Below are 56,584 nucleotides of genomic sequence, written 5' to 3' on the forward strand. Positions count from 1 at the left end.
GCGCGCCGTCTGAACCGAAGGGGAAAGGGCCAAGCTCGGCCTCAGACCGAGTTATGCAACAACGCCGCTCAGATCCACCGAGAGATCAAACCTTGAGCCAATCGATTACTCGTTCGTACGCCAACTCAGCAAGTCGGTTCGACCGCCTATCCACGATGTCCACATCCCACTCTTCCGTGCACTTACTGATGCCCTTGCACATCGGGAGGTAACCTGTTCCAGTAAGGATTTTCTCACCATTTAGACCCAAAGTAAGTCCGGCGCTGCCAAACGTACCAGCGATGGTCCCTGCTTCAGCGGCTGTCTCAGCGCAGAGATACTTGTAAATCAATTTCTTGTGGTCCCACGGTCGTTTCCCAATATAACTGTTTGGCTCTCCAGGCAGAAGAATAAGATTACCTATTCGATTGATAGTCCCTGGATCGTCATATAGACCTTCCTTCCAGCCATTCGCTTTACTGGACTGAGGAGCAATGTGCTCGACGGAATAATGCGACGCAGAGTCCCAAGCGTCGGTCCGAATGGTCGGCGCTAAGCCTTTAGTTCCGCGGACAAGTAACACGGGATCCAGCGGATCCGCCGCTGCATCATCGCTCGCTACGATAAGGAGGAACTTAGTTACGACGGCGGAGTGGTCGTAAATCGGCACCCGCGACGCAGCTTTAATCCATGCGTCTTTGTCGCTAAAACTCTTGAGAAATCGGCTCCAGAGCAGTCGACGATAATTGTTGACTGAAACAACGCCCTGCTGTTTGTCTGTCTGCCTGGCAAGCGGCGGGATGCCCTGATCACTCGCCCCTTCACGCATGACGGCGCGATAAACACCGTCAATGTTTTCGGTGCCGCCATGCCCGCCGCGCCACAACATTGAAAACGCAGTCGTCGCCTTGATGGCCGTGATAAGATCTTGCCTGCGCTGAGCGCGCGTCGCGTCGTCACTCCGCCTATACTGATCATAAAACCGCGAAAGCGGCGCTATGGCGATCACGTGCTTGAGTTGTCGGAGGGATTGGAAACAAAACCCGGCCTCTTGGTCAAACTTGCCGAAAGCTTCGAGCGCGGGTTCGTCCTCCACAGATTGCCAGCCGGTGCGTACAAAGTCGGTAAGATTTGCTAAGGAGCCGACCACCCCGCGCTTATCATCTAAGCTTGGTAATCCGTCGAAGTAGTCCCGTAGGTATCTGCGCTGATCACTGAGGTTCTTCTGAAGCCTATCGCCTGTTTCTGCCAAGGCCATTGGGATCAAAAGTTCGGACGTCGCCCGTTGGCGGTCGTCGGCCTTCTTGAAGGCATCCAAGTACACCTCTATGCGTTGCACGTCTTTGTGGGACGCGGATCCTTGGTAATGCTCGAGGCTTTCTGCCTCAATGATTTTCGGCTTAAGTGTTTCGAAGGCGGTCAGCGGCTCGCCCGTGGTGTTGAGCGCCTCGAACATATCGAATGCGTCGTCTTCGGAGCGAGTAGTTACAATTGTCCATGCCATACGGGTGTTGAAATACTTGTGAAAAATCAGGCTGCGCAGTAGCGCACAGAAATTGTCATGCTGCGGGTGATCTGATTGCTCCGTTACGTAACTGACGACTGGTTGGGGGGCGTAAAGGACCAAAGTGCCTTCATGAAGGATTCCTTCAGAATCACTTGCTGAACGTTCGGGAAGTCAAACTGCTCAGCCTTCTTCTTGCTGGTGAAGGCACGCAATTGTCCTCGTATGTGACGAAACACCTTAACAAGTGGCTCATGTTTTGGATCAGAAACGCCGTTTTCGTCAGCTACCCGGTAGGCGAAATCCTCGGTTTTCTTTGCGTCAGCATGATTGATGTACGTCCAGATGAGGCGAGCGATTGGTGACTGGTATATTGCTTGCGAGCCCTTCTTTGACCAGACGTCGTCGAAGGCTCGAATAACTCTAGGGTAGTAGCGGTTTACGTGAGGATTCCCTGTGGTCTGGTCGAGTGCGAAAGTTGTCCAGAGTTCAGCGAGCGCTCGCTCGGATTGCTCCCGAATCCATTCGAAAGGTTCATCTTCCAATTTTTCAAAACGTCGAAGTAGGGTGTTGATGTGGTGATGTAACGCGACGTTCATCATCACGGAAGTACTAATTCTTTGCTGCCCGTCTATGAGGGTCATGACGCGCTGGGCGACTTCGGCTTGGAAGACCGGCTTCACCGTTACGTTGTTTGTGTCATGAATGGCGATGACTGTGCCCAGAAAGCTAATCGCGTTTGGTCTTTCAATCAAGTGGTTAAGCCCGCTAATCGCGTCCTCAATAAGGCGATTCACGTTTTCGTCGTCCCAGGCGTAGGAGCGTTGATAAGCTGGAATATAGCAACCTTGACCCGCCGTATGGAGGAACTGCCAGATGTTTTCAGCCTTAGCCGTGAAGATTTGGTCGATTTGAACGCTCATGCGCTGCTCTCCTCAAAGCGTCGGCGTAGTACGTTACCTTTGCTCGGCGTGGCCGTACGAGTCGGGAGCCGATGTTGAGCTTGTTACCGTGGCCAGAGGGCCCGAAGCCAGTCAGGTCGCGTAGGTCGTGGCGGAAGGTGAGGCTCACGGGCGTCTGTTTGATCGGGTTCGTCTTGTGAGTTTGGGATGCGCTGCTGAAGCGAAGCTGACGTTGGGATTTGAGCCGGGCGGCATCGATAGGACACGTCGCGTGCGACCAAGGTTGTCGATGCTGCCAGCCGTGCGTTCTTTAAGGGTTGCTGCCGAGTGGTGTGCCTTGAGCAGCCTGCGTTCCGGTTTGATCGTATCTCCATCCGGAACATGTTGGGTCAACTCACGGACGATTCGGGCGGAGATCTAAGCCGTATCCACCGAAAGAGGCGAGTGTTGGACGGGTCTTGTGCGATCCATGGACGGCCGGAGCGTCCAACCAGCGCAGGCCGTTGCGCAGAACGTGAAGGACCCCGCTACGCGTCCACACGTCAGCCACACTGGGCGTGTCTGTAGGCTGCGGATGGTGTGACCCTGGCCGTTCGATCCGATCCCCGGTCAGCCAGAGCTGTCCGTCAGATGAGGCTGTGAGCGGGAGCATCTGGGAATGCCACTGTGGTCTCTCTCAGGCCGCAGGCGGGAAACTCGGGGCCGCGCCATAGCCTTCAAAGGCATAGGCGTTCAGAATCTGCCTGCCTTCAAAGAAAGCCCGTTCGACAGGCGCCATACGCGCCTCTTCAGAGAGCTCACCCCAGCTTCCGAGGATCGTTGCGACCTGATGATCGATGAGTTCGCGGGCCTCTTGGACGGACAGGTGAAATGCGGCTGCTGCCTCGAGCGCCAAGGCGAGGCGCGCGTCGCGCTCACCGGGGCGGATGTTCAAAGCTTGATTAGCCTGTCGTCCCGCGCGACGCTGGGGCGCGATATCGTAGGCAGGTGTGAGCTCGAGTGCCGTGCCGTCCCAGAAGGCGGCATGGTTGCGGGCGTGGTCGTCGCTGTTGCCGACCAAGATGTTGAAAGTGAGGCGCCCGAAGAGCTCGCGCAGTGTGGCGTCTACGCGCCCGAAGCGGGCCCGGATTAGGTCCGCGAGATCGGTATAGGCGATGTGATGGGCGGCGAGCTCGTGCTCTTGCGCCCAGGTCAGGGCCGAAACCATTGCGCGGCGGTTCCAGTGGTCTTTCTCAAGGACACGGTCAAATCGTTCGACGAGTAGGACGTCGCGGCCTGCCACTGAGGCGATGCGGACTGGGGCCACGTCGAGACCCGCCCGCGTTGCCAGCCGCATGGTGACGAACTCGGCCTTCACCATCGCGAAGCTGTCGTTGGTCGCTGAGAACTTCGCGATGAGCTTCACGGGCCGTTCGGCGCCGCGATCAACGACGAGCGCCTTGGGGCGTGCGCCTCCAATGGAGCTGCCGTGGAGTATGACACGGTCGAGCAGGGGCGAGACTGGCCGTCCGGCATCTACGTCGTCGGCGAAGGTCTGCAGCTCTTCGAGCGTTGCCTCCTCAGCTTCGCGCGCCACGTAGTCCGTAGGCGAGCGCTGGAAGTCGAGGGCGCCGATCCGGTCAGAGCCGGACTCGACCATGAACGTCATCTCGTCGAAGGCGTCCTCGTCGATCTGGTCGCGACGGTTGCCTAGGAGGCGGTTCACGATCACCCGGCGCCCCCATTGATCTGGCAGAGCGTCCCTCAGGGAGGGGGCAAGATCGTGCCCCGCAGGCGGACGGATCGGCCCTGTTACGAGTGGCAGGTCGGCGTCGTAGATCGGCATAGCTATGTTGCGCTGAAGGTAGCTGCGCCCATAGGTGAAGACGTAACCTTCCTCTGTTCGGTCGATGCGCCCGGCGACGACGGGATCTGGCGCGCCGGGCAGCCATATCCAGACGAAGAGCCCCTGGTCAGAAGTCATCGTTCACCTCGAGCCGGCGGGGCCGCACGCGGCCAGGAAGGAGTACTAGGCGCGCTTGAGCCTCGCTCTTGATGCGCGCCACGTTTGCGTCCCCACCGAGGAGAGGAAGGCCAAGGACATAGGCAGCCTCAAAGAGGGTGCCAGCGGCCACGCTTGGGCGAGCTGCCTCGATCGCGCGGACGGTGTCGCGCGAGGAGCCGAGGCGCTCAGCTAGATCATTTTCTGTCCAGCCTCGCTCCTTGCGGGCCGCCCGGACCTCGGCCGCCAAAGCCTCGAGAAGCGCCGTCGAAACGCGGGACAGGTGAGATGTACTTGACCTCTTCATGTCTGTTAAAACCTACGATAAGTCGATTAATGCAGGATATAACCCACAAGTCTCGCATGTTCAAGGAACCTGCTCGTCGAGTGGCAGTCTAATACCAACGGCCACTGGCCAGACCATAGTCTTGCGGGTATAACGGGCGTTGGTCTCCAGCCGGACCAGCAGGAGACCTTCGAGCTCTCTCCGAGCCAGCCTTTGTCGGCAAGGTCCGGGACGTCGTGGGGCTCTACATGAGCCCGCCCGATCACGCTCTGGTCCTGTGCGTGGACGAGAAGCCGCAGATCCAAGCCGTCGAGCGCACCTTACCCCTGCTGCCGATGCGACCTGGGCAACCCGAGCGCCACACGCATGACTATCGCCGGCATGGCACGACCGACCTGTTCGCCGCTCTCGACGTTGCAACCGGGACGGTGATCGGCGCCTGCAAGGAGCGCCACTGCGCGGTCCAGTTCCGCGCCTTTCTGGATCAGGTCGAAGCCCTGGTGCCGTCCGACCTCGACGTCCACCTCGTGCTGGACAACGCCGCCACCTACAAGACCAAGCTCGTTCGCGACTGGCTGCTCAAGCGCCCGCGCTGGCATCTGCACTTCACGCCCACCTCGACCTCGTGGCTCAACCTGGTCGAGGTCTGGTTCGCGCTCCTCACACGCCAACGCCTGCAACGGGGCGTATTCACCAGCACCGCCGATCTCGAGGCCGCCATCCAGACCTACATCGACCAGACCAACGCCGAGCCCAAGCCCTTAGTCTGGACCAAGTCAGCCGATGCCATCCTCGCCAGCGTCAGACGCTTCTGCCAAAGGATCTCCAACTCAGACCACTAGGAAGAAGCCCGCTGAACAGGGGAGCACCGGCGGGAAGTAAGATGCTGCTTCGTGGATCACTACCGGTGCTTTCTTCCTATCCTAGGCGGCTGCTCGGCCCACCTCCTCTTGCTGCTTTACCGCATCGCCAACGATCTGGCGGATCTCGTCCAGAAATGCCTTGGAGACCTCAGTCATCACCGCGTTCGGGACGGGAACCGCCTCTTCGTAGATGTCGCGGATCACCTGAGCCCTTTCGAAGGTCGAGCCCTTACCCTTGAGCTCGAAGGCGTCCCGCCAGACTTCAAGCTGCTCCTGGGCCAGCCGCCTCGCGGCCAGGGAGTGGAACTTGATGTTGACGGCCTCACGGATCAGGTCCAACGCCGCCTCCGCCTCCGCTTCGGTCGGTGTGGTGGGAGCCCAAGATGCCGGGCTGGACAGAAAGCGTGAGACCTCCTCGGTGAGACGTGCGACGAGATCCGCCACTGGCCGGAGATTGTCATATTCGTTGTTGCTCATCTCGCCGGCGATGCGACGGTTGAGCGCCTTGATGCGCGTCCAGTGCTCCTTTGAGGTCGTCCCATGAGGGGCAAGGCCGAGACGTGCCAGCCAGGGTCCCTGGAAGGAGCGAGCTGCCGCCTGAATTGCCAAGGGTAGGCCATCGAAGTGGTAGACGGGATGGGCAACCGGCTGGGGCGGCGGCTCGATGGCACGGACGAAATGCTGAAGCAGGCGGATCAGCTCTCCCTGGAACCCTCTGGGCAATTCCTTGCTGCGCCGATCCAAGCCGCCCAACATGAAGCAGCGATCTTCAATGGTCTGCTCCATCATGCGCACCGTCGATGAGCCGCCAAGGGCATCGCGAAGGCTGGTCAGGCCATTGGTCACTGACGCCATCACGTGCGCCCGCCTAGACTGGAAGTCGGGAAGGTTGGCGCCCTTTACGCTGTCGAAGTGGCTGAAGGCGATGGCGAGCTTCCGTTGGTGCCCGCTGGTCGCCACAGCCCGGATCACCGACAGGGGAGCTGCCTGCATGGGCTGCTGCGCGTTGTCGACCAGGAGCACCACATCGACATCGGTGAAGCGCTTGGTGATCTGGGTCGTCACGCTCGCGGAGGAGTCCGGTGTGTGGCCGAGTCCCTGCCCATCCAGCAGCACCAGCTTGGGCTTGGTCTCCGTGAAGGTGGGAAACAAGGGCCCCTGCACCCGGATCCCGTCTACAAGCGGTGTGAGCAGGCGGCCGAACTGAGGGGCGTAGTTGCTGGCGAACCAGCGGACCGCCCGGATGAACTCGTCGCGATTGTCGCTCGTCATCGTCCAGAGTTCGGGCCATCCGGACCGGTTGCACACAAGGTGTCCCTCAGACAAGAGATCGAACCGTGACCGCACCTCGTCGAGGATGTCATGGACGATGCTCCCGAAGCCTTCGTCATCGCCAAGGGCGCTCTCGAACAGATCCTGGGCGGCGTCACGATCCGGGCCGACAAGCTTGCTGATATCCTCGCCGAGGTCGTCGGAGACCTTCTTCTCGACGCTAGCTTGTAAATCACGCACGCGCTTGATGTAGTCCCGTAAGCGTTGAGCGTTCTTCTCCCGCTCGTCGGTCGGAACAGCATCCTCGTCCTCGGCTGGCGCGGTCTCCTCGGGCTCGTCAAAGCTGAAGTCGTCGTCCACAGCCTTGCTCGCCTCATCGACGAAGCTGCCGAGGGCATAGCTGAGGCGGAAGCGCTGATCCTTGTGGTTCAGAAGCCGGTCTGCCACGTCTGCATCTTTCTTGCCTTCGAACGCGGCGACGCAGGCTTCTGCAACGCAGTCCTCGATGTTAGCCTGCACCTCATGCTCAGACGAGAAGGTCACCACAGCTTCGAAGTCGCCGTCGGCGAGAACGATCTCGATATCCGAAACGGTGGTCTTGGCCGTGGAAGTGGACGGGAAGCGATCTCTTTCGTGGTCCGAGCCGATCAGATGGCGCAGGAGCGTCGTCTTGCCAGCCCCAGTGGTGCCGACGAACAGCACGCGCGTGAAGCCATCGTCGCGATCGGGAAGGGGAATGTGCTGCTCGCGAACGGCCCAGGGATCTGCACGGCCGGCTTGGATATCGTCGAAGAAAGCGGCAACGACCGCAGGGGCGAAATGGCGCTCGGCATCGACACGACGCGTGGCGTTCCACCACGAGGGGTCACCCAGAAGAGTGTTCATCTGCTCGACGAGCTGATCAGCCTCAGTGGGATCGGTGGTGCCCAGACCGCGCCGCATCTTCAGACCAGGGCGGCCACGGGAGTCTGGACGAAGCGGATGACGGAAGGTGAGAACCCAGCCAGGTCGGTTCTGGGTTCGCGTCCTCGAAGCAGAGTAGGTGCTGGCCATGTTGTTGTTCCACGTTGTTCCGAGATCTAAGCTACACCATCCCGGCAGGCAGTCAAGAAGATTGGTACAACGCGGAACAACAATTTCAACCTTTCGGTCTCGACGGCCATTTCGAGGAGCTGCACCTAGCAGCCCTCGCCGCGGCTCGGGCGGCGGGCGACGCCCACGGATCTGGGCGCATCGCCAGCTTAATCGGGCTGCTGATGGCCACTTACCGTGACGACGTAGTTCTCCCATTGGAGGAGGCCGCGCCCAAGGTGGCCAAAATCGCGCGCCTTCTGGCGCCCCATGTGAATCTCATTCTCCTCGAGACGCTCTCAACCGTGGCCCAAGCCGAAGGCGCGCTAAAGGGGACGGTCCAAGCGGGCCGGCCGGTGTGGCTGTCAGTCTCGGTCCACGACCGGCGAGGGGACCGGCTGCGCTCTGGGAAGCCGATCGAAGACCACCGCGTGCGGGGTACCGGCGCGCGGGGAATGAACAGTGATGGCGGAGAGGCTCAAGCGGGGGACACCGCAAGCCCTCAAGGGCTCAGGATTGTCGCCTTTGTTGCCAGTGGAGGCCACGGCCCGCACGTCAGATAACGCGTCTCAGGAGGGGGATCGTCGGGGAATGCCCAAGTCCCTCCTCCGCTACCAGAAAACCCCTGTTTCTACTGAACTTCATAGGCCTGAATCGGACCTTTTGGTCTGTGAGGGAGACCTTGGGACTACGCCGGGACTACAGCCGGATGGAACGATGTACCCAAGGTTAATGGTGTGTGGATCCGTTCGTTGATGCGGCTGGTTCCCAAGTCATCATCAACAAGGAACTGACGGTGCTCACGCCCAGAGGGGCGTGGCTCGGCTTTCCGGGGGCGGGACTGACGGCGACGGCACGACTTGAAGGCCGGCCTGATGTGGCGGCAACCATCGAACTTTCCTGTCGTGCCGACGAGTCCCTCGTTTTCGGTGATCCACCCCTTGCGCGTCCACTTCCCGCTGGCGCTCCTGCCCACGGCCATTGCGGCCGATGCGGTGGGGGCCATGACGGACAACCGGGCCCTCATGGACATGGGCAAGACCTTTATGCCGCTCGCGGTGGCCAGCATGGCCGCGACCGGGGTGGCGGGCTTTGCCGCCCAGGAGGAGGTCCGCGCCGAGGGCGAGGCGCACGACATGCTGGTCACGCACAGGAACCTCAACGTGGGCCTCCTGCTCATGTCCGCAGGGCCCGCCGTTCTCAGGTCGGGACAAGAACGGCCCGGCCGGGGCTACCTGCTGGCCGGTCTCGCTGGGGCGGCGCTGATGACCTACACGGGCTACCTTGGCGGCAAGATGATCTACCGGCACGGCGTGGGCGCGGTCGAGGGCCATGACCCCGACCATTCCGTCCGCATCGAGCGCGGGCATCTGGGCGAGGCGGCCCGGATCGCCGCGACCGACGTGGCCCGGGGCGTGGCGCATGCGGCCCAGCAGGTGGCTCACGGCGAGCTGGCCCCGCATCTACGGCGGGGGAGAGCGCCGCCACGCCTGTACCCTCGCTCTCCGAAACCGGGCGATGAGAGGCAGGCACTACTCTCTGCGTAAGTCTCCAGCGATCGCCTCGATGAGCGCCATCACCCGCGGGCAGGAGGCGGCGCGAGGGATGCACGCCATGGATCGGCATCTCGACCAGCTGGCTCGAGCTGAGATCATCGAGGACCAGATCACGGGGCACGTAGATCACTCCCGCGTCCTCGATGGCCGCCATTCGCAGAGCCTCGTCGTCGGCGATCTCCAGTGGCCCACGGACTTCCACCAAGACTGGTTGGCTAGCCGGGTCTCGGAATCGCCAGCGGTCGTGGGGCTGGATGCTGAGGTTCAGGACACAGCGCATGCCGGCCAGCTCGTTCGGCGTGGTCGGCATTCCATGCCGCTCCAGGAACGTCGGCGAGACGCAGCAGACGAAGCGGTAGGTGCCGACCCGCCGGGCGATGATGCCAATGGGACGGAACTCGCCCACGCGCACGGCCAGACGTTGTGTGGAAGGCAGGGTGCATCTGTGGAGATGGTCAATATCCGAGTTGGACCAGCGGGTCGTCCCCAGCTAATCTGTGTATTCGAACTGTCGACACATAGGGCCGCCCATGAATGAACTCCCTCCGCCTCCAGCCCCTGTGCGGAAACGCGGATCGGGCGCAAAGGTCGTCTACGAGGCTTTGCGGAACGAAATCCTTGGACTGACGCTGCCTCCAGGATGTCCCATCGACGAGGTTCAGCTCGCGGATCGTTTCGCGATGTCGCGTACACCGATCCGCGAGGCTCTGGTGCGGCTGGCGGGCGAGGGGCTTGTGACAACATTGCCCAACCGGTCGACGGTCGTATCGAACATCGACATGATGAATTTGCACGCCTTCTTTGACGCACTAACGCTCATGTACCGCGTCACCACTCGGCTTGCAGCACAGAACCGCCGGCCCAAGGACCTAACCATGATCCGGGAACGTCAGGCGGCGTTCGCCCGCGCGGTCGAGGCGCAGGACGCACTCGCCATGATCGCCACCAACCGCGACTTTCACGCCGCGATCGCGGAGGCGGGCGGCAATCTCTACTTCACCGGCCTGTTCTGTCGCCTCCTCGATGAGGGCCGACGTCTCCTGCGACTCTATTACTCGTCATTCGATGACCGCCTGCCGCACCATATTGTCGTCGAGCACGAGGACATCATCGACGCCATCGAAGCCCAGGACGTCGACGCTGCTGACCGGCTGGCCAGCGCCCATGCCGATCAGATCGTCGGTCAAATCCAGCAGCTCTTCGCCGGCGACCGTCGACAGAAGGTGCCTCTCTGACCTACTCGCCCCGAAGCCCTGCATCGTTTCTTGTCGACAAAAGGCATACAGCAGTTACTGTGCGGTCCCGAGCGCGATGATGGCGGGGCAGGTCTTTGGCCCCGGACGCGAATGCAAGACGACGAACAGGCCCCGAACGAAGGAGAAAACCATGATGTCCAGCGTCTTTTCCGGCTGTGTCCCCGCGCTGATGACGCCGTGCAAGGCCGATCGCACGCCCGACTACGAGGCCCTGGTCCGCAAGGGACGTGAGCTCATCGCGGAAGGTATGTCGGCGGTGGTCTACTGCGGCTCCATGGGCGATTGGCCGCTCCTGACCGACGAGCAGCGGATGGAAGGTGTGGAGCGGCTTGTCCAGGCCGGCGTGCCGGTGATCGTCGGCACGGGGGCAGTGAATACGGCCAAGGCCGTGGCCCATGCGGCCCATGCCCAACGGGTCGGAGCCAAGGGGCTGATGGTCATTCCTCGGGTGCTGTCGCGCGGGCCCTCGGCCGCCGCGCAGCGGGCGCACTTCAAGGCGGTCCTGGCGGCCGCTCCCGACCTGCCTGCCGTCATCTACAACAGCCCTTATTACGGCTTCGCGACCCGTGCGGACCTGTTCTTCGCGCTGCGGGCCGAGCACCCGAACCTGGTCGGCTTCAAGGAGTTCGGGGGTGGCGACGACCTGCGCTACGCGGCCGAGAACATCACCAGCCGGGACGACCAGGTGACCCTCATGGTGGGCGTGGATACCGAGGTCGTGCACGGCTTCGTCAACTGCGGAGCGACTGGTGCCATCACCGGCATCGGCAATGTTCTCCCGCGCGAGGTTCTGCACCTTGTCCGGCTCTGCGAGGCAGCGGCAAAGGGCGACGCGGAGGCGCGCCGGCGGGCCAAGGAACTTGACGAGGCCATGCGAGTGCTCTCATCCTTCGACGAGGGGCCGGATCTGGTGCTCTTCTTCAAGCACATGCTGGTCCTCAGGGGCGAGCAGGAGTACCGGCTCCACTTCAACGAAACCGACCAGCTCAGCGAGAGCCAGCGCGGCTACTGCGAGAAGCAGTTCGCCCTGTTCCAAGCCTGGTACGCCGAGTGGAGCCAACAGCCCGGTACCCAGGTGAGGGACGCTGCCTGATCGGAGCCCTTAGGGCAGGGCGTCGAGACCCAGCCTCGCGAAGCGGTCGAGCTGTTCCAGCTCGGCCGCGGTCAGCGGGATGCCTTCGACCTCTGTGCGGGCGCGCGCAGCGAAGCGGCGCTGCGAGGGCAGGCGTGCGCCTTGGCCGAGGATCGCGTCGAACAGGACCTCCGCGCGCGCGAGCGGATCACCAGGACGGCCCCGCGCGAACTGCTCCACGTCAAAGGCCAGGATCAACTCGCCGTGGCGCGGCAGGAGGGACGTGCTCCCAAGGACGCCTAGAGCCTCGGCGCTGGTGAAGTCGCCGATCATGGGGCCGCCCAGCAACTCGATCATGGTCGAGATCGCCGAGCCCTTGTGGCCCCCGAAGGGCAGGAGCGCCCCGGCGAGCGCACGCTCCGGATCGGTGGCCGGGGCTCCCTCGGTGTCGATGGCCCAGCCTTCGGGGATCGGTTGGCCGGCACGGCGGTGGAGCTCGATCTCGCCCCGCGCCACCATGCTGGTCGCGAAGTCGAAAACGTAGGGGGCGCCGCTAGGCCTGGGCCAGCCGAACGCCATCGGATTCGTGCCGAAGAGTGGACGTTGACCGCCGGCCGGCGCCACGGCCGAGTAGCTGGGGCAGAGGGCGAGCCCTGCGAGTCCACGCTCCGTGAGCGCCTCGACTTCGGGCCAGAGTGCCGAGAAATGCGTGCAGTCGTTGATGACAAGTGCGGCAAGGCCGAGCGCGCGCGTCCGCTCAACCAAATGGGGCAGGCCTATCTCAAAGGCCAGAGGTGCAAACCCCTGGCGGGCGTCAACCCGCACGATGGCTGACCCGTCAGCGACCGCCACCGGTTCGGCGCAGGGGACCACCTTGCCAGCCTTCAACGTGCGGAGGCAGCCTTCGATGCGGTAGATCCCATGTGACTTGCAGGCGTCCTGCTCTCCGGCCGCGATGACTCGCGCGATGGCAGCGGACTGCGCGATCGAGAGGCCCGCCTTCCGGAAGATTTCCTCAATGCGGTCGGTCAGCTCCGCGACAGGCAGGGCAGTGACGATGCTCATGTGATCTGTCTCCTGCATCGACCCTCTAGGGGGCCAGCCCTACTGTCGTTTTGATCCATGGGACACCTGTTTTGATAGCTCGTGCCGATCCTCCGATCCGGCATACGTCTTGTATACCTGCTGTATTTTGGATTGATCCTGCAAGATGGCGAGATGATAGTTGATCCAGATCTCGAATCGGGATCGCCAACAAAGGGAGGAGACCATGAGAATCTCGCTCGTCGTCGGTGGCATCGCTGCCGCGGCCTGCCTGGCCGGTACGGCGCAGGCCGACAAGCTCGACGACATCATCGCCTCAGGCACGCTTCGTTGCGCCGTGACCCTGGACTTCCCCCCCATGGGCTCGCGCGACGAGAGCAATAATCCCGTGGGCTTCGACGTCGATTACTGCAACGACCTCGCCACCGCCCTGGGCGTGACGGCCGAGATCGTAGAGACCCCGTTCCCCGACCGCATCCCGGCCCTGGTTTCGGGACGAGCCGACATCGGTGTCGCTTCCACCTCGGACACACTCGAGCGGGCCAAGACCGTCGGCTTCTCCATCCCCTACTTTGCCTTCACCAACGTGGTGCTCACGCGCGAGGACACAGGGATCGCCAGCTACGAGGACCTCAAGGGCCATACGGTCGGCTCCGTCGCAGGCACCTACGAAGGCATCGCACTCGAGAAGGACGTGACCGGATGGGGCGAGGGGGAGTTCCGGCCTTACCAGACGCAGGCCGACGTCTTCCTCGCGTTGTCGCAGGGCCAGATCGACGCCACGGTCGTCACCTCGACGGTCGCCTCGTCCATCGTGCAGAGCGGGCAATACCCAGGCCTCGCGATCAAGGGTGACGCCCCGTATCTCGTCGACTACGTGGCCCTGATCGCTCTCCGCAACGAATACGGCCTGCTGAACTATCTGGACCTTTTCGTGAACCAGCAGGTCCGGACCGGCCGCTACAAGGAACTCTACGAGAAGTGGGTCGGCGGGGAGCCCGTGGACCTGACCGTGCCGGGCGTCTATCGCTGAGTTAGGCGCTGACCGGGCGGGGGCCGTCGGGCCCTCGTCCCCCCTCGGGCCAGGGCGGGGAAGTCGACCATGTTCAACTATACCTTCCAATGGCGTCAGGCCTTTCGCACTCTTCCGCAGATGCTGGAGGGCGCCCTCGTCACCATGGAGATCGCGATCCTGTCCATGGTGATCGGCGTGGTCGTCGCCGTGCTGCTCGCCGTTGCGCGCAACTCCTCGTCGCGCTGGCTGCGGGCGCCCGCGACCGCCTGGGTCGAGGTGGCGCGCAACACCCCCGCCCTGTTTCAGATCTACATGGCGCATTTTGGGCTCGGCAGCTTCGGTATCCACCTGAGCCCCTTCGCCGCGCTGCTTGCTGGGATCACCTTCAACAACGCGGGCTACCTCTGCGAGACCTTCCGGGGCGCGCTGCGGGCCATTCCGGCCACCCAGGCGCGGGCCGGCCGGTCGCTCGGTATGGGGGCGGCTCAGGCCTTCCGCATGATCATGCTGCCGCAGATGTTCCGCATCGCGTTCCTGCCGACGATGAACCAGACGGTCTGGGCCATCCTGATGACCTCGCTTGGAGTGACTGTCGGAATGAATACCGACCTCACGGGCGTCACGCAGGACCTCAACTCGCGGACCTTCCGCACCTTCGAGCTCTTCGCGCTGGCCGCCGTGCTCTATTACCTGATCGCCAAGGCAGTAGGGCTTGGGGCGCGGCTGGTCGCTTGGCGGCTGTTCCGGTACTGAAGGGATCCGCGATGTTCGACACCGCCCTGACGCTCAGTGACCTCCTGTTCCTCGCGCAGGGCGCGCTGGTCACTCTGGCCGTGACCGCGATCTCGGTCTTGGCGGGCACGCTTCTCGGCGTGGTCTTCGGCGTGTTCCGCAGCAACGTCAGTGCCTGGGTCACCTTTCCCCTGATTTTCGTGCTGGACGTCTTCCGCTCGGTGCCGCTGCTGATTCAGCTCATCCTCGGCAACGCCTTCCAAGCCATCGCGGGCTGGGGCTGGTCGCCCTTCGTCACGTCCTGCGTGATCCTGTCGCTCTACACCTCCGCCTACGCGACCGAGATCGTGCGCGGGGCCATCGAGGCGGTTCCCCAGACCACGCGACGCGCCGCGCGCTCCCTCGGCCTCACCTGGCGGCAGGACATGGCCAACATCGTCTTCCCGATGGGCCTGCGCGTGGCGCTGCCGAGCTGGATCGGCCTGACGCTCGGCGTGATGAAGGACAGTGCCCTCGTCCTGTGGCTGGGAATCATCGAGCTGCTACGCGCCTCGCAGATCCTGGTCACGAGGCTTCAGGAGCCGCTGTTCATCCTGTCGGTCGCGGGCGCGATCTACTTCCTGCTGAGCTTCCCCATCGCCCGGCTCGCCGTCTCGAACGAAGGTGGCGCGAGAATGATTGAGATCGAGAACGTCCGTAAGTCCTTCGGTCCGCTCGAGGTCCTGAAGGGCGTGAGCCTGACGGTGAACAAGGGCGAGGTCGTCTCGATCATAGGCGGCTCCGGCTCGGGCAAGTCCACGCTGCTGACCTGCATCAACGGCCTGGAGCCCATCGATGCCGGCCGCATCCTGATCGACGGGACCGAAGTTCACGCCCGGGGTACGGACCTCAACAAGCTCAGGCGCAAGGTCGGCATCGTCTTCCAGCAATGGAACGCCTTCCCGCACCTGACGGTGCTCGAGAACGTGACGCTCGCTCCGCGCAAGGTGCTGGGGATGCCCAAGGCCCAGGCCGAGGAGATCGCCGTGCGGCAACTCACGCATGTCGGTCTCGCCGACAAGCTCAAAGTCTATCCCGGCCGGCTCTCGGGCGGACAGCAGCAGCGGATGGCGATCGCCCGGGCGCTCGCGATGTCGCCCTCCTACATGCTCTTCGACGAGGTGACCTCGGCGCTCGACCCTCAGCTCGTGGGCGAGGTGCTGGACACGCTCAAGATGCTGGCCGAGGAAGGAATGACCATGATCTGCGTCACGCACGAAATGGGCTTCGCCCGCGACGTGTCGAAGCGCGTGGCCTTCTTCCACCAGGGGGTCATCGCCGAGATCGGCCCGCCCGAGCAGATTTTCGGCGCTCCCCAGAGCGCCGAGACGCGGAAGTTTCTTTCGAACGTGCGCTGAATGGATTCCCCTGACGTGATCGTGGTGGGGGCCGGCGTCATCGGCCTCTCCGCGGCGCTGGCTGCCCAGGCGCGTGGCCTGAAGGTCCGCGTCATCGACCGGGAGGGGCCAGCGGCTGGCGCCTCGGCTGGGAACGCGGGCGCCTTCGCCTTCACCGACATCTTCCCCCTGGCCTCGCCCCGGATCATCCGGCGGGCGCCGAAGTGGCTCCTCGACCCGCTCGGGCCCCTGTCTGTGCCGCCGCGTTATGCCCACAGGATCGCGCCCTGGATGCTGCGCTTCTGGCGGGCGAGCTGGCCCGCGCGGGTGCAGGCCTCGACGGTCGCGCAGGCCGCGCTTATGGACCTTTCCAAGGAAGCGCTGGAAGTTCATTTGCAGCGGGAGGGGCTGACCGGGATGCTGCGCCGCGATGGCCAGCTCCAAGTCTACGAGGGGGAGAGGGCCTGGCGCGCTTCGCTGCCGTCCTGGGTTCTGCGCGAGGAACTCGGGATCGCCTTCCGACATCTCCGGGGCGAGGAGATCGCGGAGGTGCAGCCGGGGCTGTCGCCGCGCTTCACGCACGCGACCTTCACGCCGGGCTGGTGCTCCATAAGCGACCCCAAGCACTACACGCTCGCCTTGGCGGAGCGGGTCCGTGCCAGGGGCGGCGAGATCGTCATCGCGGAGGCCCGGTCGCTCGTGCCGAGCGGGGTGGAGACCACCGCTGGCCGGATGCAGGGGCGCGTGGTCCTGGCGGCCGGCGCCTTCTCGCACCGGCTGACGCGGACGGCCGGCGTCCGCATCCCGCTCGAGACGGAGCGGGGCTACAACACGACGCTTCCGGCGGATGCCTTTGACCTGCGCGTCCACGTCACCTTCGAGGGACACGGCTTCGTTGTGTCGAGGCTTACCTCTGGTCTGCGCGTTGGCGGGGCGGTGGAGCTCGGCGGGCTCGAACTGCCGCCGAACTTCGCCCGGGCCGACGCGATGCTGACCAAGGCCGCGCGCTTCTTGCCGGGGCTGCGGACCGAGGGCGGCAAGCAATGGATGGGCTTCCGCCCTTCGCTGCCGGACAGCCTTCCCGCCGTCGGTCCGCTGCCGGACCGGCCCGACGTGATCTGCGCGTTCGGCCATGGCCACCTGGGTTTGACCCAGTCCGCCGGCACCGCCGAGCTCGTGGCCGACCTCCTGACCGGGCAGGCGCCCGGGATCGACATGAAACCCTTCTCGCCCGCACGCTTCGGGAGATCGCAATGAGCGTCCACACCTTTCCCTGCATCGACGGCCATACCTGCGGCAATCCGGTGCGCCTCGTCACCGGCGGAGCGCCGATGCTCGCGGGCGCGACCATGCTCGAGAAACGCGCGCACTTCCTAGCCGAGTACGACTGGATTCGGACGGGCCTCATGTTCGAGCCGCGCGGCCATGACCAGATGTCGGGGGCGATCCTCTACCCGCCGACGCGGGACGACTGCGACATCGCCGTCCTGTTCATCGAGACCTCGGGCTGCCTGCCGATGTGCGGGCACGGGACCATCGGCACGGTAACGATTGCGCTCGAGAACGGGCTCATCCGGCCAGCGACGCCCGGGGTCCTTCGGCTGGACACCCCGGCGGGGCGCGTCGACGTGACCTACCGCGAGGAGGGCCGTTTCATCGAGGAGGTGCGGCTCACCAACGTGCCGGCCTATCTCCATGCCGAGGGCCTGACGGCCGAGGTCGAGGGCCTGGGCGAGATCGCCGTGGACGTCGCCTATGGGGGCAACTTCTACGCCATCGTGGAGCCGCAGCGGGACTTTCGCGACATGGCCGACCTCTCGGCGGGGCAGCTCGTGGAGCTGCGGGCGGCGGCTCCGGGACGCCCTGAATGAGAAGTACGAGTTCGTGCATCCGGAGAAGCCCGCGATCAACGGCCTGTCGCACATCCTCTGGACCGGGGCCCCGCGCCACCCCGAGGCTCAGGCACGGAACGCGGTGCTCTACGGCGACAAGGCGATCGACCGCTCGCCCTGCGGAACGGGAACCTCGGCGCGCATGGCGCAGCTTGCGGCGAAGGGGAGGCTCGCAGTCGGCGACGACTTCGTGCACGAATCCATCATCGGGTCCCTTTTCAAGGGCCACGTTGAGGGGACGGCCCGCGTGGGCAACCGCGACGCCATCATCCCGTCCATTGCCGGATGGGCCCGCATAACCGGCATCAATACCATCTTCATCGACGACCGCGATCCCTTTGCCCACGGGTTCGTGGTCAAATGAGGGTGGGCCTGGCCATCATCCCCGGCGCCGCCGAAGGTCCCGTGATCGCCTGCGAGGAGGGACTGAGCTTCTGGGGCGGGGTCGATCCAGCGACGGGTCATGTGATCGATGCCCACCATCCGCTGCATGGGCGGACGCTCGCCGGCGCGGTGCTGGCCTTGCCAACGAGCCGCGGGTCCTGCACGGGGAGCGGCGTGCTCCTCGAACTCGCGCTGAACGCCCATGCCCCGGCAGCGCTGGTGTTCCGCGAGGGCGAGGACGTGCTGACCCTCGGCGCGTTGGTCGCGGGGCTGCTGTTTGGCCGGGCTATCCCGGTCCTGCGCCTCTGCCCCGAGGACTTCGACCTGCTCGCGGGGGCCGAGCGGGCCGGCATCACCGAAACGCGGATCGAGGCGGGCCCGCTGTCGCGGGAGTTGGAATCGGTCGGTGCTCAGCATCTCGACCTCTCCGAGGGGGATCGGGCCTTCCTTGCGGGCGAGAGCGGCGAGGCCCCGCGCCTCGCGATGGAAATCCTCTGCGCCATGGCCGCGCAGCAGGGGGCTGCGCGCCTCACCGACGTGACGCAGGTCCATATCGACGGATGCATCTATGCAAGCCCCGCGAACCTCACCTTTGCGGAGAGGATGGCTGACATGGGCGCGCGAGTCCGGGTTCCCACGACCATGAACGCCATCTCGGTGGACCGCGCCAACTGGGAGCGGCAGGGTACGCCCCCCGACTTCGGCCGCCCGGCGAGTCGGCTGGCTGACGCCTATGTCCGGATGGGCGCCCGGCCGAGCTTCACCTGCGCGCCCTACCTGCTCGACAGCGTCCCCGCCGCCGGAGAGGCGGTGGGCTGGGCCGAGTCGAACGCGGTGATCTATGCCAACAGCGTCCTGGCCGCCCGCACGGTCAAGCACCCGGACTTCCTCGATCTTTGCATTGCGCTCACCGGACGCGTCCCGCTGTCTGGAGTCTATCTGGACGAGAACCGCAAGGCCCGCCGCCGGATCCATGTCGGCGCCCCGGAGGGACACAACGACGCCTTCTGGCCGATGCTCGGATATCTGGCGGGTCTCCTCGCGCCCGACCGTATCCCGCTCCTGGCGGGGCTCGAAGGAGCCTCGCCCTCCGACGACGATCTCAAGGCGCTCTGCGCTGCCTTCGGAACGACCTCGGGGGCGCCGATGCTCCACGTGGCGGGCCACACCCCCGAGGCCGAGGGCTGCATGGCCGGAGACGCCGATGAGGTGGTCGTGATGCGCGCCGACCTCGCAAGAGTCTGGCGGGAGCTCAATTCCGGGCCGGAGAACGTGGACCTGGTCGCGATTGGCAGCCCGCACGTCTCGCTGTCCGAGTTCCGGGCGCTCGCTGCCCTGCTGGACGGGGTGGCGCAGCACCCGTCCGTCCCGATCATCGTGACCGCCGGGCGTGCCATCCGGGACCAAGCCAGAGCGGAAGGGACGCTGGCCAGGCTGGAGAGCTGGGGCGTCCAGGTCGTGACCGACATCTGTTGGTGCTCGATCTCCGAGCCGGTGTTTCCGCCCTCGGCTCGGGTGCTGATGACCAATTCGGGCAAGTATGCCCATTACGCTCCGGGTCTCAGCGGCCGGGCCGTGCGCTTCGGATCTCTGGAGGACTGCGTTTCGGTTGCCTTGACCGGCCAAGCGCCCTCATCACCTCCGGCCTGGCTGGCCTGACCTCCTGGAGACCCTCATGCGCAGCGGCAAGACCCTCCGTGTCAACTCGGCCCATGCCGAAGGCGAGGTGGGCGACGTCATCGTGGGCGGCGTGGCGCCGCCGCCGGGCGAAGCGCTCTGGGAACAGAGCCGCTGGATCGCCCGGGACCAGACGCTTCGGAACTTCGTGCTGAACGAACCCCGAGGCGGCGTCTTCCGGCACGTGAACCTCTTGGTGCCGCCCAAGGACCCGCGCGCACAGATGGGCTTCAACATCATGGAGCCCGAGGACACCCCACCGATGTCGGGCTCGAACTCGATCCGCGTCTCGACGGCGGCATCCTCCCGATGCAGGAGCCAGTGACGGAGCTGGTGCTGGAGGCGCCGGGTGGGCTCGTGCGGGTGCGGGTGCGGGTGCCGGGACGGCAAGGCGCAGCGCATCTTCGTGCAGAACTTGCCGAGCTTTGCACAGAAGCTCGACGCAAAGCCCAAGGTCGAGGGCTGGGGACGCTGACCGTGGATACCGCCTATGGCGGCGACAGCTTCGTGTTGGTGGACCCGGCGGCACTGGGCCTGTCGCTCACCCCCGACGAGGCGCACGACATCGCTCGGCTCGGCGTGCGCATCACCAGGGCGGCGGATGAGGCGCTGGGGCTTCTCGCACCCCGAGAGCCTGGACTGGCGGCAGTTCTCCTTCTGCTTCTGCCTCTTCGCGGGGCCGCTGAAGCGCGGGGCGGAGGGCCTGCGCGCGTGTTCTGCGGTGACGATCCGGCCGGGCAAGGTGGACCGCTCACCCACCGGCACCGCGCTTTCGGCCCGCATGGCGGTCCTGCATGCGCGCGGTCTGATGGCCGAGCGCGAGACGCTCTCATCGGAGTCGCTGATCGGCTCCACCTTCACGGGGCGCATCCTTGGGACGACCATCGTCGGCGGTCAGCCCGCAATCATGCCAGAAATCTCCGGGCGGGGCTGGATCACGGGGACGCACCAGCACATGCTCGACCCCGAGAACCCATGGCTACCGGCTCACCGACACCTGGGGCGCGCGGTAAGTCACGATGTGCCCTCCCTGCCGGGACCACACGCGGCAGACGCGGGCTGAGCCTCGTGAACCGATAATATCCTCATCGGGCGGAGTAGCACGGGTCCTGATCAGTCGAAGCGGGCCGGCTGCTGGCGCGGCCAGCGCCAGCCGGGGTAGCACTGCCAGAGAAGCTCTTCTCTCGCGCCCACCTCGGCCATCTCGGGCATGGCCTTGGCGTCCCGGCTCGTCAGAGGCGTCGGCACCTGCCTGATCCCGCAAGCCTACGCGAGGTGGGCTGTCCTCGAGCGGACGCCGCTTCCCCAGCCGCGTGGGCGAGCGCGGCACCGCTACGGTCGGACTTCGCCCGTAGCTCCCGCCCGGTCCCGCCAGACCAGCCGACCCATGCGACGGCTCTCTTCTGGGCCTGAATGCGCGTCCGAGCTCTTGCATGGGTTCCGGTCAGGGCGGACTGCGATGATGGCCGGGTCAGTGCGCAGGCGCGGGAATCGCGCTGATGAGGCGGCGGGTGTAAGGGTGTTGCGGATCGTTCAGAACCTGCTGGCACGGACCCTCTTCGACGATCTCGCCGAGGTAGATAACGCAGATACGGTCTGCGATCTGCCGCACCACCGCGAGGTCATGGGTGATGAAGAGCAGCGAAAGTTCGCGGCTCGCCATCAGCGACTTGAACAGATTCAGGACCTGCGCCTGCACCGACACGTCGAGCGCCGAGACGGGCTCGTCGCATACGAGGACTGCGGGGTCGACGGCGAGGCTCCGCGCGATGGCGACGCGCTGGCGCTCGCCGCCGGAGAGCTCGGACGGGTATCGGCCGGCATAGGCCTCCGTCAGCCCGACCTCGGACAGAAGCGTTCGGACATGATCCTGAGTGCGGCCGGTGCGCTGGGACATCCGCAGCGACTCCTCCAGCGCCCGGCCGACGCTGTGCTTGGGATTGAGCGTGGCGTAGGGGTCTTGGAAGATCATCTGGATCGTCTGCCGCACGCGGGCGCGCTCGTTGCGGGCGAGGGCCTCGAAGTCCGCGCTCGGGATGCCTTCGATCACGATCTGGCCCGAGGTCGGCGTCTCTAGGCCGACGAGGCAACGGCCTAGGGTCGTCTTGCCCGATCCGGATTCGCCGACAAGGCCCAGGCACTCGCCCCGGCCGACCGACAGGCTGACTCCCTTGAGCGCGTGCATCGGCCTCTTGCCGCCGAACGACTTGCAGAGACCTGCGACGTGGACCAGAGCCCCGTTTTCCGGGGTGACAGGTTCCGGCTCGTTCGCGGCTTCCAAGGCAGCCGTCCGAAGGGCATCGAGCTCGCCCTGGATCTCGGGCTGGCGGACACAGGCGGTGAAGCGGGCCGGGGTGCGCTCGACCAGCGGCGGGCGAGTGGTCCGGCACTTCGCGTCGACCACCCATCGGCAGCGGTCCGAGAAGGGACACTCGTTCTCCACCGCGTCGGCGGGTGGCACGCGCCCGGGAATGGCGACCAGGGTGCTGACGCGTCGGCTGGCCGGCGGCTCCGAGAGAAGAAGCCCTGTGGTGTAGGGGTGGAAGGGAGCCGCCGCGAGAGCCGGGGCCGCGCCTACCTCGATCATCTGGCCGGCATAGAAGACGCAGACCCGCTCGCAGGCGGAGAAGGCGAGGCGCAGGTCGTGGGTGATGAGGATCAGCGCCATGCCGCGTTCGGCCTGTGCGCGATTAAGAAGCCTCATGATCTCGGCCTGGGTGGTTACGTCCAGGGCCGTGGACGGCTCGTCGGCGATAAGGATTTCGGGATCGCGTGCCAGTGCCGCTGCCAAGGCCACCCTCTGGCACATTCCACCCGAGAGCTGGAAGGGCAGCCGGTCGGCGACAGACGCATCGTTGATCCCCACTTCTGCCAGGCGCCGCGCGACCTCGGCTCTTCGGGCGGACCGGCTCCTGAACTCGGGCTGGTCCCGCAGCATCTCCTCTATGTGGGCTCCGCATCGCATGACCGGGTTCATCATCGTGAACGGGTCCTGGAGCAGCATCGAGATGCGTCGGCCGCGGATGCGCTGCCAGTCCCGCTCGGCGAGGCCGGTGAGCTCCTCTCCCTCAAGCCGGATCGAGCCGCTCAGCCTTACGCCGGGAGGCAGGAGGCCCGCGATAGCCTTGGCGGTGAGCGACTTGCCGGAGCCGGACTCGCCGACGATGGCCAGCGACCCGCCCCGCTCGAGCTGGAGGCTCGTCGCGACGGTGAGTGTGCGCCGGCCAGTAGGCGCATCGTGGAACAGGGACATATCCTCGACACGCAGGAGGTTGCCCGAGGAGTAGATCAGGCTCATTTCGTGAATCTCTCGAAGACCCAGTCGCCGATCAGGTTCATGCTCACGGCGGTCAGGATAATCATCGCTGCAGGGAGGAGAATGCCGGGGGGATTGGAGGCGATGAGGTTGCGATTCTCCGAGAGCATCCGGCCCCAGTCGGGCGTGCCAGGTTCGACCCCGAGGCCAAGGAAGGAGAGGCCGGCGAGGTTGACCAGCGCGAAAGCAAAGTCGATGGCCACGTAGGCAAGGACGATGGGCAGGATGTTGGGCAGGATGTGGATGAAGATGATGCGAGTTCGGGAGATTCCCAGGGTGCGGGCCGCGTCGATGTAGGTCCGGGGCCGCTGCTCGAGAACGGCGCTGCGGACGATGCGGGTGTCGGGCGCAACGAAGAGCACGAGCAGCACGAATACCGCCGTCCAGTAGCCCCCACCCACGACCCCCACGACCACGATCGTGATGAGGGTGGAGGGCAACCCGAACATGAAGTCGACCCAACGCATGATGATCGTGTCGACCCATCCGCCCAGATATCCCGCGAGCAGCCCGAGGACCGTTGCCATGGCGAAGGCTCCGGCGGCGATCACAAGGGGCCCGATGAGGGCGTTCGAGGCCCCGTAGATCACGCGCGAGAGGATGTCGCGTCCGAGGGTATCGGTGCCTGCCGGGAACTCCGCTGATGGGGACGAGACCGCGACGTCGAGGCGCTGCTCATAGGGATCCTTGAGCGCGAGGGCCGACCCGAAGATCGCGCAGGCGGTGACGACGGCCATCACGAGGCAGGCCAGCGCCACGGGGATCGGCAGGCGGAAGCCCCGGCGGCGGCGCTTGACGGCAGGAACGGCCCCGATGGCGGTCATGACTTGGACCCTCCGTAGCGGATGCGCGGGTCGATCAACGTGTAAAGCACGTCGATCACGAGGTTGGCGACCACGACGAAGACGGAGAAGACTAGCGCCGTTCCTTGGATTAGCGGGATGTCGCGCTTGCTGACCGCATCCACCGTGAGAGTGCCCAAGCCCGGGAGGGCGAAAGTAGCCTCGACGTAGATGGAGCCCGCGACGAGGCCGACGACGACAAGTCCCGCCGCCGTCGTCACTGGGATCAGGGCATTGCGCAGGACGTAGTTAAACAGGATCCGGCGGCTGCTCAGGCCCCGGGCGCGGGCGAAGGTGACGTAATCCTTGGAGAGCGCTTCGATCATCGCCGCGCGGGTGATCTTGACTACGATGGCCATGACCGAGAAAGCGAGCGCTAGGGCGGGCAGGGTCAGGTGCCACAGGCGGTCGAGCACGCCGTCGCCGGCCCCGTAGACGGGGAACCAGTCGAGCACCACGCCGAAGACGTAGAGCAGGAAGATGCCGGTCACGAAGGCTGGCGAGCTGATTCCCACGACGCCCAGCGTGACGCTGCCGCGGTCGATCCATCCTCCCCGCCGCAAGGCGGCGAGAGCGCCGAGGCCGATCCCCACCAGCAGGACGATCAACGAGCTTATCCCCGCGAGGACGAGGGACAGGCCCATGCGCTCGAGGATGACGTTCAGGACCTTGCGGTTGCCGACGATGGAGCGCCCGAGATCGCCGTGCAGCACCTGCCAGAGCCACTTGAGGTACTGGACGACGAAGGGGTCGTCGAGGTTGTAGCGATCACGGATGGCCGCGACCGTCTCCGGTGTCGAGGCCCGGGCGCCTAGGAGGGCCCGGACCGGGTCGCCGGGCGCGAGGTAGACCAGCGCAAAGACCGCGAAGGTGATCGCCACCAGTAGCGGGACCGCCTGGGCGAGGCGGACGAGGACGAGCCGTAGGACTGCGCTAGGCACGGGCGGTCTGCCGGAGATGCCGGTCGAACCACTCCACCTGCCTTGACAGGGCATCGTGCCGGTGCTCGGTCTCGGACAGGAAATGGCCCTCGCGCGGGTAGACGACCAACTCGGCCTCGACCCCGCATTCGCGCAGCGCTGCGTAGAACTCCTGCGCCTGGCCCACCGGGGTGCAGCGGTCCTCTCGTCCCTGGATCAGCAGGGTTGGCGTGGTCGGGGACTCGAGCCGGTTCAGGGGCGACCGCTCCACGGCGATTCGCCGATGGGCTTCGAGCCGGAGCGAGCCGCCGTTGATGAACTCGTGGAAGTCATGCTCGCACGAGTAGTGGCTGCTGAGCTGGTCGCAGATTGACGAGACCGGCACCGCGGCCTTGAACCGGTCGGTCGCCGCGACGGCCCAGGCGCTGAGATAGCCGCCGTAGCTGTGCCCCGTGATCCCCAGCCGGTCCGGATCGGCGAGGCCGAGCGCGACGCAGCGTTCGACACCGGCGAGGATATCGTCGAACTCGGCGCCCGCGGGGTCGCCCAGGTTCATCCGCGTGATCGCCTGGCCCCAGCCGACGTTGCCCCGGTAATTGGGCACGAAGACCACGTACCCGGCGGCCGCAAGGGCAAGGCCGTTATAGGGGTCGAAGGCGTGCTTGGTGGACATGCAAGGGCCGCCATGGATGTTGACGACCATCGGATGCGGGCCGGAACCGAGCCTGCGCGGGATGTAGACGAAGCCTTCGAGCGGCAGGCCGTCGCGCCCGTTCCAGCCGATCTTCCGGATCTCGGGATAGTCGGGGTAGCCGCGCGCTACCTCGCCGTTGAGATCGCTCAGCCGATGCCAGCCCTGCTCCTGCGCTCCCCTGAGCACGACTTCCTGGGGCTCGCCGATGGCCTCGCGGATGGCGGCGACGGCCTGGCCGTCCGGCGAGACTGCGATCCGGGCCACGTAGGGGTTCTCGCCGAGGATTGCGTCGTCTTCGCGCTGCCAGACGATCTCGCCCGTGAGCCGGACGACCCCGTGGACTGTGCCCAGGTTGCGCCAGCCTGTGAACCAAAGGGAGTCGTCGTCGCGCCATTGCAGGGCAGTGACGTTGGACTGCCGATCCGCCGCCAAGACCGACAGCGCTCCCGTGTCGAGGTCGAGCACGCGCATTTCGCCGGCCACGAGGCCACGGTCGCTGGACCAGCCTTCGAGGAAGGCGACGCGTCGTCCCATGGTGTCGGCGGAGAGCCCCTGGAGCTGCCATGCGGTCCGGTGCGCGACCTGCGCCACGCGGGTCGAAAAGTCGATCCGGACAAGCTCGGGATGGTACCAGCCGCGCTCGCTGGCATCGCGGGAGACCACCGCCACGGCGCCTTCCGGCGTCAAGGCGAACTCCCATACGGTCAGGTCGGGCGGGCCGACCTCGGTCGTCCGGCCCCCGTCGAGGGTGACGTGGAACAGCCGGCGCAGGGCGGGACGGGGCGAGGTGACTTCAGGGTCCTCGTCCTTGCCCCACCACAGGCGCGTAGCGCCGGTTGTGGCCCCGCCATTCAGCCCCCGGTCGGCCGAAAGGACCACGAGGCCCTGCCCGTCGGGCGTCCACTGGATGTCCTCGACGGAGCCGGGCAGGTCACCGAGCTTGCGCACGCCGCCTTCGCCGTCGAGCAGGAAGAGATCCCGCTTGCCCAGCGTGATCCGGTCGGAGGCGAAGGCGATGTCATGGCCATGGGGCGACGCTTTGGGCAGGGCGTCGCTGTTCGGGCCGTCGGTCAGGGCACTCGCCGTGCCGTCCAGGCCGAAGCGCCAGATGCGGCTGGCCAGCGGCACGCCCTTCGGCGGACTGGCGGGCGACACCGTGGCCAGGAGCGCGTCGCCTCCCGTGTCGAAGGACAGGTCGGTGATCGTCCTCAGGCGATCGAGCCAGCGGACCGCCTCGGGAAGATCCATGGGGGCCCTCCGCCCGCGGGTCAGAAATCAGCCGGAACTGCCGGAGCCGCGCGTCGCGGCTGCGGCCGAGATGCTCAGGACCCCTTCGGCCCGAACCCGCGCATCGCCCAGGGGATGTTGTACCAGAACGCGTTGTAGCCGGTCATCTGGTACTGGTCGCTGAGCACCATGGCGTTGTACGGGGTATAGAGCGGAACGACCGCGACGTCCTCGTTGGCGATCTTGAAGGCCTTCTCGAGAGCCTGGGCCCGCACCGCCGGGTCGATGTTCTCATTGGCCTCGTTGATGGCCGCATCCACCTCGGGGTTGCGGAAGTTCGAGGCGTTCATCCCGTCGACCCTCGCGTTGTCGCTGTGGAAGAACAGGTAGGGGTATGCCGCCGGATCGCTGAAGTCCGGGTAGTAGTTCATCGCCTGCATCCCGAGGTTCTCGTGCCGGAAGTAGCCGGCGAGCCACTGGTTGGCGTCGAGCTCCTGAACGGTCATGTCGATGTTCAGCTGCGCGAGGTTCTGCGCCAAGCTTTGGAGCGAGTTGACGAGGTCGGGCATGGCGGACGAGACCGGCGCCGTGAAGGCGAACCCGTCCGGATGGGTCGACTGGGCAAGCTCCTCGCGGGCCTTGTCCATGTCAAACTGGTAGCCTGGGATAGTCTCGTAGAAGGCCCGGACCTCGTCCGGGGTCAGGATTCCGGACCACATCTCGGGCGGGTTCAGGGCGGGCAGGGGCTCGCCCTTGCCCTTGAGGAGCGCGCTCACGAGCCCCTGGCGGTCGACCGAGTAGGCGATGGCCCGGCGCACGTGCACGTCGTCGAAGGGCTCGGCCTCGTGATCCAGGGTCAGGACGAAGGTCGCGAGCGACGGTGCCGTGTAGACCTCCGCGTTCTCGACGGCCTGCCACTGCTCCAGGTCGGTGAGCGCGACGGCGAAGGTGCCGTCGATGTCGCCGTTCTGCATGGCGAGGATCCGGCTCTGCGCGTCGGGGATGGCAACTAGGACGATCCGCTGGACGACCGGCGCGCCTCCCCAGTAGTCGCTGCGCGCCTCGAGCACGACCCGCTCGGCCGGCGCGAACTCTGTCACCTTGTAGGGGCCAGTCCCGAGGGGGATGTCGTCGGGCGTCCCGAGGTCGATCGGGTCCGCAAGCTGGTCGGCCTTGAACAGGAACCCCGCCATGTGTGCCGCCCAGTACTGGAACTGGGCGTTTGGGGCCTTGAGCTTGACCGTCACCTCGTTGGGAGCGGTCGCCTCGACGCTCTCAACGGCGGAGTAGAACGAGGCAACCTGCGAGGCGTTGTCGGGATTGAGGTGGAATTTGATCGTCGCCACCACGTCGTCAGCCGTGAGCGGGCTTCCATCCGAGAAGGTCACACTGTCGCGCAGCCGGTAGACCACTGTGGTAGGGTCCACGTATTCCCAACTCTCCGCCGGGCCTGGAATCAACGACAGGTCGTCCCCGAAGAGTAGCGGCCCCTCCTGGACCAGCGACATGATGACCCCATTGTCCGTGCTCCAGGCATGGGGGACGAACAGCGTTTCGGGGATGCTGGCGAGAGCCCAGGTGATCTCCTCGATGGCCTCCTGCCCGACGGCAGGGCGGATCAGGCCCAAGTTGCCCGCCAGGAAGGTTCCGGAGCTCAGGGCCAGAAAAGCACGACGGGGAAGGCCAGCTCGCATTTTGCTCTCCAGAACAGCTAGTCCGAGACGTCCCGAAAACTGTATGAAACGAGTCGGCAAACCGACAAGAGAAAATGCGGGCCCTGAAGGCCACAGGTCGCGACGGCTCCGCGATCATTGCGAGTGGCCGCGCAAGGAGGCTTACTCAAGGCGTGCTTCCTCGTATCGGACAGGAGAACTCCGTGAAGGACGGCCATTCCGAATTCGGCGAGCGCCTGTCGGCGCTGCGCCGTCATATCGAGCAGCTCGGGCTCGACGGCGTCATAGTACCGCGTTTCGACGAACATCAGGGAGAATACTGCGCCCCCCACGACGAGCGGCTGGCGTTCCTGACCGGCTTCACGGGCTCGGCGGGGCTGGCGCTCGTGCTGCGCGACGGCGGCCTCATTTTCGTGGACGGGCGTTACCAGGTGCAGGTGCGCCGGCAGGTGGATCTGGGCTCATACCGGATCGAGCATTACGACGACTCGCCCGTGGATCAGTGGCTCGAGCGCCATGGTGCTCCCGGGCTTCGGATCGGCTGCAATCCGATGCTGGTTCCCGCCCGGATGTTCGACCGCCTGCGCGAGGCTCTCGCGCGACGGGGCGGCGAATTGGTCGCCCTGGACGTCGACCCGGTCGACGCCATCTGGCCGGACCAGCCCGAGCGTCCCCTTGCCCGAATCGAGCCGTTCCCGATGTCCTTCTCTGGCGAGACGTCAGCAAGCAAGCGCCAACGAATAGCGGCCGCCATCGCCGCGGCGGGGGCGGATCTCCTGGCCGAGACACAGCCCGACAACATCGCCTGGCTGCTCAACGTGCGGGGCGGAGACGTGGCGTTCAACCCGTTTCCGCAGTCCTTCCTCCTTCTCGGCGCTGATGCCGGAGTCGAGTGGTTCGTCGACGAACGGAAGCTGCCGAACGACCGCTCGGCCTATGAGCTCGACGGCGCGGTCCTGCGCCCGCCCGAAGCCCTGCTGCCTCGCCTCGGCGAGCGTGCGGCGGGAGCCAGGGTGCTGCTCGACCCGGACCTGACCTCGGCCGCTGTGGGGCTGGAGGTCACAAGAGGGCAAGGAGCCGTGCTGCACAGCGCCAGCCCGATCACGCTCGCCAAGGCGGTCAAGAACCCGGTGGAGCTGAACGGATTCCGAACCGCCCACCTAGAGGACGGGGTGGCCTGGGTGGAGTTCCTGGCCTGGATCGACGCACATGCCGGCCCGCGTGCGGCGGCGGGCAACCCTGTAACGGAGCTGGAGGCCGAGGCCTGGATGATCGAGGCGAGGCGCCGGCGTCCAGGATTCGTCTATCCCAGCTTCCGCTCGATCTCCGCAGCATCGGCCAATGCCGCCATGTGCCATTACGCGGCCAGCGAGGAAACGGACGCGCCCATTGGCGAAGGGGTCTATCTGCTCGACTCGGGCGGCCAGTATCTAAGCGCGACCACCGATGCCACGCGCACCCGCGCCTTCGGCGAGGTCGGGCCAGAGGTCCGGCGTGCCTACACTGCGGTCCTCCGAGGCTTTGTCGCCCTGATGACGCTGAGGTTCCCGGTTGGCACCATGGGCCACCAGATCGATGCCTTTGCGCGTCGCCCGCTGTGGGACCTCGGCCTCGATTTCGACCACGGGACAGGCCATGGCGTCGGCCACTTCCTGTCGGTGCACGAGCAGCCGCACCGCATCGAGAAGATCGCCAACAACCATCGGATGGAAGCAGGGCTCGTGATGACGGTGGAGCCCGGCTACTACGAGGCTGGTGGCTTCGGGATGCGGGTCGAGAACCAGGTCGAGGTCGTGGCCGACGGGGAGGGCTTTCTGCGGTTCGGCAGCCTGACCTTGGTGCCGATCGATCTGTCCCTTGCCGATAGGGAGTCGCTCACTGAGGCCGAGGTTGCGTTCCTTGACGGCTATCACGCCCGCGTCCGGCAGGCGCTGGCAGACAGGGTGTCCGAGGAGGCGCGCAGCTATCTCATCCGTGCGACGGAGCCGCTGGGTCGGTAAGTGCCTGCCGTTGCCCCCCGGGGCTGCCGGGGTCCCATCTGGTGTCCAGGCCCGGAATGTTCCAAGGATGGCACGTTCGTCGGGCACTGGAACCTGCCTTTCTCGGAACGGATTGATGCCCATCGCAGAATACACCATCCCCGGGATGCACATCCGGGACCATGTCGTGACGGTGCCCCTCGACTGGTTCGGGGCCACCGATGGGCCGACATTACAGGTCTTCGCGCGCGAGGTCGTTGATCCGGTCCGCCGGAACGAGTCGCTGCCGCTTCTGGCCTTCCTCCAGGGCGGCCCGGGCGGCAGGTCGCCGCGCCCGTCCCCGAGCCAGCCCCTGGTTGACCGAGGCCCTGAAGACCCATCGCGTGATCCTGGTGGACCAGCGCGGCACCGGCCGCAGCCACCCCGTGGAGGCCGCGACGATGGCCCGCTTTGCGAACGGCAGGGATTCGGCCGACTACCTCCTCCGCTTCCGCGCGGATTCCATCGTGCGGGACTGCGAGCATATCCGGACGTCGCTCTATGACGGCGTCCGATGGGAGACACTGGGCCAGAGCTACGGCGGCTTCCTCACCATGACCTACCTGTCGCAGGCGCCGGAAGGTCTGGCCGCCTGCTACGTCGCCGGCGGCCTGCCGAGCCTTCGTCCCTCCGCGGACGAGGTCTACCGGCGCACCTATCCCCGAGTTGCCGCGAAGACGGCGCGCTACTATGCGCGCTTCCCAGGGGACGTTGCCCAGGTGGGCCGGATCGCGGACCTCCTCGGCGCCGAGGACGTCCACCTCCCGGATGGTGACCGCCTATCCGTCCGCCGGCTCCAGACCCTCGGGCTGGACTTCGGGATGGGCCCGGGGTTCGAGAACGTCCACTGGCTAGTCGACGAGGCCTCCCCCGAGGACGGGCGCCTATCGGACCACTTCCTGTCGGCGGTTGGCGTGGCGACCTCGTTCGACGGCAACCCGCTGTTCGCGACCTTGCAGGAGAGCATCTACGGCCACGGCGCCGGCGCGACGGACTGGGCGGCCGAGCGAATCCGCCGCGAGTTCCCGGAGTTCGCTCCGGAGCGCCGGCCCCTCATGTTCACCGGCGAGATGATGTTCCCCTGGATGTTCGAGGAGATCAGGTCGCTGCAGCCGTTCCGGGACGCCGCCGAAGCGCTGGCCCGGTGCGACGCCTACAGCCCGCTCTATGACCTCGACCGCTTGGCGTCGAACGAGGTGCCGGTCTCGGCGGTGGTGTACTTCGACGACATGTACGTCGACGCCGGCCTCTCGCTCGACACCGCCCGTCACGTCGGCAATCTTCGTCCCTGGGTCACCAATGAATACGAGCACGACGGCATCCGCGATTCGGCCCGCGTATTCCAGCGGCTCCGAACCCTGGTGTCAGACGATGGCGGTCCACTTTCGACGGGGAGCACAGGCTCGGGGCCGACGTAACCGGCTTGCGGCCCTGTCGCGCGTGCAGGGTCTCCTATCTCGGGGTCGCTACGCCGGCCCCCCGCAATAGCGACCAAACCGATGGAAAACGGCCGTCTTGACCCACCCGATGAGAGAACCTCAATGGGGGTGGACCACATCAGGTCGCGACAAGGCCCATAAAGTGACTCCATATAGACGTACAGATTTCGCCCCCTTGTCCAGCAAGTCGAACAGCCGTGACCGATAGCTCACACCCTGGCAGTTGGTCCGATAGGTCGGCAACACGTCCCTCCGCAACCGCGGCTCGGGCCAGTGAGGCCGGAACCCAAGCGATGCCGATCCCCTCGATCGCGAGCTCTAGGGCCGCCAGAGTCAAGGCGGTTTCCACGCGGGGCACATAGCGAGGTCCTTCCTCCAGACGAGGCAGGACATGTCGCTGCATGACCTGACCAAAGAAGACATCCGCCGGATAGGCTACGACGCCCACCTCGTCGGAAGCGGCTGCCGGCGTGTTCATGCCCAGCACGGGGATGAGGCGGTCACGGCCGATCTCGACGGCCTCGATGAAGTCGGCCTGGATCGGGTGCTCCTCGCCCGGCACTCGGTAGGCGAGCGCGATGTCCGCCTGCCCTGACAGGAGCAGGCCGAAGCACTCGTCGAGATTCGCCGAACGCAGGCGCACATAGGCCTGGGGATGACGCTGCTGGATGCTCTGGATCAGGCTGGGCGTCAGGGCGGCGGTGAGCGCATGCTGACTCGCCAGCACCAACCGATTGCTGGATAGGCGCGCACCCCTTTGCAGGTCATCGCGAAGATGGCGCAAGGCCCCGGCCAGCTCCACCATCCGGTCCCGGTAGTCTGCAGCCACCGGGTGCAGCTGGACAGGCTTGCGGGAGCGGTCGAACAGCTCCACCCCCACATAATTCTCAATGAGTTGGATCCGCCGCGAGAAGGCCGAGGGGCTGAGATGCCTCCGTTCGGCGGCCTCGGCGAGGGAGCCCGTTTCGGCAACCGCCAAGATATCCTCAAGCCATTCGAGCCGCATGATCGTCCATTAAGTTGCAGATTCGGCAATTTATCTGCTGATCTTCGCGTTTGTAGCAAGCGCTGCCGGGCAGTAAGGTCCAAAGATGCAAGGTAGAAGGAGCCAAGCATGCACCTGGCCCGCTTTCCGCGCGTGTCGCTCGCGCATCTTCCTACCCCGCTCGAGCGGCTCGACCGGCTCAGCCGCGAGCTGGGCGGCCCCGAGATCTGGATCAAGCGCGACGACTGCACGGGCCTGTCCACGGGGGGCAACAAGACCCGCAAGCTGGAGTTCCTGATGGCCGAGGCGCAGGCTCAGGGCGCCGACCTGGTGATGACGCAGGGCGCCACCCAGTCGAACCACGCGCGCCAGACGGCGGCCGCGGCAGCCCGGCTCGGGATGGCCTGCCATCTCCTCCTCGAGGACCGGACCGCGTCGAAGGAGCCGAACTACAAAGGGAACGGCAACGTCCTTCTCGACCTTCTGCACGGCGCTACCATGGAGGAGCGCCCGTCCGGCCTCGACATGAACGCCGAGCTGGAGGCGGTTGCGGCCGCCGAGCGGGCCAAGGGCCGCAAGGTCTACGCCATCCCCGGTGGCGGGTCGAACCCGACGGGGGCCCTCGGCTACGTGAACTGCGCCTTCGAGCTCGTCTCGCAGGCGAATGACCGGGGACTCGTCATCGACCGGCTGGTGACGGCCACAGGGAGTGCTGGGACCCATGCCGGCCTCGTCGTGGGCCTCAAGGCGCTGAACGCGGGCATCCCTTGCCTGGGGTTCGGGGTCCGCGCGCCCAAGCAGAAGCAGGAGGAGATGGTCTTTGGCCTCGCCCAGCGGACCGCCGAGAAGCTGGGCTGCCCGGGCGTGGTCGTGCGCGAGGATGTGGTGGCGGACTCGGACTATGTTGGCCCGGGCTATGGCATCCCGCGCGAGGACACGATCGAGGCCATCCGCATGTTCGCGGAGCTCGAGGGCATCCTCCTTGACCCCGTCTATTCCGGGAAAGGCGCGGCCGGGCTCATCGACTACTGCCGCAAGGGCCGCTTCGCCAAGGGCGAGCGGATCGTCTTCCTGCACACCGGCGGGGCGGCCGCGCTCTTCGGCTATGACGCCGCCCTGCGCCGGACGCCCGAGACCCTGGCAGCCGAGTAGACCATGGACCGGCCGCGCTTCACCCGCTCCTTCACCCAGCAGCTCCCCATCCCCGAGGAGGCGATCGAGGCGGCGACCAGGGTCATGCGGTCGGGGCGCCTGCACCGCTACAACGTGGCCCCTGGCGAGGAGTCGGAGGCCTCGGCGCTGGAGCGGGAGTTCGCGGCCTGGCAGGGCTCGCGCCATTGCCTGGCGGTGGCTTCGGGCGGGCAGGCCATGCAAATCGTGCTGCGCGCCGCCGGCGTGCGGCCGGGCGACCGGGTGCTGACGAACGCCTTCACCCTGGCCCCGGTCCCCGGCGCCATCGCCGGCGTGGGTGCCGAGCCCGTGCTGGTCGAGATCAACGAGGACCTCGTCATCGACCTCGACGACCTCGCCGCCAAGGCCCGCGCGTCGGGGGCGCGGGTCCTCCTGCTGTCGCTGATGCGCGGGCACCTGCCCGACATGGACCGGCTCATGGCCGTCGCGGCCGGGATGGGCCTGAAGGTGATCGAGGACTGCGCCCACACGATGGGCGCCTCCTGGGCCGGGCGCCGGTCGGGGAGCTTCGGCCTCGCCGGATGCTTCTCCACGCAGACCTACAAGCACATGAACTCGGGCGAGGGCGGCCTCCTCGTCACCGACGACGCGGAGTTGATCGCGCGCGCGACGATCCTGTCGGGCTCCTACATGCTCTATGCCGGGCATGGCGCCGGTCCGGGGGCCGAGGCGTTCGAGGACGTCCGCCTTGACACGCCCAACCTGTCGGCCCGCATGGACAATCTGCGCGCGGCGCTCCTCCGGCCGCAGCTCCGGGACATCGACGGCGCCGTCGCGGCCTGGAACGAGCGCCACGACCGCGTGGCCGCCTATCTCGCCGGCCACAACGCCATCCGCCTGCCCCGCCGCCCGCGCGACGAGGCCTATGTCGGCTCCTCGATCCAGTTCCTGGTCCCCGGCCTGTCCGAATCGGGCGCCCGGGGCTTCCTGGCGGACTGCTCGGCGCGGGGGGTCGAGCTGAAGTGGTTCGGCGCGGCGGAGCCCGTGGGCTTCACCTCCGCGCACCGGAGCTGGCGCTATGTGGCCCCCCAGAGCCTGCCGCGCACCGACCGCATCCTCTCCGGGCTCTTCGACATGCGCCTGCCCCTGACCTTCACGCTGGAGGACTGCGACCTCATCTCCGGCCACATCCTCGACGCCGCGACGGCGCTCGACCTCGGGGCCGCCGCATGACACCCCGCCGTGTCGGCATCCTTGGCGGCATGGGGCCGGAGGCCACAGTCCTCCTGATGTCCCGGCTCATTGACACTACCCCGGCCGGCGACGACTCGGATCACGTTCCGCTCATCGTCGACCAGAACCCCCAGGTCCCCTCGCGCATCGCCCGGCTGCTGGAGGGACGGGGCGAGGACCCGGCCCCGGTCCTCGCCGCCATGGCGCAGCGGCTGGAGCTGGCGGGGGCCGAGGCGCTGGCCATGCCCTGCAACACCGCGCACTACTACGCGCCCGCGATCCGGGCCGCCGTCGGCATCCCGCTGATCGACATGATCGAACTCGCGGCCGACGCGGCCGCCGCGCGGGCCGGAGCCGGGGAGAGCGTGGGCGTGCTGGCCTCGCCCGCCCTGCGCCGGATCGGCCTCTTCGACGCGGCCCTCGCGCGGCGCGGGCTGGTCGCCGCCTATGCCGAGGACGAGGGCTCTCTCCTCGCCGCGATCCGCGCGATCAAGGCCAGGCGGGCCGGGGCCGAGGCCCGAGGCGCGCTCGCCGCCGCCTCGGCGGGGCTCCTGGCGCAGGGCGCCAAGGTCCAGCTCATCGCCTGCACCGAGTTCTCGCTCATCGCCGACGCGGTCCCCGTGGGGGCCGCCGGGATCGACACGCTGGATTGCCTCGTGGACGGCATCCTCGACTTCGCCTCTACCCAGACCACCGCCGCCCGGAGGGAAGCCTCCTAGCGAGGGACGACAAGGGGCCGCCAGAGCCCGCCCATCAACAGAGGAGACACGAGATGACGACCAGGACCTTCCTGGCCGGCGCGGCCGCTCTTGCGCTTTGCAGCGCCGCCGCCTCGGCCGAGACCGTGGTGATCGGCCAGTTCGGCAACCCCACCCCCATGCAGGTCGCCCGCGCCGAGGGCGCCTTCGAGGCGGCGACCGGCTGGGACATCGAATGGCGGCAGTTCGCCTCGGGGGCGGACGTGATCGCCGCCATGGCCTCCGGCGACGTCAAGATCGCCGAGCTGGGGTCCTCGCCCCTCGCCATCGCAGCGAGCCAAGGCGTCGACCTCCAGCTCTTCATGCTGGCGCAGGTCATCGGCAAGGCCGAGAGCCTGGTGGTCCGCGACGACGCTGGCATCGCGTCGCTCGGCGATCTCGCGGGCAAGCGCGTGGCCGTGCCGGTGGGCTCGACCGCGCACTTCTCGCTGATGGGCGCGCTGGCCCATGCCGGGGTCGCCGAGGGCGACGTCACCATCATGAACATGCCCCCCGACCCACAGTCATCCGCCGCCCGGCTGGGAGCAGGGCGCCGTCGACGCGGCCTTCATCTGGCAGCCCGTCCAGAGCCAGATCCTGCAGACGGGCACGCTGCTCGTCGGCGCCGACGAGACCGCCGCCTGGGGCTACCCGACCTTCGACGGCTGGGTCGTGGACCGCGCCTTCGCGGAGGAGAACGCCGAGGCCATGGCGGCCTTCGCCCGCACCATGGACGCGGCGAACGCGGCCTACCTCGCCGACCCGGCCGCCTGGACCGCCGACAGCCCGCAGGTGGCGACCATCGCCGAGCAGACCGGGGCCGATCCCGCGCAGGTGCCGGGCATCCTCGCGGGTTTCTCCTTCATCCCGCTGTCCGAGCAGTTGGGCGAGACCTGGCTCGGCTTGGCGCCCGCGACGATGAAGATGACGGCCGACTTCCTGGTGACGGCCGGACGCATCGACGCCGCGGCCGACGACTACTCGGGCTTCGTCAACACCTCCATCGGCACGGCGGCCAGCCAGTAGCGCGGCGGCCAGGGGGCCGGGAGGAGCCCGGGCCTCGGCCTCCAAGGGATCACATCGGGGAGGCAATCCATGGGCCTGAACATCGCCGACGTGTCAGTGGTCTATCCGGCGGCGGACGGGCGTCCGCCCGTCGAGGCGCTCCGCCGGATCGACCTGTCGGTGGAGCGGGACGATTTCGTCGTGGCGCTCGGGGCGTCCGGCTGCGGGAAGTCCACGCTCCTGAACCTTATCGCGGGCTTCCTGTCCCCGACCTCGGGGAGCATCATGCTGGACGGCCGCCCGGTCGACGGGCCCGGCGCCGACCGCTCCGTCGTGTTCCAGAAGCACGCGCTCATGCCGTGGCTCGACGTGATCGACAACGTCGCCTTCGGCCTGATGCTGCGCGGCCTCCCCGAGGCCGAGCGCCACGCCACGGCGGGCCGCTTCATCGACCTCCTGGGACTGGGGGAGTTCCGCAGGTCCAAGGTCTACAAGCTTTCGGGCGGGATGCAGCAACGCGTCGGCATCGCCCGCGCGCTCACTTGCGATCCGCGCCTCCTCCTGATGGACGAGCCCCTCGGCGCGCTAGACGCGCTCACACGCGAGAAGGCGCAGGAACTGATCCTGCGGATCTGGCACGAGACCGGCAAAGCCGTGTTCTTCATCACTCACTCGGTCGAGGAGGCACTCTTCATGGGGACGCGCCTCATCGTCATGTCGCCCCGGCCGGGGCGCATCGCGCACCGCTTCGACCTTCCCTTCTCGCGGCAGTTCCTGGCGGGGGCGCCCGCACGGGAGGTCAAGGCCTCGCCCGAGTTCATCCGGCTTCGCGAGGAAGTTCTTCGCATCATCTTCGCCGACGAGGAGGCCGCGGCATGACCGACCAGACCCAGGCACCGACGCGCGCCCGCCCGTCCTCCTCCGGCTGGCTGACCCGCCTGACCCGCGCGGCTCCGACGCGCCCGGGCGAGACCTACGGGGTCCCCGGCTCCGGCGACACGACGTGGCTGTCCCTCGCCTCTATCGCGTTGCTCCTGTTCCTCTGGTGGATCGTCACCGCGACGGGATGGGTGAAGCCGCTCTTCGTGCCCTCACCGGGCGCGATCCTCCAGAAGTTCGCCGACATCTGGCAGAACGGCTTCACCAACACGTCCTTCCTGGAGCACATCGCCATCTCGACCGCCCGGGTCTTCGGGGCCTTCGTCCTCGCCTGCGCCCTGGGCATCCCGCTGGGCCTCGCCATGGGCATGAGCCCCCTGGTGCGCGGGATCTTCGACCCGCCCATCGAGTTCTACCGCCCCATCCCGCCGCTGGCCTACCTGCCGCTGATGATCATCTGGTTCGGCATCGGCGAGACGGCCAAGGTCCTGCTCATCTTCCTCTCGGTCTTCGCCCCCGTGGCCCTGGGCGCCCGCGCCGGCGTCAAGTCCGCCGCCATCGAGCAGATCCACGCCGCCTATTCCTTCGGGGCGACGCGCTGGCAGGTCATGCGCCATGTCATCCTGCCTTCGGCACTCCCCGAAATCCTGACTGCGATGCGCATCGGCGTGGGGTTCGGCTGGACCACCCTGGTCGCGGCCGAGATGGTCGCGGCGACGAAGGGATTGGGCTACATGGTCCTCTCGGCGAGCCAGTTCCTCCAAACCTCCACGGTGATCGTCGGGATCATCGTCATCGCCGCCATCGCCTACGCCTTCGACCTCCTGATGCGCGCCGTCGAGCGTCGGGTGGTCCCTTGGAAAGGCCGGATGTGAGGAGTGCCATGACTATCGTTCATCTCAAGACGGCGACCCGCACCCCTGAATCTGGACAGGAGGATGTCAGCGCGACTGTCGCCGCCATGCTGGCCCATATCGCCCAGGGCGGCGAGGCGACGGTCCGTGACTATGCCCGCGACCTTGACCGGTGGGAGGGCGACCTCCTCGTCACCCCCGAGCAGCGTGCCATGGCGGCCGATCGGGTGCCAGAGGCGCTGAAGGCCGACATCCGCTTCGCCCATGACAACGTCCGCCGCTTCGCGGAGGCGCAGCGCGCAACCATCTCGGACTGCGAGGTCGAGATCGTCCCCGGCCTCCTCGCCGGTCAGCGGCAGATCCCGGTCAGCGCGGCCGGCGCCTACGTCCCCGGCGGTCGCTACTCCCACGTGGCCAGCGCGATCATGACCATCACCACCGCCAAGGTCGCGGGCGTGACGCATGTCACCGCCTGCTCCCCGCCGCGTCCGGGCCAGGGCATCCCGCCCGCGATCCTCTACACAATGGACCTTTGCGGCGCCGACGCGATCCTGGCAGTGGGCGGCGTGCAGGGCATCGCCGCGATGGCCGAGGGGCTCTTCGGCCTGCCGCCCGTGGACATCCTCGTGGGTCCGGGCAACGCCTACGTGGCCGAGGCAAGGCGCCTCCTCTATGGGCGGGTGGGCATCGACATGGTCGCGGGCCCGACCGACAGCATGGTCGTCGCGGATGCCACCGCAGACCCGGACCTCGTGGCCTGGGACCTCGTCGGGCAGGCCGAGCACGGCCCGACCTCGCCTGTCTGGCTCGTCACCGACGACCGGCGGCTGGCCGAGCGTGTGCTCGACCTCGCCCCCCGACTCATAGAAGAACTCCCCGCCCCGAACGCGGCCAGCGCCCGCGCCGCCTGGGCCGACTGCGCCGAGGTGATCCTCTGTGCCACGCGCGAGGAGATGGCCGAGGTCGCCGACGCCACCGCGCCCGAGCACCTACACGTCCAGGCCGCCGACCTCGACTGGTGGCTCGGGCGGCTCCGCTCCTACGGGTCCCTCTTCCTCGGCGAGGAGACCACGGTGGCTTTCGGCGACAAGGCCTCGGGCCCGAACCATGTGCTCCCCACCTCGGGGGCGGCCCGCTACACCGGCGGGCTGTCGGTCCACAAGTTCCTGAAGACGGTGACCTGGCAGCGCGCCACCCGCGACGCCGCCCGGCCCCTGGCGTTGGCCACTGCGCGCATCTCGCGCCTTGAAGGCATGGAGGGCCACGCCCGCTCCGCAGACGTCCGGCTTGAGAGGTTCTTTCCCAGCGAACGCTTCGACCTTGCGGCCCCGCATGACGCCGTCTGATCTTGCGGAACTCCCCCCTCTGGGCTCAAGGGCCGGATCGGTGACCATTGGGGCGGCATCGCACTGGCCGTGACGATCGCGATGGCGGCGAGCTTCCTCTCCGAGCACTACGGCGCGCCAGCGATGCTCTTCGCGCTCCTGCTCGGTATGGCGTTCAACTTCATGGCCGTCGACCCGCGCGCTGCTCTGGGCCTCGGGTTGGCCTCTCGGACATTTCTGCGGCTTGGCGTTGCGCTCCTGGGCCTGCGCCTTACCTTCGCCGATGTCTCCCAACTCGGCTGGCCTCCGGTCCTCGGCATCGTGGCGCTCCTTGCGCTGACACTGCTATCTGGCCTCGTCATCGCCCGGGTTCTGGGCCGCCCGCTCGCCTTCGGCCTTCTGACCGGGGGCGCGGTCGCCATCTGCGGCGCCTCGGCGGCGCTGGCCATCGCCGCCGTGATCCCCAAGGCCCGCCTCCGCGAGGAGGACGTGCTGCTCACCGTCGTAGGGGTGACCGCCCTCTCCACGCTCGCCATGATCCTGTATCCAGTGCTCTTCGGAATGCTGGGCCTCACGGAGGTGCAGCAAGGCTATCTCATCGGGGCGACGATCCACGACGTGGCGCAGGTGGTGGGGGCCGGCTACTCGGTCGGCGAGAGAGCGGGCGACATCGCCACCTTCACCAAGCTCGAGCGGGTGGCGTTGCTCCCGGTCGTTCTTCTGACGATCGCCTTCGTTTATCGGGGCGAGGCCAGCCGGGGCGCGGGCCTCCCCTGGTTCGTGGTGGTCTTCGTGCTTCTCATGGTCCTGCGCAACCTACTTCCCTGGCCGGAGGTGGTCCTGTCCGCCGTGAACAACGCCTCCCGCTTTCTCCTGGTGACAGCCATTGCGGCCTTAGGCGTCAAGACCTCGCTTGGGCAGGTGTTCGCTACCGGCGGACGCGGATTGGCAGTGGTCGGACTCGAAACGTTTCTATTGTTGGGTATGGCTCTGGGCGCGATGCACGTGCTCGCGGTTGGTGGCTGAGCCTCGGCGAGGCGAGAGCCTTAGCTTCTTCGTCAGGTGAGGGCACGAGTGACTCCCTGCATGATCAACGTGGCCGGAACTACGATCCCGGGTGCCTCATGCCGTAAAAAGTCGAACGGGGACTGCGGCGCTCTGGCGCGGCCGGAACATCGCGGCGGGGGGGGGTTGTCCCGCGTCTTGAGCAAGGGAGGACACCATGGCCGAGCAGCACGACGGCGGATCGACGCGGGACGCCACCGAGATCCTGGCGGACGAGCACAAGGAGTTCCTGGCGCTGGTGGGCTCCATCGAGGGGGAGACGAGCCCGGCCGCGCGGCGCGAGCTCGCGGACACGCTGATCGCCGAGATCATGCGCCACGCCGTGGCCGAGGAGATGTACGTCTACCCGGCGATCAAGAAGCATGTCCCGAACGGCGCCGCCGAGGTGGAGCACGACAAGGAGGAGCACCAGGAGATCGTGCTTGCCATGAAGCAGATGGAGGACGTGGAGGCCTCGGACCCGCGCTTCATGGAGGGAGTCGTGCGGCTGCGGGACCTGCTGATCGAGCACGCGGGGAGCGAGGAAGGAGAGCAGTTCCCGAAGCTGCGCGCCCACATCCCGCGCGAGGAGCTTCTGGAAATGGGCGGGAAGGTGGAGGGGTGAAGCGGATCGCGCCCACCCGTCCGCACCCGAGCGCGCCGCATTCGGCGCTGTTCCACAAGCTCGTGGGACCGGGCGTGGGGTTCGTGGACCGGCTGCGCGACCGGCTGGAGGGTCGGCACACGGGCTGAGGTCTGCGCCCCGTCCCCGGATGGGGGCGGGGCGCGGGGGCGATCAGGCCGCCTGCGGGACCGCGCGCGGTTTGGACCGCCTTCCAACCGGCTCCTTGGAGGACGCGAACACGATGGCATTCAATGACCCTGGACAGCCGACGCCACGCCCCCGCGTCGACTCTTCTTTCGGCAGAGGAACTCGCCGACCTCGGGCCCACCCTCGCATAGACATCCGCGGCGATCATCGACGCGACCAGAGCAGTGAAGGTCTATCTCGCCTCGATGACCAAGATGACACTCACTTCCACGCCTCAAAGGTGGCTCCAAAGGCTGCGACGTCTTCAAGCTGAAGGAGCAAGGCAAGCTCTCATACCGGCCAACGCCTGAGCTGACTCGTTTGGCTCTTCCTGCCTGACTGGCTTGGTGATTCCCTTGCCTGATCGGGAAGGGAGGAGCCGATGGTTGTTGCATTGGAGATCCGGACGGACCTGAGCGCAGGGGAGTTGCGCACTTTGGGGCGGCGGGAGAAGGACCCGCGGGCGGCCTCGCGGATGTATGCCATCGCCCATGCGCTCGCGGGGCTGAGCCGGGCCGAGGCGGCGCGGCTCTCGGGCATGGAGCGGCAGGCGCTGCATGACGCGGTGGTGCGCTACAACGGGGAAAGCCTGGCCGGGCTGCACGACCGCCCCAAGGGCCGCCGCCGGCCAGTGCTGAGCGACAAAGAGAGTGCCATGCACAAGGACCTCGTGCTCGCCGGCCCTGATCTCGCCCGCCATGGCCGCACCGAGTGGACACAGCCATCTCTGGCCGAGGAGATTGCCCAGCGGTGGGGCAAGCGGCTGCACCCGGCCAGCCTGTCGCGGGTGCTGAGGCGGCTCGGATTGTCCAAGCAGAAGACCCGGCCGCGCCACCCGCAGACCAACGCTGAGGCGCAGGAGACCTTCAAAGGGGGGTCTCCTCGAGGCCCTGAGCCAGGTGGCTGCGGCGCATCCGGACCGCCGGATCGAGTTGTGGTTCGAGGACGAGGCGCGAGTGGGTCAGAAGGGGCGCACCACCCACCGCTGGTGGCTGCGTGGTCAGCGCCCGTCGGGCTTGTGCGACAAGCGCTTTACGTCGGCCTACCTCTTTGCCGCCGTGGAACCCGCCACCGGGGCCGAGGTGGCGCTCGTGCTGCCCACCGTCTCGACGGCCGCGATGAGCCGCTTTCTGGCCGAGCTGTCCACCCAGATCGCTCCGGACACCCACGCCGTGCTCGTGCTCGACCAGGCGGGCTGGCATGGGGCACGCGCTCTGGTCGTACCTCCAAATCTCACCCTGGTGCCGCTGCCGCCCTACAGCCCCGAGCTCAACCCCGTGGAGCGGCTGTGGCTTTACCTACGCGAGCGGTATCTCTCGCACCGCCTGCTCGAGGACTACGGGGCCGTTGTGGACGCGTGTTGCGCCGCTTGGACTGCCCTCATCCAGGAGCCCGGACGCATCCAGTCCCTCACCAGCTACCCCTGGCCGCCATGCCTGAATTCATAAGCTGGGCGGTATGAGATCCACGAGGTAATTGATGGCATAAGCGAAGGTCACCTTGCGCGAGCCTTTGGATGTCCAAGCCGCAGTGGGGTCGGTGAGCGACAGCGCCTTGGCCGGGGCGGGCTCGGCCGACAGACGCTCGGGTTGAGCCTCTTCAGCCGTCGCTTAGCCAGCCTGGGCCGAGGCCGCATCCAGCGCGGCCAGGTATTCCCGCACAGGGCGCGTGGCGCTGTCCGGGTCCGACTGCTCCGGAGGCAGCGTGGGTCCCTCGACCCGCTGGGCGTAGCTTACGTCGGCCTAGATCACGCTCGCGTCGATGGCGAAGACCTCGCCCCCGACCAGGCCAGCCGACATGCAGGACCCGACCACCCGCTCGAACACGCGGCGGAACACCTCAGCTTCCCGGAAGCGGCCATGCCGCGCCTTGGAGAAGGTGGAGTGGTCAGGAACGGCGCCGTCCAGCCCCAGCCGGCAGAACTAGCGGTAGCCCAGGTTGAGGTGGACCTCGTCGCACAGCCGGCGCTCGGACCGGATGCCGTAACAGTAGCCCACCAGCAGCTTCCGGATCATCAGGTCGGGGTCGATCGAGGGACGGCCCGTGCAGCTGTAGAAGGGCGCGAGCTCGGCCCGGAGCCACGACAGGTCCAGCACCTCATCAATGCGCCGAAGCAGGTGTCCTGTTGGGACATGCCGCTCAAGGCTGAACTCGTAGAAGAGCTGCGCCACCTCGACCTGACGCCCCATCATGGTCCCGCACCCCTCACCTGACGGGATCATACCTCAGGGGAAATCGGAGCGGGGTTTTTCAACGGCATTCGAGAATTTTGCACATCCGCATCTTGCGGCAGAGCCACCTTCTTCCAGAAGTGTGAACCGTCGCCTGGCGGCGCCTCGAACCCGCAGGCCGCATAGACGGCTTGGGCGGCGTGGTTGTCCGGCTTGGTGCCGACCACCAGGACGTCGCAGTCGAGGGCCCGCGCGAGACGGGTGGACGCGTCGATGAGGCTGCGGCCGATGCCAAGGCCGCGGACGTCCGGATCGACGGTAAGCGGTGTCTGGACCGCACCTTTCGTTTGGGCATGTGAGGGGCGAGGCTGACGGTCTCTGATATGGGATCGTTTCGTGTCTGGACTTGAACCTACGCTTGGGCCGATGCGCGTGCCGCGTCGCATCGAGGTGATCAACGGGGCTGGCGGGCGGCGGCGCTGGTCGGACGACGACAAGGCGCGCATTCTAGAGGAGACGCTCGTGCCCGGCGCGGTGGTGTCGGAGGTGGCGCGCCGGCATGGGCTCACGCCCCAGCAGGTGTTTGGCTGGAGGCGGGAGGCGCGGCGCGCGTCAGCCGCGGCGCTCGAGGGGGCAGCCTTCGTGCCGGCTCTGGTCGAGGTGCCCTCCGCCCGGCCCGAGCCTCAACCGTGCCCGGAGCCGCGGCGGCGATCCGCGCGCCGATCGGCTGCGGAGGGGATCGAACTGGAGATCGCGGGCGTGGCGGTCCGGATCGGCCCTGGCGCGAGCCCGGAGGCGATCGCGGCGGTGATCCGCGCCCTGAAGGCCGGACCGTGATCGGTCCCTCGGGTCAGGTCCGGGTGCTGGTCGCGACCCGTCCTGTGGACTGCCGCAAGGGTGCGGATGGCCTGGCGGCGCTCGTGCGCGAGACGATGGGCGCCGACCCGTTCTCCGGGGCGGTCTACGTGTTCCGGGCCAAGCGCGCCGACAGGGTGAAGCTGATCTTCTGGGACGGCAGCGGCGTGGTGCTCATCTCCAAGCGGCTCGAGGAGGGGGAGTTCCGCTGGCCGAAGGTGCAGGACGGCGCCATCCGGCTCACGGCCGCCGAGTTCTCGGCCCTGTTCGAAGGGCTGGACTGGCGGCGTGTCCATGCCGCGCAGCGCCCCCGGGCCCCGGTGGCGGCGAGCTGAGCTGCGGCGCCCCGCGAGGATCGAGACGCTCGCCAAGGGCGTTGCGGCGTGATTCACTGCGCGCCGTGACCACGCCCGCCGACATGCTCCCCGACGACCCCGGCCGGCTCAAGGCGATGCTCCTGGCCGAGCGCGCCGAGAGCGAGCGGCTGCGCCAGATCATCAAGGAGCTGCAGCGCCATCGCTTCGGGCGCCGCGCCGAGGCGCTGTCCGAAGACCAACTCCTGCTCGCCTTGGAAGAGGTCGAGCAGGTCGAGGCGGCTGGCCAGGCCGAGGTCGAGGAGAGCCGACCGGCCGAGCGGGCCGCCCACGCGGCCCGGCGCCGAGCGAACCGGGGGGCGCTTCCCGCGCATCTGCCGCGCCTCGAGACCACGGTCGACGTGGAGAGCCTGGTCTGCCCGTGCTGCTCGGGTGCGCTGCATCGCATTGGCGAGGATGTGGCCGAGCGCCTGGATGTGGTGCCGGCCCAGTTCCGCGTCCTGGTGGTGCGCCGGCCCAAATACGCCTGCCGTGCCTGCGAGGACATGATCGTGCAGGCGCCGGCGCCCGCCCGCCTGATCGAGGGTGGCCTGCCCACCGAGGCGGCTGTCGCCCAGGTTCTGGTCTCGAAGTATGCCGACCACCTTCCGCTGTATCGCCAGGCGCAGATCTACGCCCGCCAGGGGATCGCGCTCGATCGCTCGACCCTCGCCGACTGGGTCGGGCGCGCCGCCTTCCTGCTCCGCCCGGTGCATGCGCGCCTGCTGGAGAAGCTGAAGGCCTCGCCGCGGCTGTTTGCCGACGAGACCACGGCGCCTGTGCTCGATCCCGGACGGGGCCGCACGAAGACCGGCCAGCTCTGGGCCTATGCGCACGACGATCGGCCCTGGGGCGGGGCGGACCCGCCGGGTGTCGCCTATGTCTACGCCCCCGATCGCAAGGCCGAGCGGCCCATCGCGCACCTGGCCGGCTTCCAGGGCGTGCTGCAGGTGGACGGATACGGCGGCTACAAGGTCCTCGCCGAGCGCGGGGAGGTGCGGCTCGCCTTTTGCTGGGCGCATGTGCGTCGCCGCTTCTACGAACTCGCCGGCGCCGGCCCGGCGCCGATCGCCAGCGAGGCGCTGGCGCGCATCGCCGCGCTCTACAGGGTCGAGGCGGAGATCCGCGGCCGCGACGCCGAGGCGTGCCGTGCGGCGCGCCAGGAGCGAAGCCGGCCCGTCGTCGAGGCGCTCGAGCCGTGGCTGCGCGAGAAGCTCGCGCTCCTCAGCCAGAAGAGCACGCTCGCCGGGGCGATCCGCTACGCCCTGTCCCGCTGGGCGGGCCTGAGCCTGTTCCTTGAGGACGGCCGCGTCGAGATCGACTCCAACGTGGTCGAGCGGGCCATCCGCCCGCTGGCCCTCAGTCGCAAGAACGCGCTGTTCGCCGGCTCGGATGGCGGGGCGGAGCATTGGGCCGTGCTGGCCTCGCTCATCGAGACGTGCAAACTCAATGGCGTCGAGCCGCACGCCTACCTGGCCGACGTGATCACCCGCATCGTCGAGGGCCACCCGAACAGCCGCCTCGATGAACTCCTGCCCTGGGCCTATCCCAGCCCATCCGCCCTCACGGCCGTGGCCTGAAAACAGCGCTTACGATCGACGTAGAGGTGCTGGAGGTACATGCGTCTGAGGCCGAAGGGCGTCTGCGCAGGCGGACAGGACGCGGCGTAGCCCACGAGGGAGCCGCCCACCTCAGCCACCAGGGTCCACAGCCAAGGTGCATCCCCCAGAACATCACGTGCGAGAGTGTCGAGACTCACGCGAGCGGTGTCTCCGTGGTGCGCCGCCAACGCCGTCACCATGCGCAGCAGGTCTGGCAGGTCCGGCTGCTCGACTCTTCTGACATGCACCTCAGGCCGGCCGTCCACGTCTGTGTTTGTGCTTTCCATTCGGCATCGTAGCATAGCCACGATCACCAGTGCCTGGTGCAAAATTTCAAGAGAAACGCACAACTCCTGCTCGTAACGCGTTCAGTGCTGCACTACGCGGCGGATCCAGATCTCGCTCAGGTGGTCGACACGACAGCTCCGGCTGGCGCAGGGTCTCGCTCGTCAGTCATCTCCTCGGCACGCCGTGGCTGTCAGGAACAGTGCGGGTGTGATCCCGTTCCCCTCTGACACGCAAGTGTAGGGAAGGGGGCGATCGGGTGCTGGGGAAGCGACATTTGGGGGGCTAAGGGATCTCAGACTACGGACACCGTAACGCCAGAGCCACCATGAGAGACCTCCTATGATCGATCTCTTCGAAAGCTGGAGCGGCGTGGGTCGCGTGCTCCTGGTAGGCACGCTGGCCTATGCGGGGCTCGTGCTGGTGCTGCGCGTCACCGGCAAGCGCACCCTGTCCAAGATGAACGCCTTCGACCTCGTGGTCACCGTGGCTCTCGGCTCGGCGCTCGCGTCGACCATGCTCTCCAAGAGCGTGCCGTTGGCCGAAGGGTTGGTCGGCATGACGCTCCTGGTGCTGCTCCAGTTCACCGTCACCTGGCTCTCGGTGCGGTCGGACCGTGTGCAGGAACTCGTGAAGGCACAGCCCACGATCCTGCTTCACCGGGGCGCCTGGCAGCGCGCGGCCATGACGCGGGAGCGGGTGACCGAGGAGGAGGTGCTAGCGGCCCTGCGCAGCCAGGGGGGCCAAGAGGGTCGACGACACCACCACGGTGGTGATCGAGACGGACGGCTCCCTGTCGGTCCTGGCCGGCTCGCCCTTGGGCGAAGGGCCCTCCAGCCTGGCCAATATGGCCCAGCCGAGCGATCCGGATCGGGACCCGTGACCCGCTCGCGGCTCCAGCTCTTCCTCTCGCGCATCCTGCGGGCGCTATGGTTCCGTCCGGCGCTGTATGCCGCGGCGGCTCTGGCGGTGCTGCTGGTGGCCCCCGACGTGGCCCGGCTGCTCCCCGATGGACTGATGAAGGTCATCGGCCTGAGCGGGGTCTACGATCTCCTCAATGCACTGGCGAGTACGCTGCTGACCGTGGCGATCTTTTCGCTGGGGATCCTGGCCACCTCGCTGCGGGCCACGGCCCAGGGCGCCACGCCCCGGGTGCGGCCGCTCCTGTCCGAGGACCGGACGGCGCGGAACGCCATCTCCACCTTCATCGGCGGCTTCGTCTTCGCCGTGGTCGGCATCGTGATCCTGTCCACGGGCTACTACAGCGACGCCGCCAAGGTGCTGATGTTCTTCGTCACCTGCGTCCTGATCCTGGCGCTGATCGTGGCGCTCGTGCGCTGGATCGGGCGGCTGAGCCGGCTGGGAGGCGTGGCCGAGTCCATCGACCTTGCGGAGGAGGCCACGCGCCGCGCGCTCCTCGATCTTGCGGCGGGGCCTGTGCTGGGCGGAACACCCACAGCCAGACCCCTGTCTGGAGGCCACGCCATCGGCCCTGGCGCCCCCGGCTTCGTGCAGGCTGTCGACGTGGGCGAGCTTGGCGTCCTCGCGAAGGAGCTTGACGTGGACCTCCACCTCCTCGCCCGGCCCGGCGCCTTCGTCGGGCCCGGACAGCCGCTTCTGCTCACCAGCCGACCCCTCATGGCAAAGGACCAGGAGCGCCTGCGCAAGCCATTCGTGATCGGCCACCAGCGCACCTTCGAGGCGGACCCGCGCTTCGGCCTCGTAGTGCTGTCCGAGATTGCCTCTCGCGCGCTCTCGCCCGCCGTCAACGACCCCGGCACGGCTATCGACGTGATCACCACCTCCACGCGCCTCCTGAGCGAATGGAGCACCGCGGCGGCTCAGGCCCGGCCCGAGGTTCGCTGTCCCCGCCTTTCCGTGCGGCCGATCACCGTGGAGCAGCTCCTTGAGGACGCCTTCCGCTGGATCGCGCGGGACGCGGCCGGGACGGCGGAGGTGCAGGTCTGGCTGCTGAAGTGCCTTCGGATGCTGATGGCCCAGGATCCGGATCGGTTCGGGCCGCCGGTCCGTGCGCTCGCCCGGGAGACGCTGGCGCGGGCCGAGCAGGCCCAGGGGCTCCCCAGCGAGCTGAAGGAGTTGCGCGCCCTGGCCGGGGAGGTCGAGCGGGCCTGATCAGGATTGGCTGTTCTGGCGCGCCGGTCGGGGCTGCGGTCCGTCGCGGCGGGGCGGCCAGCCTTCGCGCTGCTCGCCCCGGATTCCATCCACCTCCTCGGTCTGGTCGTGGAGGAGCACGACCTGCGTCGGGAAGGGCATGTCGATCCCCGCCCGGTCCAGCGCGTCCTTGATCGCCTCGATCACCCGTCCCTGGACATGGACCACGTCGGTGCGGTGGCTGTCGGTCCACCATCGCACCTTGAGGTTGACGCTCGACCCGGCGAGTTCCCAGGCGAGCACGTCCGGGCCCGGGTCGGCCTCCACGTCATCGAGATCGCGGATGGCGGCCAGGATCGCCTCCCGAGCGGCCGGGATCTTGTCGCCGTAGCCGATGCCCACGAGGTATTCGGAGCGTCGCTTCGGAAAGGCGGTGTTGACCGTCACGGCGTTGGTGAAGACGTCGGCGTTGGGGATGATCGCGCGCCGGCCGTCGTAGGTACGGATCATGGTGGCGCGGGTCTCGATCCACTCGACCCGGCCCTCGTAGCCGTTGACCACGATCTCGTCGCCGACCCGGAAGGGCCTGCGGATCAGCAGCAGGAGCCCCGCCAGCCAGTTCTGGAGGATGTCCTTGAAGGCGAAGCCGATGGCGACGGAGCCGATCCCGAGCCCCGCGATGAGGTCGCCGGGCCGGAAGGTCGGAACGATGATGATCAACGCCACCAAGGCGCCCGCCAGGATCACCACCCACTTGAGGAAGGAGCCCAGCACCGCGCCCAGGTTGTCCCGGTCGTGCCGCTTGCCCCAGCGCTGGAGCGAGCGCTGAACGGACCAGCCGATCCCGGCTGCCACGAGCAGGAGTACCAGCGCCACGACGAGGTTGGGCAGGAGCCGCTGGAGGCCCTCCACCCAGGACTGGATCTTGTCGAGGATCACCCCGGGGTCGCGCTGGACGGCCTCGCTCAGCGTGTCGGGCGTCTGATCGACGGTGGGGCCGGCGTCTGGCGTTTGAGCATAGGCCTCGAACATGGGCGACGTGCCGTCCCTCGGAGCATGGGTAGTGCCGAGAACCTAACTCCCTGAGCGGAGCCGGCCAGTTCAGCCGTCTCAAGGGTGTTGGACACGACGGTGAACGTGGTGCGCGCTTCGAAGTTCGAGAGCCGGCGTCACTATGAGCGAGTGCATCAATTAAGCAGACCGTGTGAGAACCGGGCGGGCTATTCTGACCGGTGAGTGGGCCGCCGTGGCATCCTCGACTATGGCACATCTTGCTGGACATGACCGCTCGCAGCTTCTTCTCCTGCCGGAGGCAGTCAATGACTATGTGGGTCCGGACAACCCGGTCCGCTTCATCGAGGCCTTTGTGGATGAGCTGGATCTCGGGGCCGCTGGCTTCGCGCGCGTGGTGCCGAAGGCGACGGGTCGGCCGGGCTACCACCCCGCCGACCTGCTGAAGCTCTAAATCTACGGCTACCTGAACCGGGTGCGCTCGAGCCGGCGCCTGGAAGCGGAGACCCACCGCAACGTCGAGGTGATCTGGCTTTTTCGGGGCTTGAAGCCGGACTTCAAGACCATCGCGGACTTCCGCCGTGACAACCGCGCGGCCCTCCGACCCGTGCTCCGGGCCTTCGTAGTCCTCTGCCGCCAGCTTGACCTGTTCGGTCGCGAACTGCTGGCCGTGGACGGTACCCGCATCAAGTGCGGTCAACAACAATGACCGCAGCTTCACCCGGGCGGCGCTGACCAGGTTCGTTCAACAAGCGGACGAGAAGCTGGCTGGATACCTGAAGGACCTAGACACAGGCGATACTGACGAGGACCGAGTTGGCGCCAGCAATGGCTCCTCTCATAAAGGCCCACGCCTGGCCGAGAAGATCACGGCCGTCCGGGGCAAGCGCGAGCGGCACAAGGCTCTGCTGGAGGAGTTGGACCGCACCGGCGAGGACCAGATATCTCTGACCGACCCGGACAGCCGGGTCATGGCCCGCATGACCAAGGTGGGCGTGGGCTACAATGTCCAAGTCGCCGTTGACACCAAGCACAAGCTGATCGCCGAGCAAGAGGTTCACAACCAGGTCCTCGACCTGGGGCTGCTGGCATCCACGGCGAAGGCCGCCATGGAGGCGCTCAGGGTCGAGACGATTGAGGCCGTCGCCGACCGGGGTTACTTCAAGATCGAGGACATCGAGGCCTGCGAGGTGGCCGGGATCACCCCTTACGTCCCCAAACCGGTGCGAGGCTCGTCCGTGCGCGAGGGCTTCTTCGCCAAGGAGCAGTTCCGCTTCGACCCGGCCACGGACACCTTCATCTGCCCTGGCGACCAGACCCTGCGGCCCTGTCGACGCGGAAGGTCACGCAACAACGTCAAGATCGACTACAGCAACCGCAAAGCCTGTCTGGCCTGCCTCTTGCGACCGCGCTGCACCTAGATCTACCGGCACGTCTCGCGCCTGGAGAATGAGGCCGTGCTCGACCGCATGGCCGCACGGCTCGCCGCCCGTCCCGAGATCCTCGATCAGCGAAGGATCTCTGTGGAGCACCCCTTCGGCTCGATCAAGCAATGGATGCATCAGGGCGCCTTCCTGGTGCGCCGGCTGGACAACGTCCGTGGCGAGTTCAGCCTGACGGCGCTCGCTTACCACATCCGACGCGCCATCAGCCTGGTCGGGGTGCCCGGCCTGATCGCCGCCGCAAAGGCGTGAGGGCGCGACCCAGATCGCCATGGCCGGTGACAGGTCGAGCGCGACCACGACGGGGGTCTCGGGCCCGGAGACGGTGACGAGCACCGGGTTGGTGGGTCCGTAGGCCGTGGCGTAGGCCTTCATGCCCGTGCCGCTAGAGACCGCGGCGATGGCCTCGGCGACCTGCTCGTCCACCGAGAGGACGTGGGCGGCGGGCGTGACCGCGAGGCGGTCGCCGTACTCGGGCAGCACGGTGGTCAGGATCATCATCCCGAAGCCCGTCACCGCGAGCAAGAGGAGGATCGGGATCACGAACAGCCCGGCGTAGAAGTATCACCGCCAGGCGGCGAAGTAGAGCTTGTTCAGCTTGGGCGAGGTGGAGGCCGGCGCAGCCGAGTCGGGGGCGGCCGCAGCCGTGTCAGGGAAGGCAGTCATGGATGTCTCGTCATCTGAGGTGCCGTGGCAAGCACGGCCCGGAAGCGGGCGCGGGGAGCGCGGCCCTGGCGTCGGGTCTCAGAGGGCGAGGACAGGCGGGCCGCGCGCGGGCGGGGTGCGGGCGTGGATCTCCGGCGGGGTGGCGGCGGCGGCGGCGATCCAGGGGAGCGGGTGCCGGACCACGATGAGCGGTGGCAGGCCCAGGCCGGGCATCTCCGCGAAGGCGCCCGCGATGAGGCAGATCGAGCAATGCGCCGGCATCTGCTGATGGTGGTCCATCGGCCGGTGCGAGGTGCCGCAGGTCGCCGAGGTCGCGCCCATCGGCATCGCGTGCCCGACCTGCTCCATCGGCTTGGCGCAGGTCGTCGGAGCGCCGTCGGCCATCGCCTCGTCCGCCAGGGCCATCGACATCGACATGCTGCCCGAGGCCGCCAGCGCGACGGCCAGCAGCAGCACGAGAGCCACGTCGATGAGACGGCGGACCAGGCTCACCGAGGGCCTAGGTGGCGATCGAGAAAGAGGCCGTCCAAGTTATCACTGTCTCCATGGCTGGCCGTCTTGGGACGGCTCTGATGCGCATTCTATTCGTCGGAGATACCGCTGCCGGCGCCCGCCCACCTTGACCTAGCGCAAACCGGGACAGCGGTTTCGGGATGGATCATGGAGACCCGTCCCGGCGCGAGCCGGGCTGTTTCCTGGGATGCGCCCCTCGACATGAGAGCGGCCCGACCTCGTCATCGTGCGGGATCCCTCATGTCTCGATGTCCTGAGCTCGGGCACCTGCGATGGGACGCGGGGAGAAGCTCCAGGCCAGGATCGTCAGGGTTCCGAACCCGCATCGGGCGGCCGTTCTCTGTAACGCAGGAGCCATGCTGCGGCCTATCTTATCTCGATGGCAACTCTCGCGGTCTGGCGCTCGAAGTCGGAGATCAGCGCCTGGAGTTCGAACTCCCATTCGCCCGGAACCCCCAGCACCAGATCGTTGACCTGCCACGCTCCAGGGCCGTCCTTCTGGGCAGGCCGTTACAGCGGCGCGATCCCCTTCTCGGGGTTCGACAGGCGCAGCATGACCTTGGCCACGTCGAGGGGCTGCCCGATGTGGTTGGTGACCGCGATGGCGACGTCGTTGATCCCGATCCGGCCTGGCGCGAGCGTCACCTCGGCCATGAAGTTCGTCGCCATGTGGCTCAGGCGCTGTTCGGTGGGCATGTGCCCGTGCTCCTGGTGGGCGTGGGCGTCCTGAGCCTCCGTTGTCCCATCGGGGAGGAGAGCCCGAGGCGGCGGGGTCGTGCCCAGGGTCGCCGTCGCGATCAGGATCCCGATGACCAGTCCCACTTCGCCAACGATGGACCAGCCGAGCCGGCGCGGCGCGTCGGGGTCCCCGCGCCTCAGGGCCGGCGTCAGTCGCAGCCGGTTGAGAGCAGCCTGGCCGACGAGCCCTGCGACCAGCGCCAGCTTGACCAGGAGCACCCGTCCATACATAGTTGGTCGTCGCCAGCGCCTCGGGGCGGCGGACCTGCAACCAGGCCAGGGCCAGTCCCGTCGCAACCAGGGCAGCCACGGCCCAGACCGCGATCGTGGAGAAGCGCTGGAGCAGGCGCCCGGCCTCCTCGGGCCGTCCCGTCAGAGCCCGGTGCAGCGGCACGAGCGAGCCCACCCAGAAGCCCGCGAGGCTCACGTGCGCGAGCAGCGGGGGCCAAGTGAGCCAGTGCGGCCCGGCGGTGACCACATGACCGGTGAAGAGGAGGCTGCCCAGGGCCAGGGCCGCCCTCATGACGCTCAGGAGGCCTGAGACGGACTCCGGCTGATTGAGTCGCGGGGGACGGGATTCCCGGGCTGGCCCGGCTTGTTTATCGTCCGCTCCGACGATCAACGGAGGCGGGCATGGCCAAGGTGGTGGCACATCTGAGCCTGGCGGAGCTTCAGGCGGGATACCGAACCAGCGGGGACGCCAAGCTGGCGCGGCACTACCAGGTGATCTGGTTGCTGGCGCAGGGACGGAGCTGTGCGGACGTCGCGCAGCTGACGAGCTTGGCGCGGCGCTGGGTCGAGCAAACTGCTGGCCCGCTACAACGCCTTTGGACCGTCGTCGCTGGGCGACCGGCGGCGAGGCAACGGCGCCAAGGCGACGATCCTGACGCCGGCTGTTCTCGATGTGCTCCGCGAGCGGCTGACGAGTCCGCCCGACGACGGCGGGGTCTGGACCGCGAAGAAGGTGGCGGCCGTCATGGCGGCCGAGCTTGGGCTGGCGAAGGTGGCTGAGCAGCGCGGCTGGGAGGCGCTGCGCGCCATTGGCTGGACGATCCAGCGGCCCCGGCCTCGGCACGCCCGCGCGGCGGGGGCCGAGGCGCAGGCAGAGTTCAAAAAAGCCTTGCCAAAGCCGTCGCGGGGGAGGCGGAGCGCCATCCTGGCACAGTCATCGAGGCCTTCGCCACCGACGAGCACCGCCTCGGGCTGAAGCCGATCTTGCGCCGCGTCTGGGCGCCCCGCGGCGAGCGGCCCGTCGCGGTCGGACATCACCGCTTCGAGTGGCTCTACGTCACCGCCTTTGTCTCACCCAAGACCGACGAGAGCTTCTGGTATCTTTCGACCGGCGTCTCCAAGCGCGACTTCGAGGACATGCTTGCGCTTTTCGCCCGGGAAGCCGGCGCCGGCCGGGACCGCATCATTCTCCTCGTGCTCGACAACGCCGGCTGGCACAGCCCACCCGGTCTCACCATCCCCGAGGGCATCTTCCTCGTCTACCTGCCGCCCTATACCCCCGAGCTCCAGCCCGCCGAGACGCTGTGGGTCCACCTCGACGAGCCGGTCGTCAACCGGCACTTCGACAGCCTCGCCGAACTCGACGCCGTCGTCGCACGTCAGTGCGTTCGCCTCACCGCCGATCGCGATCGGATCAGAGGCCAAGCCGGCTTCCACTGGTGACCCGATCGTGCCGTCCCGAACTGATCAGCCGGAGACCGTGTCACCCATGCCATGCCGCCCGCAGACGTGAGCGGGATAGAGGAGGAGCGGGCCAAGATCGTCACTTGGATTCGAACCGGGCCCTCGGGTCTGGCCGAACTGGCCCTGAACTGAGGAACGGACCGGGCGGAAACGCTGGGCAGGGGAGACGACGGGACAACGCGACCCGGAGGAGGCTGCCGCCTTCGGCGCGAGGGAGCCCAGGCCTCTCCACCTCTCCTGCGCGCGTCGTCCTCGTAGCAGCGCCTTAGGGATGATGCCTTACGCGGAGCCAGCCTCGAACGACGTCTTCGTGCCGCTGGACGCCTCGGGGCGGCGTTGACCCGCACGGGCAGACCTCCTAAGTCTGGTCCGCCGGTCGCAAGGTCGGCGCACGTTCTCAGGGCGGGGTGAAAGTCCCCACCGGCGGTAAGGTGGCAACACCAAGCCCGCGAGCGCGCCGCGACACGGTGGTCAGCAGATCCGGTGCGATTCCGGAGCCGACGGTATAGTCCGGATGAAAGAGAACGGGACAACGCCGGGGAAGGGCGCGCCCACGGACGGGCGCCGCCCTGCCGTGGCGACCTCCCGTAACCCTGGGGAAACTGGTTACGGAAAGGATCGACATGAGCCAGGTTTCCTCGTCCCCCAAGGCCCCCGTCCTCGGGGCGTCCTTCATGCTCGGCGCGGGCCTCGCCTTCGCCGTCACCAACCTCCTGACCCTGGCGCTGACCTACCGGCTGGGCCTGCCGTCGACCTCGGTCGTGCTCTGGCAGTACATCCTTGCCACCCTGTTCGCGCTGCCCCTCATTTGCCGCATCGGCCTCGGCGCGCTGCGGACCCGCCACCCCGCCTGGCACGAGGCGCGGGCCTTCCTGTCGGCGCTGGGCGTGCAGGTCTTCGCGCTCGGCTTCGCCACCGGCGTGCCCGTGTGGCAGATGGTGGCGCTGTCGATGACCGGCCCGTTCTTCGTCGTCACCGGCGCCACGCTCTTCCTGGGCGAGCGGCTCTCGGCCCGCCGCATCGGCGCGACGGCCCTGGGCTTCGTCGGCGCTGTCATGGTCGCGCAGCTCGGGACCGAGCAGTTCACCTGGGGCTCAGCCCTTCCGGTCTTGGCCGCCGCCTGCTGGGGCAGCGTCTCGGTCCTCAC

49 protein-coding genes, 10 pseudogenes and 1 riboswitch are annotated in these 56,584 nt (G+C 67.2%); of the genes and pseudogenes, 38 read left to right on the forward strand and 21 right to left on the reverse strand.

Features of this window, described 5'->3' with window-relative positions; all coding sequences use genetic code 11:
- Positions 1–85 precede the first annotated feature (85 nt).
- The 4 genes from RUMESO_RS23840 to RUMESO_RS28295 all read right to left on the reverse strand — a co-directional run bounded on the left by RUMESO_RS23840 (position 86) and on the right by RUMESO_RS28295 (position 4,673).
- Positions 86–1,606, reverse strand: coding sequence for an HNH endonuclease family protein (locus RUMESO_RS23840; protein WP_156362659.1), 1,521 nt, complete (start codon positions 1,604–1,606; stop codon positions 86–88).
- On the reverse strand, positions 1,567–2,406 hold the full coding sequence (locus tag RUMESO_RS23845) for a DUF262 domain-containing protein (protein WP_082483332.1): 840 nt from the start codon (positions 2,404–2,406) through the stop codon (positions 1,567–1,569). The genes RUMESO_RS23840 and RUMESO_RS23845 overlap by 40 nt, the downstream gene beginning before the upstream one ends.
- Before the next feature lie 655 nt (positions 2,407–3,061).
- Positions 3,062–4,348, reverse strand: a complete 1,287-nt coding sequence (locus RUMESO_RS03520) for a type II toxin-antitoxin system HipA family toxin (RefSeq protein ID WP_037278125.1) — start codon at positions 4,346–4,348, stop codon at positions 3,062–3,064.
- Positions 4,338–4,673: a helix-turn-helix domain-containing protein gene (locus RUMESO_RS28295; protein ID WP_082483333.1), complete on the reverse strand. Its 336-nt coding sequence runs from the start codon at positions 4,671–4,673 to the stop codon at positions 4,338–4,340. The genes RUMESO_RS03520 and RUMESO_RS28295 overlap by 11 nt, the downstream gene beginning before the upstream one ends.
- Positions 4,674–4,814: 141 nt before the next feature.
- Between RUMESO_RS28295 and RUMESO_RS03525 the strand changes: the two are divergent.
- Positions 4,815–5,494 (forward strand): annotated as a pseudogene (locus RUMESO_RS03525) (IS630 family transposase); the annotation flags it as partial.
- Positions 5,495–5,575: 81 nt separating this feature from the next.
- Here the strand turns inward: RUMESO_RS03525 and RUMESO_RS03530 are convergent.
- The gene (locus tag RUMESO_RS03530; RefSeq protein WP_037278126.1) at positions 5,576–7,840 is read right to left on the reverse strand and encodes an ATP-binding protein; all 2,265 of its coding nucleotides are present in this window, start codon (positions 7,838–7,840) and stop codon (positions 5,576–5,578) included.
- 14 nt (positions 7,841–7,854) lie between these two features.
- Between RUMESO_RS03530 and RUMESO_RS28300 the strand changes: the two genes are divergently transcribed.
- Together RUMESO_RS28300 and RUMESO_RS03535 are read left to right on the forward strand one after the other, a co-directional pair.
- On the forward strand, positions 7,855–8,421 hold the full coding sequence (locus RUMESO_RS28300; RefSeq protein ID WP_082483334.1) for a homocysteine S-methyltransferase family protein: 567 nt from the start codon (positions 7,855–7,857) through the stop codon (positions 8,419–8,421).
- A gap of 312 nt (positions 8,422–8,733) precedes the next feature.
- Entirely contained in the window at positions 8,734–9,405 is a 672-nt protein-coding gene (locus RUMESO_RS03535) for a DUF2231 domain-containing protein (protein WP_082483335.1), read from the forward strand.
- 106 nt (positions 9,406–9,511) lie between these two features.
- Here RUMESO_RS03535 and RUMESO_RS28305 read toward each other — a convergent pair.
- A pseudogene (locus RUMESO_RS28305) lies at positions 9,512–9,826 on the reverse strand (LysR substrate-binding domain-containing protein); the annotation flags it as partial.
- Positions 9,827–9,944: 118 nt separating this feature from the next.
- On the opposite strand from RUMESO_RS28305, the gene RUMESO_RS03540 reads away from it, so the two are divergent.
- Together RUMESO_RS03540 and RUMESO_RS03545 are read left to right on the forward strand one after the other, a co-directional pair.
- Positions 9,945–10,649 carry a GntR family transcriptional regulator gene (locus RUMESO_RS03540; protein ID WP_037278127.1) on the forward strand — a complete coding sequence of 235 codons (705 nt, stop codon included), beginning with the start codon at positions 9,945–9,947 and terminating at the stop codon, positions 10,647–10,649.
- A 151-nt stretch (positions 10,650–10,800) separates the two neighbouring features.
- Positions 10,801–11,763 (forward strand): dihydrodipicolinate synthase family protein, encoded by a 963-nt coding sequence (locus tag RUMESO_RS03545; RefSeq protein ID WP_037278128.1) that lies wholly within the window; start codon positions 10,801–10,803, stop codon positions 11,761–11,763.
- Positions 11,764–11,772: 9 nt separating this feature from the next.
- Here RUMESO_RS03545 and RUMESO_RS03550 read toward each other — a convergent pair whose 3' ends face one another.
- Positions 11,773–12,807 carry an Ldh family oxidoreductase gene (locus tag RUMESO_RS03550; protein WP_037278129.1) on the reverse strand — a complete coding sequence of 345 codons (1,035 nt, stop codon included), beginning with the start codon at positions 12,805–12,807 and terminating at the stop codon, positions 11,773–11,775.
- A 205-nt stretch (positions 12,808–13,012) separates the two neighbouring features.
- Between RUMESO_RS03550 and RUMESO_RS03555 the strand changes: the two genes are divergently transcribed.
- From RUMESO_RS03555 to RUMESO_RS28315, 9 genes and pseudogenes are all read left to right on the forward strand, one after another.
- Entirely contained in the window at positions 13,013–13,819 is an 807-nt protein-coding gene (locus RUMESO_RS03555; protein ID WP_037278130.1) for an ABC transporter substrate-binding protein, read from the forward strand.
- 69 nt (positions 13,820–13,888) lie between these two features.
- The gene (locus tag RUMESO_RS03560) at positions 13,889–14,554 is read left to right on the forward strand and encodes an amino acid ABC transporter permease (RefSeq protein WP_037278131.1); all 666 of its coding nucleotides are present in this window, start codon (positions 13,889–13,891) and stop codon (positions 14,552–14,554) included.
- An 11-nt stretch (positions 14,555–14,565) separates the two neighbouring features.
- Positions 14,566–15,114 (forward strand): annotated as a pseudogene (locus RUMESO_RS23865) (amino acid ABC transporter permease); the annotation flags it as partial.
- Positions 15,115–15,207: 93 nt separating this feature from the next.
- A complete protein-coding gene (locus tag RUMESO_RS03565; RefSeq protein WP_037278296.1) occupies positions 15,208–15,930 on the forward strand; it encodes an amino acid ABC transporter ATP-binding protein in 723 nt (240 codons plus the stop codon).
- Positions 15,931–17,166, forward strand: a complete 1,236-nt coding sequence (locus RUMESO_RS03570; RefSeq protein ID WP_037278132.1) for an NAD(P)/FAD-dependent oxidoreductase — start codon at positions 15,931–15,933, stop codon at positions 17,164–17,166.
- Positions 17,163–18,165 (forward strand): annotated as a pseudogene (locus RUMESO_RS03575) (4-hydroxyproline epimerase). Before RUMESO_RS03570 ends, RUMESO_RS03575 begins: the two are co-directional and overlap by 4 nt.
- Positions 18,162–19,844, forward strand: coding sequence for a cis-3-hydroxy-L-proline dehydratase (gene lhpI, locus RUMESO_RS03580; RefSeq protein ID WP_037278133.1), 1,683 nt, complete (start codon positions 18,162–18,164; stop codon positions 19,842–19,844). The pseudogene RUMESO_RS03575 and the gene lhpI overlap by 4 nt, the downstream one beginning before the upstream one ends.
- Positions 19,845–19,860: 16 nt before the next feature.
- Positions 19,861–20,408, forward strand: a pseudogene (locus RUMESO_RS28310) (proline racemase family protein); the annotation flags it as partial.
- A 55-nt stretch (positions 20,409–20,463) separates the two neighbouring features.
- Positions 20,464–20,925: a proline racemase family protein gene (locus RUMESO_RS28315; RefSeq protein WP_425414865.1), complete on the forward strand. Its 462-nt coding sequence runs from the start codon at positions 20,464–20,466 to the stop codon at positions 20,923–20,925.
- Between the two features lie 50 nt (positions 20,926–20,975).
- Here the strand turns inward: RUMESO_RS28315 and RUMESO_RS27645 are convergent, their stop codons facing one another.
- From RUMESO_RS27645 to RUMESO_RS03610, 6 genes are all read right to left on the reverse strand, one after another.
- Complete coding sequence (locus RUMESO_RS27645) at positions 20,976–21,110, reverse strand: hypothetical protein (RefSeq protein ID WP_281177522.1); 135 nt, start codon at positions 21,108–21,110, stop codon at positions 20,976–20,978.
- Between the two features lie 223 nt (positions 21,111–21,333).
- The gene (locus tag RUMESO_RS03590; RefSeq protein WP_037278134.1) at positions 21,334–23,160 is read right to left on the reverse strand and encodes an ABC transporter ATP-binding protein; all 1,827 of its coding nucleotides are present in this window, start codon (positions 23,158–23,160) and stop codon (positions 21,334–21,336) included.
- Positions 23,157–24,002 (reverse strand): ABC transporter permease, encoded by an 846-nt coding sequence (locus RUMESO_RS03595; protein ID WP_037278135.1) that lies wholly within the window; start codon positions 24,000–24,002, stop codon positions 23,157–23,159. The genes RUMESO_RS03590 and RUMESO_RS03595 overlap by 4 nt, the downstream gene beginning before the upstream one ends.
- Positions 23,999–24,961: an ABC transporter permease gene (locus RUMESO_RS03600; protein WP_037278136.1), complete on the reverse strand. Its 963-nt coding sequence runs from the start codon at positions 24,959–24,961 to the stop codon at positions 23,999–24,001. The genes RUMESO_RS03595 and RUMESO_RS03600 overlap by 4 nt, the downstream gene beginning before the upstream one ends.
- Positions 24,954–26,882, reverse strand: coding sequence for a S9 family peptidase (locus tag RUMESO_RS03605; protein ID WP_037278137.1), 1,929 nt, complete (start codon positions 26,880–26,882; stop codon positions 24,954–24,956). The genes RUMESO_RS03600 and RUMESO_RS03605 overlap by 8 nt, the downstream gene beginning before the upstream one ends.
- Positions 26,883–26,956: 74 nt before the next feature.
- On the reverse strand, positions 26,957–28,555 hold the full coding sequence (locus RUMESO_RS03610; RefSeq protein ID WP_037278138.1) for an ABC transporter substrate-binding protein: 1,599 nt from the start codon (positions 28,553–28,555) through the stop codon (positions 26,957–26,959).
- A 182-nt stretch (positions 28,556–28,737) separates the two neighbouring features.
- Between RUMESO_RS03610 and RUMESO_RS03615 the strand changes: the two genes are divergently transcribed.
- Positions 28,738–30,534, forward strand: coding sequence for a M24 family metallopeptidase (locus RUMESO_RS03615; protein ID WP_037278140.1), 1,797 nt, complete (start codon positions 28,738–28,740; stop codon positions 30,532–30,534).
- Between the two features lie 335 nt (positions 30,535–30,869).
- The gene (locus tag RUMESO_RS03620) at positions 30,870–31,970 is read left to right on the forward strand and encodes an alpha/beta fold hydrolase (protein ID WP_211262766.1); all 1,101 of its coding nucleotides are present in this window, start codon (positions 30,870–30,872) and stop codon (positions 31,968–31,970) included.
- 139 nt (positions 31,971–32,109) lie between these two features.
- Here the strand turns inward: RUMESO_RS03620 and RUMESO_RS03625 are convergent, their stop codons facing one another.
- Positions 32,110–32,997 carry a LysR family transcriptional regulator gene (locus tag RUMESO_RS03625; RefSeq protein WP_037278141.1) on the reverse strand — a complete coding sequence of 296 codons (888 nt, stop codon included), beginning with the start codon at positions 32,995–32,997 and terminating at the stop codon, positions 32,110–32,112.
- 108 nt (positions 32,998–33,105) lie between these two features.
- On the opposite strand from RUMESO_RS03625, the gene cuyA reads away from it, so the two are divergent.
- The 13 genes and pseudogenes from cuyA (at position 33,106) to RUMESO_RS25630 (ending at position 43,443) form a co-directional block, all read left to right on the forward strand.
- On the forward strand, positions 33,106–34,128 hold the full coding sequence (gene cuyA / locus RUMESO_RS03630) for a D-cysteate sulfo-lyase (protein WP_037278142.1): 1,023 nt from the start codon (positions 33,106–33,108) through the stop codon (positions 34,126–34,128).
- A 3-nt stretch (positions 34,129–34,131) separates the two neighbouring features.
- Positions 34,132–35,340 carry a DegT/DnrJ/EryC1/StrS family aminotransferase gene (locus tag RUMESO_RS03635; RefSeq protein WP_037278143.1) on the forward strand — a complete coding sequence of 403 codons (1,209 nt, stop codon included), beginning with the start codon at positions 34,132–34,134 and terminating at the stop codon, positions 35,338–35,340.
- On the forward strand, positions 35,337–36,059 hold the full coding sequence (gene cuyB, locus RUMESO_RS03640; protein WP_037278144.1) for a cysteate racemase: 723 nt from the start codon (positions 35,337–35,339) through the stop codon (positions 36,057–36,059). Before RUMESO_RS03635 ends, cuyB begins: the two co-directional genes overlap by 4 nt.
- Positions 36,060–36,217: 158 nt before the next feature.
- Positions 36,218–36,547 (forward strand): annotated as a pseudogene (locus RUMESO_RS28320) (PhnD/SsuA/transferrin family substrate-binding protein); the annotation flags it as partial.
- A gap of 202 nt (positions 36,548–36,749) precedes the next feature.
- The gene (locus RUMESO_RS26070; protein ID WP_211262767.1) at positions 36,750–37,103 is read left to right on the forward strand and encodes a hypothetical protein; all 354 of its coding nucleotides are present in this window, start codon (positions 36,750–36,752) and stop codon (positions 37,101–37,103) included.
- A gap of 69 nt (positions 37,104–37,172) precedes the next feature.
- Positions 37,173–37,961, forward strand: a complete 789-nt coding sequence (locus RUMESO_RS03650; RefSeq protein ID WP_037278145.1) for a taurine ABC transporter ATP-binding protein — start codon at positions 37,173–37,175, stop codon at positions 37,959–37,961.
- Positions 37,958–38,836: an ABC transporter permease subunit gene (locus tag RUMESO_RS03655; RefSeq protein WP_037278146.1), complete on the forward strand. Its 879-nt coding sequence runs from the start codon at positions 37,958–37,960 to the stop codon at positions 38,834–38,836. The genes RUMESO_RS03650 and RUMESO_RS03655 overlap by 4 nt, the downstream gene beginning before the upstream one ends.
- An 8-nt stretch (positions 38,837–38,844) precedes the next feature.
- Positions 38,845–40,161 (forward strand): histidinol dehydrogenase, encoded by a 1,317-nt coding sequence (gene hisD / locus RUMESO_RS03660; protein ID WP_037278147.1) that lies wholly within the window; start codon positions 38,845–38,847, stop codon positions 40,159–40,161.
- Between the two features lie 57 nt (positions 40,162–40,218).
- Positions 40,219–41,166 carry a YeiH family protein gene (locus RUMESO_RS03665; protein ID WP_281177531.1) on the forward strand — a complete coding sequence of 316 codons (948 nt, stop codon included), beginning with the start codon at positions 40,219–40,221 and terminating at the stop codon, positions 41,164–41,166.
- Positions 41,167–41,362: 196 nt separating this feature from the next.
- On the forward strand, positions 41,363–41,809 hold the full coding sequence (locus tag RUMESO_RS03670) for a hemerythrin domain-containing protein (RefSeq protein ID WP_211262768.1): 447 nt from the start codon (positions 41,363–41,365) through the stop codon (positions 41,807–41,809).
- Complete coding sequence (locus RUMESO_RS27650) at positions 41,806–41,937, forward strand: hypothetical protein (protein ID WP_281177523.1); 132 nt, start codon at positions 41,806–41,808, stop codon at positions 41,935–41,937. Before RUMESO_RS03670 ends, RUMESO_RS27650 begins: the two co-directional genes overlap by 4 nt.
- Positions 41,938–42,470: 533 nt before the next feature.
- Positions 42,471–42,854, forward strand: a pseudogene (locus RUMESO_RS28325) (winged helix-turn-helix domain-containing protein); the annotation flags it as partial.
- A gap of 31 nt (positions 42,855–42,885) precedes the next feature.
- Complete coding sequence (locus RUMESO_RS25630) at positions 42,886–43,443, forward strand: IS630 family transposase (protein WP_051520987.1); 558 nt, start codon at positions 42,886–42,888, stop codon at positions 43,441–43,443.
- Between the two features lie 15 nt (positions 43,444–43,458).
- On the opposite strand, the pseudogene RUMESO_RS26785 reads toward RUMESO_RS25630, so the two are convergent.
- Positions 43,459–44,187 (reverse strand): annotated as a pseudogene (locus RUMESO_RS26785) (transposase); the annotation flags it as partial.
- Between the two features lie 26 nt (positions 44,188–44,213).
- Positions 44,214–44,672, reverse strand: a complete 459-nt coding sequence (locus RUMESO_RS23880) for a GNAT family N-acetyltransferase (protein WP_082483340.1) — start codon at positions 44,670–44,672, stop codon at positions 44,214–44,216.
- Between RUMESO_RS23880 and tnpA the strand changes: the two genes are divergently transcribed.
- The 4 genes from tnpA (at position 44,563) to RUMESO_RS03705 (ending at position 49,393) form a co-directional block, all read left to right on the forward strand.
- Entirely contained in the window at positions 44,563–45,003 is a 441-nt protein-coding gene (gene tnpA / locus RUMESO_RS03685) for an IS66-like element accessory protein TnpA (RefSeq protein ID WP_037278150.1), read from the forward strand. The genes RUMESO_RS23880 and tnpA overlap by 110 nt on opposite strands.
- A complete protein-coding gene (tnpB, locus tag RUMESO_RS03690; RefSeq protein ID WP_037278151.1) occupies positions 45,000–45,356 on the forward strand; it encodes an IS66 family insertion sequence element accessory protein TnpB in 357 nt (118 codons plus the stop codon). Before tnpA ends, tnpB begins: the two co-directional genes overlap by 4 nt.
- A 65-nt stretch (positions 45,357–45,421) precedes the next feature.
- Positions 45,422–46,954 carry an IS66 family transposase gene (tnpC, locus tag RUMESO_RS03695; RefSeq protein ID WP_037278152.1) on the forward strand — a complete coding sequence of 511 codons (1,533 nt, stop codon included), beginning with the start codon at positions 45,422–45,424 and terminating at the stop codon, positions 46,952–46,954.
- A gap of 648 nt (positions 46,955–47,602) precedes the next feature.
- Positions 47,603–49,393 carry a DUF2254 family protein gene (locus tag RUMESO_RS03705; protein WP_342670718.1) on the forward strand — a complete coding sequence of 597 codons (1,791 nt, stop codon included), beginning with the start codon at positions 47,603–47,605 and terminating at the stop codon, positions 49,391–49,393.
- Here RUMESO_RS03705 and RUMESO_RS03710 read toward each other — a convergent pair whose 3' ends face one another.
- Positions 49,394–50,404, reverse strand: a complete 1,011-nt coding sequence (locus tag RUMESO_RS03710; protein ID WP_082483341.1) for a mechanosensitive ion channel family protein — start codon at positions 50,402–50,404, stop codon at positions 49,394–49,396.
- A gap of 229 nt (positions 50,405–50,633) precedes the next feature.
- Between RUMESO_RS03710 and RUMESO_RS26075 the strand changes: the two genes are divergently transcribed.
- The 3 genes from RUMESO_RS26075 (at position 50,634) to RUMESO_RS26085 (ending at position 51,804) form a co-directional block, all read left to right on the forward strand.
- On the forward strand, positions 50,634–50,837 hold the full coding sequence (locus tag RUMESO_RS26075) for a hypothetical protein (RefSeq protein WP_211262770.1): 204 nt from the start codon (positions 50,634–50,636) through the stop codon (positions 50,835–50,837).
- A 12-nt stretch (positions 50,838–50,849) separates the two neighbouring features.
- Positions 50,850–51,092 (forward strand): transposase, encoded by a 243-nt coding sequence (locus RUMESO_RS26080; RefSeq protein WP_281177532.1) that lies wholly within the window; start codon positions 50,850–50,852, stop codon positions 51,090–51,092.
- A 208-nt stretch (positions 51,093–51,300) separates the two neighbouring features.
- Entirely contained in the window at positions 51,301–51,804 is a 504-nt protein-coding gene (locus tag RUMESO_RS26085) for a hypothetical protein (RefSeq protein WP_211262772.1), read from the forward strand.
- Here RUMESO_RS26085 and RUMESO_RS26790 read toward each other — a convergent pair.
- The 4 genes and pseudogenes from RUMESO_RS26790 to RUMESO_RS28330 all read right to left on the reverse strand — a co-directional run.
- The gene (locus RUMESO_RS26790; protein WP_245639127.1) at positions 51,727–52,368 is read right to left on the reverse strand and encodes a hypothetical protein; all 642 of its coding nucleotides are present in this window, start codon (positions 52,366–52,368) and stop codon (positions 51,727–51,729) included. The two genes, RUMESO_RS26085 and RUMESO_RS26790, sit on opposite strands and share 78 nt — an antisense overlap.
- A gap of 201 nt (positions 52,369–52,569) precedes the next feature.
- Positions 52,570–52,983: a hypothetical protein gene (locus RUMESO_RS03725; RefSeq protein WP_037278154.1), complete on the reverse strand. Its 414-nt coding sequence runs from the start codon at positions 52,981–52,983 to the stop codon at positions 52,570–52,572.
- A gap of 531 nt (positions 52,984–53,514) precedes the next feature.
- Complete coding sequence (locus RUMESO_RS03730) at positions 53,515–53,973, reverse strand: copper resistance D family protein (RefSeq protein ID WP_051520991.1); 459 nt, start codon at positions 53,971–53,973, stop codon at positions 53,515–53,517.
- Between the two features lie 52 nt (positions 53,974–54,025).
- Positions 54,026–54,265: pseudogene (locus RUMESO_RS28330) on the reverse strand (copper transporter); the annotation flags it as partial.
- 381 nt (positions 54,266–54,646) lie between these two features.
- On the opposite strand from RUMESO_RS28330, the pseudogene RUMESO_RS28335 reads away from it, so the two are divergent.
- Positions 54,647–54,850 (forward strand): annotated as a pseudogene (locus tag RUMESO_RS28335) (winged helix-turn-helix domain-containing protein); the annotation flags it as partial.
- Positions 54,787–55,416, forward strand: coding sequence for an IS630 family transposase (locus tag RUMESO_RS03740; RefSeq protein WP_245639140.1), 630 nt, complete (start codon positions 54,787–54,789; stop codon positions 55,414–55,416). The pseudogene RUMESO_RS28335 and the gene RUMESO_RS03740, both read left to right, overlap by 64 nt.
- A gap of 410 nt (positions 55,417–55,826) precedes the next feature.
- A riboswitch (FMN riboswitch) is annotated at positions 55,827–55,967 on the forward strand.
- Positions 55,968–56,584: the final 617 nt, after the last annotated feature.

The organism is Rubellimicrobium mesophilum DSM 19309 (assembly GCF_000600335.2).
Lineage (GTDB): Bacteria > Pseudomonadota > Alphaproteobacteria > Rhodobacterales > Rhodobacteraceae > Rubellimicrobium > Rubellimicrobium mesophilum.

What these genes read in the sequence shown, in the direction of transcription:
- RUMESO_RS03650 (WP_037278145.1), top strand. Translation starts at nt 37,173, where the DNA reads ATGGGCCTGAACATCGCCGACGTGTCAGTGGTCTATCCGGCGGCGGAC.
- RUMESO_RS28295 (WP_082483333.1), bottom strand. Translation starts at nt 4,673, where the DNA reads ATGAAGAGGTCAAGTACATCTCACCTGTCCCGCGTTTCGACGGCGCTT.
- RUMESO_RS03590 (WP_037278134.1), bottom strand. Translation starts at nt 23,160, where the DNA reads ATGAGCCTGATCTACTCCTCGGGCAACCTCCTGCGTGTCGAGGATATG.
- RUMESO_RS03520 (WP_037278125.1), bottom strand. Translation starts at nt 4,348, where the DNA reads ATGACTTCTGACCAGGGGCTCTTCGTCTGGATATGGCTGCCCGGCGCG.
- RUMESO_RS03555 (WP_037278130.1), top strand. Translation starts at nt 13,013, where the DNA reads ATGAGAATCTCGCTCGTCGTCGGTGGCATCGCTGCCGCGGCCTGCCTG.
- RUMESO_RS03530 (WP_037278126.1), bottom strand. Translation starts at nt 7,840, where the DNA reads ATGGCCAGCACCTACTCTGCTTCGAGGACGCGAACCCAGAACCGACCT.
- cuyA (WP_037278142.1), top strand. Translation starts at nt 33,106, where the DNA reads ATGCACCTGGCCCGCTTTCCGCGCGTGTCGCTCGCGCATCTTCCTACC.
- RUMESO_RS23880 (WP_082483340.1), bottom strand. Translation starts at nt 44,672, where the DNA reads ATGCGCGCCTTGTCGTCGTCCGACCAGCGCCGCCGCCCGCCAGCCCCG.
- RUMESO_RS03655 (WP_037278146.1), top strand. Translation starts at nt 37,958, where the DNA reads ATGACCGACCAGACCCAGGCACCGACGCGCGCCCGCCCGTCCTCCTCC.
- RUMESO_RS26075 (WP_211262770.1), top strand. Translation starts at nt 50,634, where the DNA reads ATGGCACATCTTGCTGGACATGACCGCTCGCAGCTTCTTCTCCTGCCG.
- RUMESO_RS03730 (WP_051520991.1), bottom strand. Translation starts at nt 53,973, where the DNA reads ATGTATGGACGGGTGCTCCTGGTCAAGCTGGCGCTGGTCGCAGGGCTC.
- RUMESO_RS23845 (WP_082483332.1), bottom strand. Translation starts at nt 2,406, where the DNA reads ATGAGCGTTCAAATCGACCAAATCTTCACGGCTAAGGCTGAAAACATC.
- RUMESO_RS03635 (WP_037278143.1), top strand. Translation starts at nt 34,132, where the DNA reads ATGGACCGGCCGCGCTTCACCCGCTCCTTCACCCAGCAGCTCCCCATC.
- RUMESO_RS03560 (WP_037278131.1), top strand. Translation starts at nt 13,889, where the DNA reads ATGTTCAACTATACCTTCCAATGGCGTCAGGCCTTTCGCACTCTTCCG.
- RUMESO_RS03605 (WP_037278137.1), bottom strand. Translation starts at nt 26,882, where the DNA reads ATGGATCTTCCCGAGGCGGTCCGCTGGCTCGATCGCCTGAGGACGATC.
- RUMESO_RS03535 (WP_082483335.1), top strand. Translation starts at nt 8,734, where the DNA reads ATGTGGCGGCAACCATCGAACTTTCCTGTCGTGCCGACGAGTCCCTCG.
- RUMESO_RS03610 (WP_037278138.1), bottom strand. Translation starts at nt 28,555, where the DNA reads ATGCGAGCTGGCCTTCCCCGTCGTGCTTTTCTGGCCCTGAGCTCCGGA.
- RUMESO_RS03545 (WP_037278128.1), top strand. Translation starts at nt 10,801, where the DNA reads ATGATGTCCAGCGTCTTTTCCGGCTGTGTCCCCGCGCTGATGACGCCG.
- RUMESO_RS03670 (WP_211262768.1), top strand. Translation starts at nt 41,363, where the DNA reads ATGGCCGAGCAGCACGACGGCGGATCGACGCGGGACGCCACCGAGATC.
- RUMESO_RS28315 (WP_425414865.1), top strand. Translation starts at nt 20,464, where the DNA reads ATGAGGCGCTGGGGCTTCTCGCACCCCGAGAGCCTGGACTGGCGGCAG.
- cuyB (WP_037278144.1), top strand. Translation starts at nt 35,337, where the DNA reads ATGACACCCCGCCGTGTCGGCATCCTTGGCGGCATGGGGCCGGAGGCC.
- lhpI (WP_037278133.1), top strand. Translation starts at nt 18,162, where the DNA reads ATGAGGGTGGGCCTGGCCATCATCCCCGGCGCCGCCGAAGGTCCCGTG.
- hisD (WP_037278147.1), top strand. Translation starts at nt 38,845, where the DNA reads ATGACTATCGTTCATCTCAAGACGGCGACCCGCACCCCTGAATCTGGA.
- RUMESO_RS03705 (WP_342670718.1), top strand. Translation starts at nt 47,603, where the DNA reads ATGATCGATCTCTTCGAAAGCTGGAGCGGCGTGGGTCGCGTGCTCCTG.
- RUMESO_RS03565 (WP_037278296.1), top strand. Translation starts at nt 15,208, where the DNA reads ATGATTGAGATCGAGAACGTCCGTAAGTCCTTCGGTCCGCTCGAGGTC.
- RUMESO_RS03540 (WP_037278127.1), top strand. Translation starts at nt 9,945, where the DNA reads ATGAATGAACTCCCTCCGCCTCCAGCCCCTGTGCGGAAACGCGGATCG.
- RUMESO_RS03595 (WP_037278135.1), bottom strand. Translation starts at nt 24,002, where the DNA reads ATGACCGCCATCGGGGCCGTTCCTGCCGTCAAGCGCCGCCGCCGGGGC.
- RUMESO_RS03570 (WP_037278132.1), top strand. Translation starts at nt 15,931, where the DNA reads ATGGATTCCCCTGACGTGATCGTGGTGGGGGCCGGCGTCATCGGCCTC.
- RUMESO_RS03550 (WP_037278129.1), bottom strand. Translation starts at nt 12,807, where the DNA reads ATGAGCATCGTCACTGCCCTGCCTGTCGCGGAGCTGACCGACCGCATT.
- RUMESO_RS03710 (WP_082483341.1), bottom strand. Translation starts at nt 50,404, where the DNA reads ATGTTCGAGGCCTATGCTCAAACGCCAGACGCCGGCCCCACCGTCGAT.
- RUMESO_RS03625 (WP_037278141.1), bottom strand. Translation starts at nt 32,997, where the DNA reads ATGCGGCTCGAATGGCTTGAGGATATCTTGGCGGTTGCCGAAACGGGC.